54 protein-coding genes and 1 pseudogene (1 of these 55 running past the window's edge) are annotated in these 57,671 nt (G+C 38.2%); 9 read left to right on the forward strand and 46 right to left on the reverse strand.

The annotated features are described in order from the left end of the window. Nucleotides 1-170: 170 nt before the first annotated feature. Both N7931_RS11120 and N7931_RS11125 read left to right on the forward strand, forming a co-directional pair. Nucleotides 171-503, forward strand: a complete 333-nt coding sequence (locus N7931_RS11120) for a hypothetical protein (protein WP_262794088.1) — start codon at nt 171-173, stop codon at nt 501-503. A gap of 96 nt (nt 504-599) precedes the next feature. Further along, nucleotides 600-890, forward strand: a complete 291-nt coding sequence (locus N7931_RS11125) for a hypothetical protein (RefSeq protein WP_262794090.1) — start codon at nt 600-602, stop codon at nt 888-890. 305 nt (nt 891-1,195) lie between these two features. On the opposite strand, the gene N7931_RS11130 is transcribed toward N7931_RS11125, so the two are convergent. The 4 genes from N7931_RS11130 to N7931_RS11145 all read right to left on the reverse strand — a co-directional run bounded on the left by N7931_RS11130 (nt 1,196) and on the right by N7931_RS11145 (nt 4,870). Then, a complete protein-coding gene (locus N7931_RS11130; RefSeq protein ID WP_262794091.1) occupies nt 1,196-1,456 on the reverse strand; it encodes a hypothetical protein in 261 nt (86 codons plus the stop codon). 364 nt (nt 1,457-1,820) lie between these two features. Further along, nucleotides 1,821-2,876, reverse strand: coding sequence for a metallophosphoesterase (locus N7931_RS11135; RefSeq protein ID WP_262794092.1), 1,056 nt, complete (start codon nt 2,874-2,876; stop codon nt 1,821-1,823). A 39-nt stretch (nt 2,877-2,915) separates the two neighbouring features. Then, on the reverse strand, nt 2,916-4,316 hold the full coding sequence (locus N7931_RS11140; RefSeq protein ID WP_410369352.1) for a DEAD/DEAH box helicase: 1,401 nt from the start codon (nt 4,314-4,316) through the stop codon (nt 2,916-2,918). Between the two features lie 2 nt (nt 4,317-4,318). Further along, nucleotides 4,319-4,870, reverse strand: coding sequence for a hypothetical protein (locus N7931_RS11145; RefSeq protein WP_262794097.1), 552 nt, complete (start codon nt 4,868-4,870; stop codon nt 4,319-4,321). A 93-nt stretch (nt 4,871-4,963) separates the two neighbouring features. Here N7931_RS11145 and N7931_RS11150 point away from each other — a divergent pair, with 93 nt between their 5' ends. Continuing rightward, nucleotides 4,964-5,170 carry a helix-turn-helix domain-containing protein gene (locus tag N7931_RS11150; RefSeq protein WP_262794099.1) on the forward strand — a complete coding sequence of 69 codons (207 nt, stop codon included), beginning with the start codon at nt 4,964-4,966 and terminating at the stop codon, nt 5,168-5,170. A 127-nt stretch (nt 5,171-5,297) separates the two neighbouring features. On the opposite strand, the gene N7931_RS11155 is transcribed toward N7931_RS11150, so the two are convergent. From N7931_RS11155 to tnpA (N7931_RS11170), 4 genes are all read right to left on the reverse strand, one after another. Next, nucleotides 5,298-5,735, reverse strand: coding sequence for a hypothetical protein (locus N7931_RS11155; protein ID WP_262794101.1), 438 nt, complete (start codon nt 5,733-5,735; stop codon nt 5,298-5,300). Between the two features lie 292 nt (nt 5,736-6,027). Further along, entirely contained in the window at nt 6,028-7,575 is a 1,548-nt protein-coding gene (gene tnpC / locus N7931_RS11160; RefSeq protein WP_262794102.1) for an IS66 family transposase, read from the reverse strand. Nucleotides 7,576-7,596: 21 nt separating this feature from the next. Beyond that, nucleotides 7,597-7,935, reverse strand: a complete 339-nt coding sequence (tnpB, locus tag N7931_RS11165; protein ID WP_262794103.1) for an IS66 family insertion sequence element accessory protein TnpB — start codon at nt 7,933-7,935, stop codon at nt 7,597-7,599. Next, on the reverse strand, nt 7,932-8,231 hold the full coding sequence (gene tnpA, locus N7931_RS11170; RefSeq protein WP_262794104.1) for an IS66 family insertion sequence element accessory protein TnpA: 300 nt from the start codon (nt 8,229-8,231) through the stop codon (nt 7,932-7,934). The genes tnpB (N7931_RS11165) and tnpA (N7931_RS11170) overlap by 4 nt, the downstream gene beginning before the upstream one ends. A 269-nt stretch (nt 8,232-8,500) precedes the next feature. On the opposite strand from tnpA (N7931_RS11170), the gene tnpA (N7931_RS11175) reads away from it, so the two are divergent. The 3 genes and pseudogenes from tnpA (N7931_RS11175) (at nt 8,501) to tnpC (N7931_RS11185) (ending at nt 10,684) form a co-directional block, all read left to right on the forward strand. After that, the gene (gene tnpA / locus N7931_RS11175) at nt 8,501-8,806 is read left to right on the forward strand and encodes an IS66 family insertion sequence element accessory protein TnpA (protein WP_262794106.1); all 306 of its coding nucleotides are present in this window, start codon (nt 8,501-8,503) and stop codon (nt 8,804-8,806) included. Next, nucleotides 8,803-9,153, forward strand: a complete 351-nt coding sequence (gene tnpB, locus N7931_RS11180; RefSeq protein WP_262794108.1) for an IS66 family insertion sequence element accessory protein TnpB — start codon at nt 8,803-8,805, stop codon at nt 9,151-9,153. The genes tnpA (N7931_RS11175) and tnpB (N7931_RS11180) overlap by 4 nt, the downstream gene beginning before the upstream one ends. Before the next feature lie 77 nt (nt 9,154-9,230). Then, nucleotides 9,231-10,684, forward strand: a pseudogene (gene tnpC / locus N7931_RS11185) (IS66 family transposase). Between the two features lie 276 nt (nt 10,685-10,960). On the opposite strand, the gene N7931_RS19550 reads toward tnpC (N7931_RS11185), so the two are convergent. The 18 genes from N7931_RS19550 to N7931_RS11275 form a co-directional block, all read right to left on the reverse strand. Further along, a complete protein-coding gene (locus N7931_RS19550; protein ID WP_316250577.1) occupies nt 10,961-12,397 on the reverse strand; it encodes a Tn7-like element transposition protein TnsE in 1,437 nt (478 codons plus the stop codon). Nucleotides 12,398-12,482: 85 nt separating this feature from the next. After that, nucleotides 12,483-14,066, reverse strand: a complete 1,584-nt coding sequence (locus N7931_RS11195; protein WP_262794109.1) for a TnsD family Tn7-like transposition protein — start codon at nt 14,064-14,066, stop codon at nt 12,483-12,485. 42 nt (nt 14,067-14,108) lie between these two features. Next, nucleotides 14,109-15,197: an SAVED domain-containing protein gene (locus N7931_RS11200; protein WP_262794110.1), complete on the reverse strand. Its 1,089-nt coding sequence runs from the start codon at nt 15,195-15,197 to the stop codon at nt 14,109-14,111. Nucleotides 15,198-15,206: 9 nt separating this feature from the next. Next, nucleotides 15,207-15,842 (reverse strand): SEC-C domain-containing protein, encoded by a 636-nt coding sequence (locus N7931_RS11205; protein ID WP_262794111.1) that lies wholly within the window; start codon nt 15,840-15,842, stop codon nt 15,207-15,209. Next, nucleotides 15,835-17,028: a nucleotidyltransferase gene (locus N7931_RS11210; protein ID WP_262794112.1), complete on the reverse strand. Its 1,194-nt coding sequence runs from the start codon at nt 17,026-17,028 to the stop codon at nt 15,835-15,837. Before N7931_RS11210 ends, N7931_RS11205 begins: the two co-directional genes overlap by 8 nt. A 103-nt stretch (nt 17,029-17,131) precedes the next feature. Further along, nucleotides 17,132-17,674, reverse strand: a complete 543-nt coding sequence (locus N7931_RS11215; protein WP_262794114.1) for a winged helix-turn-helix domain-containing protein — start codon at nt 17,672-17,674, stop codon at nt 17,132-17,134. A gap of 46 nt (nt 17,675-17,720) precedes the next feature. After that, entirely contained in the window at nt 17,721-18,824 is a 1,104-nt protein-coding gene (locus tag N7931_RS11220) for an ATP-binding protein (RefSeq protein WP_262794116.1), read from the reverse strand. A 62-nt stretch (nt 18,825-18,886) separates the two neighbouring features. Next, on the reverse strand, nt 18,887-19,972 hold the full coding sequence (locus N7931_RS11225; protein ID WP_262794118.1) for a protein kinase domain-containing protein: 1,086 nt from the start codon (nt 19,970-19,972) through the stop codon (nt 18,887-18,889). Between the two features lies 1 nt (nt 19,973). Next, nucleotides 19,974-20,435 carry a hypothetical protein gene (locus tag N7931_RS11230; RefSeq protein ID WP_262794120.1) on the reverse strand — a complete coding sequence of 154 codons (462 nt, stop codon included), beginning with the start codon at nt 20,433-20,435 and terminating at the stop codon, nt 19,974-19,976. After that, complete coding sequence (gene hsdR / locus N7931_RS11235; protein WP_262794122.1) at nt 20,428-22,965, reverse strand: EcoAI/FtnUII family type I restriction enzme subunit R; 2,538 nt, start codon at nt 22,963-22,965, stop codon at nt 20,428-20,430. The genes N7931_RS11230 and hsdR overlap by 8 nt, the downstream gene beginning before the upstream one ends. After that, nucleotides 22,965-24,131, reverse strand: a complete 1,167-nt coding sequence (locus N7931_RS11240; protein WP_262794124.1) for a restriction endonuclease subunit S — start codon at nt 24,129-24,131, stop codon at nt 22,965-22,967. Before N7931_RS11240 ends, hsdR begins: the two co-directional genes overlap by 1 nt. Next, nucleotides 24,131-25,597, reverse strand: coding sequence for a type I restriction-modification system subunit M (locus N7931_RS11245; protein ID WP_262794126.1), 1,467 nt, complete (start codon nt 25,595-25,597; stop codon nt 24,131-24,133). Before N7931_RS11245 ends, N7931_RS11240 begins: the two co-directional genes overlap by 1 nt. Nucleotides 25,598-25,683: 86 nt before the next feature. Next, the gene (locus N7931_RS11250; protein WP_262794127.1) at nt 25,684-27,276 is read right to left on the reverse strand and encodes an ATP-binding protein; all 1,593 of its coding nucleotides are present in this window, start codon (nt 27,274-27,276) and stop codon (nt 25,684-25,686) included. Beyond that, nucleotides 27,273-29,342 (reverse strand): Mu transposase C-terminal domain-containing protein, encoded by a 2,070-nt coding sequence (locus N7931_RS11255; protein ID WP_262794128.1) that lies wholly within the window; start codon nt 29,340-29,342, stop codon nt 27,273-27,275. Before N7931_RS11255 ends, N7931_RS11250 begins: the two co-directional genes overlap by 4 nt. Continuing rightward, entirely contained in the window at nt 29,332-30,147 is an 816-nt protein-coding gene (locus N7931_RS11260; RefSeq protein WP_262794130.1) for a TnsA endonuclease N-terminal domain-containing protein, read from the reverse strand. Before N7931_RS11260 ends, N7931_RS11255 begins: the two co-directional genes overlap by 11 nt. Before the next feature lie 143 nt (nt 30,148-30,290). Beyond that, nucleotides 30,291-32,120, reverse strand: coding sequence for a glutamine--fructose-6-phosphate transaminase (isomerizing) (gene glmS, locus N7931_RS11265; protein WP_262794132.1), 1,830 nt, complete (start codon nt 32,118-32,120; stop codon nt 30,291-30,293). An 11-nt stretch (nt 32,121-32,131) separates the two neighbouring features. Next, on the reverse strand, nt 32,132-32,908 hold the full coding sequence (locus N7931_RS11270; RefSeq protein WP_262794134.1) for a DeoR/GlpR family DNA-binding transcription regulator: 777 nt from the start codon (nt 32,906-32,908) through the stop codon (nt 32,132-32,134). A 194-nt stretch (nt 32,909-33,102) separates the two neighbouring features. Beyond that, nucleotides 33,103-33,702: a redoxin domain-containing protein gene (locus N7931_RS11275; RefSeq protein ID WP_262794135.1), complete on the reverse strand. Its 600-nt coding sequence runs from the start codon at nt 33,700-33,702 to the stop codon at nt 33,103-33,105. 150 nt (nt 33,703-33,852) lie between these two features. On the opposite strand from N7931_RS11275, the gene N7931_RS11280 reads away from it, so the two are divergent. Beyond that, nucleotides 33,853-35,607: a diguanylate cyclase gene (locus tag N7931_RS11280; RefSeq protein WP_262794136.1), complete on the forward strand. Its 1,755-nt coding sequence runs from the start codon at nt 33,853-33,855 to the stop codon at nt 35,605-35,607. Between the two features lie 124 nt (nt 35,608-35,731). On the opposite strand, the gene glmU is transcribed toward N7931_RS11280, so the two are convergent. From glmU to urtA, 8 genes are all read right to left on the reverse strand, one after another. After that, the gene (gene glmU, locus N7931_RS11285) at nt 35,732-37,102 is read right to left on the reverse strand and encodes a bifunctional UDP-N-acetylglucosamine diphosphorylase/glucosamine-1-phosphate N-acetyltransferase GlmU (RefSeq protein WP_262794137.1); all 1,371 of its coding nucleotides are present in this window, start codon (nt 37,100-37,102) and stop codon (nt 35,732-35,734) included. A 177-nt stretch (nt 37,103-37,279) separates the two neighbouring features. Continuing rightward, complete coding sequence (locus N7931_RS11290) at nt 37,280-37,627, reverse strand: zinc ribbon domain-containing protein (protein WP_262794138.1); 348 nt, start codon at nt 37,625-37,627, stop codon at nt 37,280-37,282. A 112-nt stretch (nt 37,628-37,739) separates the two neighbouring features. After that, complete coding sequence (fmdA, locus tag N7931_RS11295; RefSeq protein WP_262794139.1) at nt 37,740-38,972, reverse strand: formamidase; 1,233 nt, start codon at nt 38,970-38,972, stop codon at nt 37,740-37,742. 95 nt (nt 38,973-39,067) lie between these two features. Then, entirely contained in the window at nt 39,068-39,763 is a 696-nt protein-coding gene (urtE, locus tag N7931_RS11300) for an urea ABC transporter ATP-binding subunit UrtE (protein ID WP_262794140.1), read from the reverse strand. Between the two features lie 25 nt (nt 39,764-39,788). Further along, nucleotides 39,789-40,532, reverse strand: a complete 744-nt coding sequence (gene urtD / locus N7931_RS11305) for an urea ABC transporter ATP-binding protein UrtD (protein WP_262794141.1) — start codon at nt 40,530-40,532, stop codon at nt 39,789-39,791. Continuing rightward, a complete protein-coding gene (gene urtC, locus N7931_RS11310) occupies nt 40,522-41,727 on the reverse strand; it encodes an urea ABC transporter permease subunit UrtC (protein ID WP_262794142.1) in 1,206 nt (401 codons plus the stop codon). Before urtC ends, urtD begins: the two co-directional genes overlap by 11 nt. A gap of 11 nt (nt 41,728-41,738) precedes the next feature. After that, nucleotides 41,739-42,665: an urea ABC transporter permease subunit UrtB gene (gene urtB / locus N7931_RS11315; protein WP_262794145.1), complete on the reverse strand. Its 927-nt coding sequence runs from the start codon at nt 42,663-42,665 to the stop codon at nt 41,739-41,741. Nucleotides 42,666-42,749: 84 nt separating this feature from the next. Next, a complete protein-coding gene (urtA, locus tag N7931_RS11320) occupies nt 42,750-43,988 on the reverse strand; it encodes an urea ABC transporter substrate-binding protein (RefSeq protein ID WP_262794146.1) in 1,239 nt (412 codons plus the stop codon). A gap of 268 nt (nt 43,989-44,256) precedes the next feature. On the opposite strand from urtA, the gene N7931_RS11325 reads away from it, so the two are divergent. Beyond that, complete coding sequence (locus tag N7931_RS11325) at nt 44,257-47,631, forward strand: response regulator (protein ID WP_262794148.1); 3,375 nt, start codon at nt 44,257-44,259, stop codon at nt 47,629-47,631. Nucleotides 47,632-47,633: 2 nt separating this feature from the next. Next, on the forward strand, nt 47,634-48,530 hold the full coding sequence (locus N7931_RS11330; protein ID WP_262794149.1) for a DNA-binding response regulator: 897 nt from the start codon (nt 47,634-47,636) through the stop codon (nt 48,528-48,530). 85 nt (nt 48,531-48,615) lie between these two features. Here N7931_RS11330 and N7931_RS11335 read toward each other — a convergent pair whose 3' ends face one another. The 12 genes from N7931_RS11335 to rsmG all read right to left on the reverse strand — a co-directional run. Beyond that, on the reverse strand, nt 48,616-49,032 hold the full coding sequence (locus N7931_RS11335) for a F0F1 ATP synthase subunit epsilon (protein ID WP_262794150.1): 417 nt from the start codon (nt 49,030-49,032) through the stop codon (nt 48,616-48,618). A gap of 27 nt (nt 49,033-49,059) precedes the next feature. Continuing rightward, nucleotides 49,060-50,445, reverse strand: a complete 1,386-nt coding sequence (atpD, locus tag N7931_RS11340; RefSeq protein WP_262794152.1) for a F0F1 ATP synthase subunit beta — start codon at nt 50,443-50,445, stop codon at nt 49,060-49,062. 31 nt (nt 50,446-50,476) lie between these two features. Further along, the gene (gene atpG, locus N7931_RS11345) at nt 50,477-51,337 is read right to left on the reverse strand and encodes a F0F1 ATP synthase subunit gamma (protein ID WP_262794153.1); all 861 of its coding nucleotides are present in this window, start codon (nt 51,335-51,337) and stop codon (nt 50,477-50,479) included. Between the two features lie 40 nt (nt 51,338-51,377). Continuing rightward, a complete protein-coding gene (gene atpA, locus N7931_RS11350) occupies nt 51,378-52,919 on the reverse strand; it encodes a F0F1 ATP synthase subunit alpha (protein ID WP_262794155.1) in 1,542 nt (513 codons plus the stop codon). An 11-nt stretch (nt 52,920-52,930) separates the two neighbouring features. After that, entirely contained in the window at nt 52,931-53,464 is a 534-nt protein-coding gene (gene atpH / locus N7931_RS11355; protein WP_262794157.1) for a F0F1 ATP synthase subunit delta, read from the reverse strand. 12 nt (nt 53,465-53,476) lie between these two features. After that, nucleotides 53,477-53,947, reverse strand: a complete 471-nt coding sequence (atpF, locus tag N7931_RS11360; protein ID WP_262794158.1) for a F0F1 ATP synthase subunit B — start codon at nt 53,945-53,947, stop codon at nt 53,477-53,479. 48 nt (nt 53,948-53,995) lie between these two features. Further along, nucleotides 53,996-54,217: a F0F1 ATP synthase subunit C gene (gene atpE, locus N7931_RS11365; protein ID WP_262794160.1), complete on the reverse strand. Its 222-nt coding sequence runs from the start codon at nt 54,215-54,217 to the stop codon at nt 53,996-53,998. Nucleotides 54,218-54,340: 123 nt separating this feature from the next. Beyond that, nucleotides 54,341-55,141, reverse strand: a complete 801-nt coding sequence (gene atpB, locus N7931_RS11370) for a F0F1 ATP synthase subunit A (protein ID WP_262794161.1) — start codon at nt 55,139-55,141, stop codon at nt 54,341-54,343. An 18-nt stretch (nt 55,142-55,159) separates the two neighbouring features. Then, on the reverse strand, nt 55,160-55,534 hold the full coding sequence (locus tag N7931_RS11375) for an ATP synthase subunit I (RefSeq protein WP_262794162.1): 375 nt from the start codon (nt 55,532-55,534) through the stop codon (nt 55,160-55,162). A gap of 192 nt (nt 55,535-55,726) precedes the next feature. After that, nucleotides 55,727-56,635: a ParB/RepB/Spo0J family partition protein gene (locus tag N7931_RS11380; RefSeq protein WP_262794164.1), complete on the reverse strand. Its 909-nt coding sequence runs from the start codon at nt 56,633-56,635 to the stop codon at nt 55,727-55,729. A gap of 27 nt (nt 56,636-56,662) precedes the next feature. Beyond that, nucleotides 56,663-57,451, reverse strand: coding sequence for a ParA family protein (locus N7931_RS11385; protein ID WP_262794165.1), 789 nt, complete (start codon nt 57,449-57,451; stop codon nt 56,663-56,665). 13 nt (nt 57,452-57,464) lie between these two features. Further along, a protein-coding gene (gene rsmG / locus N7931_RS11390; protein WP_262794166.1) for a 16S rRNA (guanine(527)-N(7))-methyltransferase RsmG crosses the window boundary here: on the reverse strand, nt 57,465-57,671 show its 3' end. The gene runs 426 nt beyond the window's last position; only the last 207 of its 633 coding nucleotides appear in the window; its start codon lies beyond the right edge, outside the window; its stop codon occupies nt 57,465-57,467.

The following is a 57,671-nucleotide window of genomic DNA, read 5'->3' on the forward strand; positions in this document are numbered from 1 at the left end:
AGTTATCGTTTAATAACAATCAGTTATTTAAACGGTGATCTTCCTACAGAGGACTTTCACCTCATTAGTTAATGCCCATGTCGGGCGTACACAAGCGCATGTTGCCGGACTGGTTTTCCGCTACGCTTCAAACCAGCCTCAAATGCGAGCGTTAGGTGCAAAAGGAAATTATGCTTAAATTAAACAAATCTGATGAAGAAATTTTATCTATTTTAAAGGAAGCATTTTTCACCAAAAAATTAAAACCTCTTGGTTCTGATGATCACCTAAGATTTTTTATATTACGTGCATTTTTTTGGTTGTCTGTTTTATCGGTTATCGTTCGTATAGGTATTGCTCTTTCAGGGCAAACTGTGTCAGCACAAGAATCATCTATGTTTATGATGCCTTTAACATTTTTCTTTTCTATTTTATTCTTGCATATTAATAATAAATCAGAAAATTTTAGTGTTATTGTCTTAGTTGTTACTTGGGTGTCGTTGCAACTAAGTTTGTACATGTAGGGAAATTGCACCTAACAAACAATTTATGTGGGACTGCTAAAGCTTGGCTGCGGGCGTTATGTACCAAGCGGTTTAGTCCGCTGAATAGGAAAGAGTATGCCCCAATTAAAAGATGGAAGTGACTTTAAAATTAATCGCCATATTGTAGGTGATGAGTCAGGGCTAAGAAATTTGATTAGCGCTTGTGAAAAAGCTATTGAGCAAGGTGAATACATCGGAAGTGATCTCGATGATTTCAATGGGGTTACTAAACTTGAAACCGAGTTTTTGAAAAACAACCAAGAATCTAAATTAACTCCCATCTTTTTAACAGCTTTTTCTATTGTGGTTGTTTTCCTAATATTTCTGGTTGTACTTGGCTTTAAAAGCTTTTTAAATTGGTTTTAGCCCGCGTAGGTTGGGTCGAACGAAGTGAATCCCAATAACTTATTTAATATACAAAATGTTGGGATTCGCCTAGGCTCGTGCCAACCTACCAAATATGCAAAATTTGAGTTGGGTAAATGTCAATTTTGCGCAAGCCTACTGATGTTTAAAATTGTTCAGAAGGCGTTCGCTATTGGCACCTGAGCTGACTAGCTCAGAAAAACAAAAATATAAACATCCAAAAAACTATCGGCCGAAAGCCTTTTTTGTGTCAAGCATTTTGCTTGACGTACATTTTCGATCCATTTAGCTTCAAAATTCAGCTATCACTTATGATTATCATCACCAAATATAAAATATAACCACTTTGATGGTAACATTGCTGGAATGAAAGCGAAGCAGCACATTCCAATATAGAAAGACATCATGAACCAATAGCCTACAGGATCAGTTGTTATTTTAGGATTTTCACCACGTGAAGGAGCTTCTCCAGTATCAAGCCCTACATATACAAATATAAAAAACCCCGCTGCAACAATTAATAAAACAAGCCTTGTACCAATATTTTTTAAAGTTTTACTATTCATTACGGCCTCAGAATCATGTGGACGGGTAATAAAGTTTTTAACTTTGTAGGTTTAATATAAAACCTTATTACCTACCAAAAATGTGGTTATTTATTAAAGTTTGATCTAAAAAACCAAAAAATCGTACATAAAACACTCTAAAATGTATTAAAGTTTGATCAGAAACCTTTGATTTAGGAAATACCCTTATGTATTAAAGTTTGATCATTTTAAAGCTGATAGAGTTAACTCCAAACTATACTCTTTTCTTCAAGGATTTTGAACTCTATTCACAAATACATCTTTTTGATATTTAGTTATATAAGTTTCATTTTTTGCTTAATCATCTAGCCCACTTTTATGTTTGATACTCAATTAAACCAATTTAATAAAACTCAACCCTAAGTCCCATTTTCTTGATAATCTCATATAAATCATAACGATATACATATCCTACCGGACAATTTCGTCCAGCCAGTAACCTGAAAAATTGGTCTTCGATGCCAGTGAGCTGATTATCTACTTCAATCTGTTTTAGAGCCTCTTGAAGGGCACTCATTAATATTCTGTCTGTAGCTAAATATTTTTGTGGAATTGATAAGACTTTTGGTTTTTTTTGCGTCAACTTAACCTTACTGCCGTCAAGCTCCAGTATAGCTTTACTGTCAAACCCGTGAACAACTTCAACATCATGATAACCGAATGGATTACTGTAATAATAGATCCCATCTGAATGGCAATAATTACTATAATGACTGTGTCCGTTTATGGCCAAGACAGGTTTTGTTTTACATTGATTAAAGAATTCAGTCATATCACTGGCATAAGCAGGAGAAAACTCTGAATTTTTATATGCCGGTTCCAACTGTAGCGGGTGAGTTGCATGGTGAGTCACTGAAATAGGAATCTCTTCTTGGCAATTATTCAATTCCGTTTGAATAAAATGTTTAGCCTCAATATGCCACTGCACTGTGTCCAAAGGTCTAAGTTTTCTATAGCCTGTAGCTGATTTAAACTTTATTTTTCGAAAGTCATTCATTCTAGCTCTGGCAAAATTAGTTGATTTAACAATATCACCTCTGAGCTGATAGTCGGTCCATAAATCAGTCACAATAAACTTATAACCTTTAATCGTCACAGTATCATTTATTAAAAACCTAACATTAGTATTTGCAAAAGCGTCAGTTAGATTCCGAATGGCTTTATCTCGTCTGGAGCCATAATATTCATGGTTTCCAGCTGTGTAAATGATAGGTATGTTCGGGTTTAAGTTTAGTACCCAATCAATACCGTGAGATTTCACTCCATCCATTATATCGCCAGCTAGAACCAGAACGTCTATACCCTGAGCCAATTCAAAATCAGGTAGCTTGTCTGGTGCAAAACATCCCAGATGGATATCTGACATTACCGATAATTTCAATTGAGCTAACTGATTCAATGTGTCTAACCTCTTGCAAAATTAAGTTAATTTGCCGCTTTAGAATGGTGACTGAAAAGCCTGAATAACTTGTTGTCTAAAATAACCCAATATATCGCAGCGAACCAAGTCAGATGGTATTTTTTCCTTGGTAGAATGAGCTTTGTAACCATCTGGTGTAAGAAGTACATCCGCTGTTATATTCTTAGTTTTTTCCGAAGCAGCAGCACCGTTATTCACACCAACAGCATCCGTTGGTTTATCTGGTTTTGATTTATCAACATCGCTATCTTCATCCATAATCACAGAGTAGTGTGGAATATCTTGATTTAACCGTTGAGCAAAACTAGTCAAACTTGGCTCAGCAAAAGTATATAACCATGCTCGCTCAGAATCATGACTTGTGACTCTCAATATCCGCCCAATAATCTGCCTGAAATACAACTCAGTTTTGATTCGACTTAAATGGCAGCATACTTGTAACCTGGGTATGTCTGTACCTTCTGAAATCATACCAATACTTATTATCCAAGGATCAATACTGTTTCTAAAACTGTCTATTTTTTGAGCCGAGTTTTCGGTTTTATAACTCACAATTTCAGCAGTTTCTCCAAATTCCTTTGTCATTAATCTTTGGATTAATAAAGCATGAGCTACTGAAGTCGCAACAATTAGCCCAGCAGCACGAGAGTTGTTCGTTCTAATTGAAGATAATTTATTAATTGAGGATCCAAGAATATATTTAAGGGCATTATGATTATGCAACAATTCGCTGTAACTAATCACTTTCTGATTAAATAGCTCATTAAAACTCTTGTAACTATTTTGAACTGATTGCCTAGTAACAACAATTTTGTCGTTATCGATTAAAGTAATTTGCGGAACTCGACAAACTTTATCTTCAATAGCGCGTGCAAGCCCATATTGATAGTGCGTACTAATTTTCCCATTTGATTTAGTATATTCGCTCAAAGCAATGGGCATTGAATCACTTCGCCAAGGTGTGCCACTCATTGCCAGAGTATACTTAGCGTGATTTTTAATATTATTGAGTATTAACCGACCCCAAGCATTTCCTTTAACAAAATCACCACCAGAGCAATGATGAATTTCATCAAATACGACAAAGACCCTATGAGAATTAAAAATTTTCCAGAAGGTATTATCTAGATTTAACATCGCCTGATACGTTAGCGAACAACCAATCGAGGCTAGCATACCATCAAATTTAGAGCCTAATATTCGTTCAAACACAACACGCGCATTTTCCGATGTGGTTACACTTGGTGAAAAACAAATAATTAAGTCGATCTTATCCTCGGCCAGTAATTTTTTTGCTAAGCTCGCAGACATAATTGTTTTGCCGGCAGCGGGTGTTGCCAAACAAAGAAAATGCCGGTTGTTTCGATAATATTTACTCGCCTTACTAATACACTCACTTTGCCATTGTCGTAACTGCACTATTAACCTACTACACTATTTTGAAGAATGGTTTTCACTGCTTTTATCTTTCCAAGTAATTCATTTGATTGATTACAAGCCAGTAAATAGTGTTGCTCCAGTACTTTTTTCATATCTGGAACAATCGAGAATAAGCGCTTATATTCCTCTGATTCTGCAATACAAGATTGAAAATCAATTTCATACTGTTTTAACTCTCGCTCTAGTTTAGATTTGGAGGCTTCAGAAGTAGTTTGACTCCCTAATAGTTGACCCTTTCTTTCATTTTCCTTTGCAAAAATTTTAAATTTAAAGGTCATATCAGTGAACCCTTCAAAACTTCTGTAAACAACTCTTTTACCATCTCCTAACTTCTTTTTTTCTATAACTTTTTGTTTTACGAGACGATCTAGTTGACGATATAGGAGTTTATTCAGTTCATCCGTTGTTATTTTGATCTTGGTTTGTTCTATAAAAAATTCCCTAAGCTGCTTCATTTCAAGGTGTGAGTTTAAATTACTTAAGAATATTTTGTGCAGTGTAGGATTTATTAATATTACCTTCGGGTTAAGCATTATTCATATCCGGCCATCAAAAAAAGAGGATTATAAGCCGTGGATTTATAATCCGCAAAAAAAGATAGTCTTTTATTTTAATAGCGACAAAAAATGAAAGACTTAGCAAAGAAATTGGGCGCCAACATTCGAGTAAAAAGAAAAGAAGTTGGTTTGGCTCAGGATAAACTTGCAGAACTAGCTGACATGGATCGGAGTTACATCGGGAGAATAGAAAGAGGCGAGATGAATATAACCGTCGAAAAACTATATTCTCTTGCAATTGTTTTAAAATGCAAGCCTAAAGATTTATTGCCATAGAAGTCAGACTTCGATTATGCAAAAGTTGCCTCATCAGAATACAGCTTCTTTCACTTACAAATCAAAGGGCACTTCGACCTTGCAAAGGTGCCCTATTTAAATAAAGAATCACTTGATAATGTCTGATTTAACCAGCTAGCTTAACACAGTTTAATTCATCAACGACAATAGGCTTACCTGCTCGTATAAAAAAGCCACCATAACATGGTTTACCCTCTTTCATTCGTTCTGAATCAATACCTCTATATATCAAAATATATGGGTGTTTTTCAGAAGCATCTAACAGTAAATCAGAAGTTTCAATATACGATAAACCTAAAAAGCCTAGCATGTCGGGTCGATCTTTAGGGGTTTCATTTCCCCATATATTGAAGTCGCTGTTAACTTCATCAAGGTTTGATACACTCATGACTGTATAGTTATGCTTTTTGATTTCTTCTGGCTCTTTAAATTTAATTCTGGCCTTAGCATGATCAGCTAGAAGTCCTGAAGTTTCATAGCTTATTTTGTCAACTAAGTATTCGTCACCTCGATTAATTGCTAAACGCTCAACATAGAGGTCCATAACATCTTTGTAATAACGAACGCATTTTCATTACACTCTAGTGTCTTACAGTTTGGGTCAGTATTAAAAAAATAAGAGTAAGTTAACGGGTGACGCTTCATTGAACTATCAGCCAAAATACCAAGAACACCTATACCGATTTGACCCCAATCTGTAAAATTACCCGGAGAAACCCATTGCCCACTTTTAGTCAAAACTGCAGCGGACGAAACTAATCCTGAGCCAAAAACCACATCTGATGCGCTGGATGTATTAACATTATGTAAGCGATCATTCAGGGGGTATATTACCCCTAATTAGCCAGATCTGATGTTAAAAAATGATCTTTAAATTTGTCTTTCCAAACACGCGGGGTTAAATCAATGACATCTTTGGCGGGATGCAGGCTCACGCGTTGCAATACATCCACCAAATAGTGATATGGGTTAATGCCCAGCAACCGGCACGTCACCATTAAACTTTGTAATACGCCCATATTTTCAGCGCCCAACTCACTCCAACAGAATAAATAATTCTTTCTGCCCATAGGGATTACTCGCAAGGCGCGCTCTAAATGGTTGGTATCAATTTGGATATTCGCATCCCCTAAATACACTTTCAGTTGATGGTATCGTTCATCTGCATACTTTAATGCTTTGCTGATTGGGTTTGATGGTAATAACTCAGGCCGTTGCCTTTGTTCATATATCCAGTTAAAGAATTCATCAATCACAGGCTCTGCATGTTTTTGTCTATAATCGAGTGCACTTTGTTCATCTAAGTTTTCATCGCGAATATGCTTTTCAACTTGATATAAATCTGCAATTTTTAGCAGTGCATATTTTGCAAGCTCAGGCTCCATCTTAAGTGACTTTTCAAAGTAACGTCGGCAGTGCGCCCAGCAAGATGCATGGGTTACGTTTTGGTTTTGCTCGTTCAATTGATTGACTGTTTTGGTATACGCCGTGTAACCATCGGTTAATAATGTACCATTAAAGCCAGTCAGTTGATTTTTGGCATGCAAAAAGCCTCGGTTTTGCGACCAAGTAAAAGCAATTTCGTCTTGTTCACCATAAATGGGCCAGTAATAGGTTTGTTTCATTTTACCTTTACTTTTTCGGCCCGCTTTTATCGGCACTTCATCCATGGCCAGTATTTTACTTTGCAAGATATGCTCAAGCTGCGCTTGATAGATGGGGTATAACAGCGCAATGGCTTTTTGTATCCAATGGGTGAGGGTGGCGCGGCTTAATTGAATGCCCGCATCCAACATTCTTTGGTGTTGGCGGTATAAAGGTAAGTGATAAACCGCTTTATCGAACATGATACCTGCAAGTACGGATACGTCAGCATAACAGCCTTCTAATACCGTATTGGGTGTGGGCTCAGTGCGAACGGTTTCTTTGGTTTTATGACGCACAACGGGTTTACGGTAAATTAAAACAACGTAACTACCCGGTTGCTGCGCTAAACGCGCCTGCTCTTTATAATCGATAATTTCGTATTGGTCTGCGTTATCGCCATTAAGCTCTGGTGCGTCGACTTCAATGATTTTTTGTGGCACTGAATCATCAAAACGTAAACCCGTATCATTGACTTCATCGCCGCTTAATTGTTTATTCGATTTGCGGCGGTGAGATTTAATTTCGATTGAATCGGGTTTGGATGTAGCTGAGTTATCTTTAACAAATAGCTCAGTTTGCTCATTTGAGTCGGATAGAAATTGTTCAGACTTACGCCCAAACACTTGGCGTTTTAACCAGTCGAGTTGATGCTCAAGCGATGCAATTTGTGCAGCTTGTTTGGCATATTGAGCATCAATTCCAGATGCAGGTAAGTGACTGATTTTATGTTTTTTCATAGGGTATAATTATACCCTATTTCACCTTGTAAGGCGCGTGTTTATTGGCTTTTCTTGCCATTTAATTCCACCAATTAAACACTGAAGTTGTGTCCAATCTAAGGTGATTTTGTTGTCACCTGAAACAGTGTGTAAAGTGCCTTTTTCTAATCGTTTTGACCAAATACAATAACCCCCTTGATGGTAATAGAGTAACTTAATGTGTGTGCGTTTTCGGTTAATAAAAACAAACAGCTCGCCATTATTGGCACGACAGTTCAGTTTGGATTGAGTGAGAGCAGCTAGACCGTCAAACTGTTTGCGCATATCAACAGGTTGGTTGTATAGCCAAATGGCGACAGAAGGTGAAATACCTATCATGCTTGTGTGCTCATGTTTAATACCACACCGCCTGGTAATTTGAGCTCAATGCTCCAGTTTTGAGCTGTTGTGTCCGGCATGGCAATTGTAACTGGCTGCCATTCGCTGTCTGTTTCAGCTTTAGCTGGTTGCGCTTTAACTTCACTGGTATTTAATTTTTGACGCCAGTGATAAAAATTGGAAACGGTTAGCTGATGTTGCTCGCAAAATTTGGTTATTGCCATGCCTGATGTTTGTTGAAGTTCAAATAGTTGCTGCCAATCAGCAGCTGTGCGTTGAGTTCGGACTTTTTTCATATTCATCATCTCGTGGTTATTTACGTTGATGAACAGAATATGGGATTTAAATTTAGTTTGAAGACGGTCTAAAATGATCGCTTACAACATTATTAACACCAGTGAATTTTTCCTGCCCTGAATTCGCAGCGCTGCTCTCACGTAACTTATTTAATTCGTGGGCTATTTGAATTTTTGTGTCAAATAGAAGGTAACCGTCGGCTAAAACACACCTAAACATTTATTTTATATTCGCTAAGCTCATTTCTTTTTAATAACAGGAGTGAGTTATGCAAACCAAACGAACTCATCAGCATTGGCAGGATTTAATTCGCCAACAACCAGACTCTGGTTTAAATATACAAGATTTTTGTCAGGTAAATAATTTAGCTAAGTCCACTTTTTATAAATATCGCAAACAGTTAACCACCCAAACTAGCTTTAGTAAAGTGAGCATTCAAGCTGAGCACACGGGTTTGCAAGAAGCGATTGAGCCTGCCCATATCACACTGACTTTGCAGGTTGGAGAATTAAAATTGCCAGGTTCAACCTCTGCACAGTATTTGTCTGATTTGATTAGAGGTTTAGTTAAATGAAAATGTTTGTTGAGCCAAGTGACATTTACCTGCACCGCCCAGTGGTGGACTTTCGAAAATCGATTAATGGTTTAGCTAATATTGTTGTCGCTGAAATGAATTTAAATGTGATGTCCGGTGCTTTATTTATCTTCTGCAACAAAAGCAAAGATAAACTCAAAATCCTTTACTGGGATAAAACGGGGTTTGCTTTGTGGCATAAACGATTAGAAAACAATAAGTTTAAATGGCCGAATGCCGAGCATGAAAACCAGCTTGTTTTATCTGAGCAACAGCTTAACTGGCTGCTCAATGGCTTTGATATTGTTGGTCATAAACCGCTGATTTTATCAAACTTGAGCTTATAACTTTAGATCATACCTGATCAGCTTTTAATCTGAATAACATGCAGATAATCAGCGAGTTACAGGGTAAAATACCCCCTATGACTGAACTAGAGCAGCAACTTCTCAAACGCATTGCCGAACTTGAAAAACAAGTAACGGATAAAGATTCCAGAATCGCGTATTTAGAAGAACAATTCAAATTAGCTCAGCAAAAACAATTCGGTAAATCAACCGAAGGCCACCCTGCACAAGGTGATTTATTTAACGAAGCGGAAGACATCGCTGATACACCCGTAAAAAAGCTAAACGCACTGCGTTACCGGCTGATTTACCACGCGAAGTGATTGTGCACGACATTGAAAATAAAAGCTGTGACTGTTGTGGTGGCGAGCTGCATAAAATGGGTGAAGATAAATCTGAAAAACTTGAATTTATTCCAGCTCAAATCAAAGTGATTGAACATGTTAGACCAAAATACAGCTGCCGAGCCTGTGAGCAAAACGAAACACAAGTTCAAATCAAACAAGCCCCGATGCCAGCGAGTCCAATTCCTAAAGGCATTGCAACACCAAGCTTACTCAGCCAAATCATCACCAGTAAATATCAATACGCACTGCCGCTTTATCGGCAAGAAACCATGTTTAAACAACACGGCATTGAAATCAGTCGACAAACCATGAGTGACTGGATAATCAAATGTGCCAGTTTATTTAAACCACTGTATGACAAATTGCATCAAATCTTATTAGAGCAACATGTCATTCAAGCGGACGAGACCACACTCAATGTGGTGAGTGATGACAAAACAAAATCCTATATGTGGTTATATTGCACAGGTACTGACACGCCTGTTGCAAATAACCCATTTAAAAATATCGTACTGTATGAATATCAGCCGGGTCGTTCGGGTTGTTATCCTGCGAATTTTTTACTTAATTATACAGGTTACCTTCAAGTGGATGGTTACCAAGGGTATGACCAAACTAAAGCTAAGCTAGCAGGCTGCTGGGCACATGCACGGCGTAAGTTTGATGAAGCTGAAAAAGCGCAACCCAAAGGAAAAACGGGCAAAGCAAATTGGGCGTTGAATCATATTCAAAAACTTTATCGAGTTGAACAGAAAATCAAAGATAAAACAGCGGCTGAAAAACAAGTCATCCGGAAAAAAGAGTCAGAGCCATTACTTAACCAATATAAAGCTTGGTTGGAAAAATCTTTGCTCAATACCTTACCTAAATCCAAATTAGGGGAAGCGCTCAACTACAGCCTGAATCAATGGGATAAGTTGGTTCAATATGTTGAAGATGGTCATTTGTCTATCGACAATAATCGCGCTGAGCGGGCGATTAAACCCTTTGTCATTGGCCGCAAAAATTGGCTGTTTAGCCAAACAGCTAATGGGGTCAACGCCAGTGCAATGCTCTACAGCATAGTGGAAACGGCAAAGGCCAACGGACTAATACCTTACGATTATATTAGCTATTGTTTAACCCAAATCTGCAAACCGGGTTGCCAAATCGATGATTTACTGCCTTGGAATATCAAAAGCTAGGTGTGGATTGCCGGACGCTTACAATAGAAGAGAAGCCCCTTCTGAGAATTGTGATTTATCTATATTTGTACTTACGCAGGCTGTAAGTGAAATTAATGAAATTCCGATGCCGAATAACTGTATATACTTCATACATTTTCCTTTTAATTCAATTATGTCCCAGAATAATTTGTTTTCATAACACCATATCTTCGGTGCAAAATATAATATCAGAATTTAAAAAAAATACATTTATTGTCAGGGGTTTAATTTATTATTAATGACTATAAAGCTCATCTATATATACCCCAACTTTCTTAACTGAGTTATAAAATAGCTCATCCAGCGTTTGATATGGGCTTTATCACCAGTTTCGAACTTTTTAGCCGGGTGAGTAACATATCTAACAGTTTGGGCGCATTCCTTAATTGTTTCCGTATTCCATTTAAAACCTGAATCCACGCAAGACTGTATTATTTTTACCACTCCATTTACAGGTTCTAAAGACTGCTTGAACTCAATAATCGGAGTACTGATTTTCATTTTCTGGTGACCGGCGTTATCAATCTCCAATATATGTAAGGATGTAGGCCCAATACTTAATTTTGCCCATAAAAAAACCCGTGCTTCCTGAGTATTTTCATAGTAGTAATTTGATATATTCTTAGCTGGTTTGGGGCATCTGTAAGTATTTATACTTACAACTACCAAGTTACTATACTCCGCGGACAAAGCATTAATAAGATGTTCAATAACTTTTAGTCTGTCCGTAGATTCAACTTTAGTTAACTCGTCAGGTTGCATTTCCATTTCGCTATCTTCTGTTCCAGTATTTATCTGGTAGTCAAATTCTTTAGCCTCTCCCTCTCCATTTTTATGATTTATACCTGATTGTTCACTTGGTTTATCGTCGTCAACCTCAACCATTGGCTTTCGTCTTGGATCTTTTTCACCTGGAAGAACTTCAATATGATTTACCATATTAAAGATTTGTTTTAATTCAGGACTTTTGTATATTGAATGTCTGCGTTTGGGATTAACGCCACTTTTAAAATCCAATTCATCGGGCTTACCTGATACTTTTACATGGGGTTTTCGTTGCCCAGTATCATTTCCCCCGTCATCCAGAACAATAGGTTCTTTTTTATTTGGGTGGTAGATTTCAATATCAGGTAAATGACCTATTGGACTTGTCCTAAATTCGGTAATTTCATTTGCATAAAAAATGTCATTATAGAAATAGCCCTTAGCCTTAAACTTCCATCCGGTTAAATCTGGTGGAGTAAAACAAAAATCGCAGTAGTTATCCTCATTATTAACCAGGTGTTCAAATATTGAGTTAAAGCTTGAGCGATTTTCATCAGACATTAACAGCCAAACTAAATGTTTTAAAGCTGTGGTAGATGAGAGGTTCGAAAGTGGATAGTCGGAGAAACGATTAAAGCGAATAATACTCTTGTCTGGATACTCTTCAATATTAGCCATTGCATCTAAACCGTTAACTCGAAATGCAGTCCTAGTGAGATGAAAATTGTTTAAAAAAAGAGCTCTAGCCAATTCGATTGCAGACACTAAAACCTGAGAAGATTCTGACACAAACCGAAAATAAAAACTCCCATCATCTTTTTCTATCCTATACACCTCTGGTTTTTCATTAACTTTCCAACTGTGATCCCTTAAATCTTGATGCTGATACCTAATTTTGTTCCGATAGATGCTGTTTACAACAATCATTGGAATCAACTCTGCAGGGACACGGGAAAGATCATGATCTGAAAATTGTAAATCAACAAACCATTTAAATTTCCCGTCTACCTTATCAACTGATATTTTCCCTATGGACTGCAAGATTGCATCCTGAGGAAATTTTCTGATTTCTCTTCCAGGTTGGTAGTTCCATTTTAATAATTTCTCGGGTATGTTCCTTAACCCTCTTTTTATTGATTCCAACAGCTCGTTCAACATCACTTATACCACCAATTAAAATATTATTATTTATTTGTTTAGACAGATAAAAAGCCAAGCGTCTCTGCTGGTATTCATCGACAGTCTCTGTATATTTAATAAAAAATTGTTGGCAAAGAGGTAACTTGTCTAACTTACGACCAAGCAATGCTTTTTCACCAAACTGTGTTGCAAACCAAGCAGCACTTCTTCTTGGGCCATCTAATTTGCCTTCAACTGAAAATAAAATTTTGAGTAAAGATTTGGCAAAATAAATATCTCTTTTCAACCAGTTCACTCGCTCGTTGACATAGTTAACGATACTTTTAGGCTTATTATTCTTGAGCCAAAAATTATCATATCGATATAACCACGAATAAACTCTGCAGCCTTCAGTTGTTGCTCTGACCTGTTTTAAAGATTTTCTCTTGATTAGCGAAAGCCAAATTCTACGATATTCATTTAATTTAGCTTCATCCTGACACTGATTATATACATGCGAGTTTTTGGTTTCATCCTGCAGTTGGCTTACAGCAATTAACGTTTGTTTTAAATTTTTGGGTATATAGCCTAGTGCAAACCAAACTATAAAATGTTGTAGATAAGAAAAACTTTTCCGGTGTTTTCGAAATATATCAACTAACCAGCTACTGGTTTCAGATACAACTAAACTTTGCCGGGTTAACCATGGAATACTCCAAAACGCTTCAACTAAATTCTTAATTTGGCAATGATCAACCCTATTGCCAATCATTAATCCATTGTCGATGGCTAGCTTCTGGTAGAAACGAGTCCATTGACAATAAGAAATATGAATTTTAATAGGATAGAGTAATTGCTGAACCAATAAAGCTAGGTCCAGTAGTTTCGTTGACAATACGTTAGTATGGATAAGCGTTACTCGAACAAACTTTAAGTTTGAATCAACTCCCGTAAATCTATGCTTGTGAGTACTAATAATGGATATCTCAGTGTCTGTAAGTGGCAAACCATGGATCGGACAAAACTCTACACCTGGGCATTGAAGTACCCTTTGAGCGTAAGCATAGCCCAATTTAGCTTTCTGCTGCTGAAAACATTGTGGGCAAACTTTGTAAAATTTGGGGTATTGGACAACAGAAGCATTAAAACCTGAGCGATAAGTAAACGTGCTTTTTCTAGAATAAGCTAAATCATCCACTAGTTGTTTGTAACGTTGTTCTGGTATAAAAGGTTTAAATAAAGGTAACAATGTATGTTTTTCGGCTAATTCAGTTGTTGAACAAGCTAAATTTTTGCCTCCAACGTTTAAAAACTCACTCAGATGCCCCTGAAATAAACCTGATGGAACTATTTTTCTATTTTCGAATAGGTGTTCCAGCAAGACTTTATCATCAGTTATACCCATTCTAGTAGCATAACGATAGATCAAACTCCCAACGAGCTCATCTTGATTTATTATTGATAATTGGGCATACATGTGGAAACTAACCTCCCAATATATAGATTAGAGCTCTAATAATCATATGCCTGTGTGAGCTAGTTTATAACCCTTAACGCCACCATTAAAAGATACCCCCCACGGATGGTTTAGATCTTTGTGATCAGGGTTGTAATGGTAAAAAGTTATTTTTGGAAGATGACCTTGATTGAGGGCTGAACCTAGACGAAAAATGAAGGAAGCCTGAGCCGCAACAAATAATTTGATTTCCTTCAATCCCGTTTTGTGAGGAAGTATTTCGCTATTAATAAAATGTATAATTTCACCAATAATCCGGTTCTGTTTATCAACACTACATAATTTGTCATAGCGAGGATTATCATCTTGCCAAAACACCTTAAAGCAATCCGATTTTGGAAAGTCAGAACGGATTTTATCCACGCAAATAGGCAAGCTTAACTCTATAATTAGGCAAACTGATTCTTCAAAGCCATTCGACGTAGTAGATTCACACTTAACATTTTCGCCATCATCTAAATCGGTCAAAAAGTGCCATTTTTTATCTTGCCTGTTCCAATCAGCGACGTAAACATTCTGCATATTACTAACTGCGTGCCCTGCGGCAGCAACCATTGGAACAGGAGCTACACCTGAATATACTACGTGTTTATTTGCATTGTTTAATGATGAGCTACTTTCATTTAACGCTTCAGGTATTCTAGCGATCTTAGATAACTGACTATTAAGTGCCTCTAAATCTGTCGTTTTATGACTATTACCGAATACCATATTAAATGCCTGAGGCTTAAACTTCTTCAGCGATTTCGGGAAATAATTTTCAACATCATCGATACCGTGATCTATTAGTCCCATATGTCTAATTTTGAACAGCAGTGAGTCGCTCGCTAGTTGCCTATCTCGATACTCTGAATATGCCAACATGAATAGAGAGCAAACAGCCAAAAACATGAAAAATAGACTACTGCTATTTCCAGATGAAAGCGAAACGTTAAGCCAATCGGTTTCGAAATTAACTGACGCTGAAATTGCAGCTAGAGCGGTTAAAGAGCAGATTAGTATTAATCGTGCAATTGAATTTAAAGAAGGTTGTCGCCATCCTTCGATGTACCACTTAAAGAGGCTAATCAATAAATTTGTTAATTTCATCATTCCAAGTGTCTACCTTGTGATAAATTTCGCTAAGTCTGCCATTAGCAATTCTTTGTTTTTAAGGAGGGATTTTAGTTCTGTCTGATGGCACTTGAGTACTTTCTTACCACTTCCGCAGGGGCATTTTTCATGGGCGCGATATCCATGAACAGCAAAGTTGTGAAGGGATGTTAAGACTGTCCTAGCGTCACGACTTTTAAACGTATCTAAATAAAAATCTAGGATGCCTTTGTTACCGTGTTCTCGTTCACCAAATGGATGTTCTCCGTATTTAAGAAAATAGCTATACCCATACAAAAATGGGACAATTAGATTATTGATAAAGCCTAACAGTGACGGTTCTAACTCAAACAGCTCACGTTCTTCTATAGGAACAGCAAGACAGAAACTACCGTCAGGATTTGTATGCTCAAACCTTTTATCTAGGCTATATCCCGAAGGAAATACTTTTGGTAAATCCCTAGGGTAAGAATATGGCACAGATATTTTTACATCGTAATTTGCTGTAATCGTCTCTTTGCCCTCAACTGAAGCGCTGAAATGTAAAGAGCCTGATAACAAAATATCAGAGCCATTCTGAACTAGCCATAAGTTTGGGTGACTGTCTAAAACGGCTTGAATTTGTTCGTGAATTAATTTATTCACCAGACCTCCAAGGTTTTGCAGGTCGTGATATATTCACTTTTGTAGGTTCATGTACGGCAGGTGATGGGACACATTTTGACCATACTTTACCAATTACACTTTTTCCTAAGCATGCTTCAAGTGTAAAGCGAATAGAATCTCGGTCTCTTTGCGTAACGGCTAAGAAGTCTTGTTTCAACCACTCGACCCATTGAAAAAACGCTTTTGCACGGGCATCTCCTTCTTCATGCCACCTGTCTGCAAAATTTTCTTTTGGATTTGTAGGGTTACCTATATACCAAGTACCATCAGGTAGCCTTTTAATTAGCCCTCTTGCCGATAATCGTTCATCGACAATCACCTTGTTTTCAAGTAATCCCATATGTGCTGATAGTTTATTAACTATATTAGTTAACGCGTCATAGACATTAGTTTCATTGTCATACAGATGAGCAGCCAAAGTTGTCATTATCATGCTAATTGGCGCGTATTTCTGATTACCATTGAAACGCATATCTCTGTGCCGTTTCATTAATTGAATAGCTCGTTGGAGAGGGGTTCGTATTAATTGATCTGGCACATCGTCAACTTTGGCATAAATATCTGAGAATGAGTTTGAAATCATCCTTTTCTGATCCAATGCGACTAATCTATATGCATCGGCATTGCGTTCTTCAAACCATGCAGCATAGCCTTTAGGATTGCTCGATGCCCAAGAATAATTTTCATTTTCTTTATGCGTAATTGAGATAGGAGAATAATTAACTGCTGAAAAACCACTGGAAGGGAGTACATCTAAGTGAAATCCAGCACCATCTTGCTCGCTGTATAATAATGTCCAGCACCGACGACCTTCTTCATCTAGCATTTCCTTGTATGTAATATGTTCTTTCAAACGATTTCCAACACGATGTTTTACTATTCCCGCTTGTGTAGCCGATGCTTGCTCTTCAAACTCACAGACTAAATCAATATCGTAGTCCTTTTCAGATTGCTCTCTAATAGGACGAACGACCGTTCCAAGACGAAATGAGCCTTGAGGATAAATGTTAATTTGTCCATCGAAGTTTTCATATTCGCCATCATTTAACCATGCACCTACTGACTCGTAGCGCGATACAGCCAGCTTGTATTTAGTTGGAGAGATATCGAGTTCTTTCGCTACTTCTTCCAACAACTGACTAAAATTATTAATTGTAATTGCCACCTTGATAATCTCCTTAAATAAAGCTGTTTAATCAGGTTTCATAAAAAATGAGCAAACGCTCACCTTTTATACTAAACCATCAGATCTGGTTAAACAAGTTAATTTAAGCAGATTTAAACAATCTTTTGTAAATAAACTCTTTCCCGCCAGACAGAGCGGCTTCTTCTTCACGTAGCACAACTCCTTCGCTAACCAGCTTTTTTAATCTAGTGCTCGCATTTTGAACCGATAATCCGAGAGTTTTAGCCACATTCGCAGTTGTCACATGAGCATTAGAATAAACATATTCTATCAGCTCCCTCGTAGATGTATTAATATCTGGGCCGATAATTTCTAGCTTATTATTAAAGTTTGTGGCGACTAATTGTTTTTTAGCTTTTGCGGCATAGTCCCAATTATCCAACAAATCCTTTGAATCAAATTTTGTTATATAAAAAGACTTCTCTCCATTTAAGTGTTTAATAATTGAGATAACACTTTCCCTTGGAAAAGAAGCATCGGTTGCTTTTATCCCCTCAAGATTAATTTCAATCACCTTTTCGCTAACATTACAGTCTAGGAATTCCTTCAATCTCTTATAAGTTTCCTGTCCCTGTTTATTTCCAAAAGGGTGGTCATTTCCATTTGTGTAATCTATAAGTCTCATGATAACTTCTGGTTAAATTAAGTTGTTTACCGAGATGATTATTGACCTATTTTAAGATAAAGTCAAAACAAACGTGAGTTCCAGCTAGGTAACCTAAATCAGAGCGATGAGTTGAATCTGTTAATTTTCCATCACAATACTCAAGTTTAACAATTAGGTTTTCTTGCCTAACCGTAACCTCTGCATTGTACTTAAGAGCATAATCTTGGCTTCGTTTTAGTCCCAAACCACGAGCTACACCATCAGGATTGTGCCCAAATCGACTAAGCTTCCCATCTGTAAGCGCCTTGATGATTAACTTAATGTCTGACTCTACACAAGTTAGATCCAAAGTTGATGCAAGCTTTGGGTAATGCTTGTGCAAATTTTCTTTCAGAGTATTTGATAAACCAAGACCATGATCAGATATAACAGTTTGTACGTGGCTGTGATGGTTGTTTTTACCCTCATAAAACTGAAGAGCTGCGAATCCCGGTATAGGTGTTTCACTATGTTCCTGAACATTGCCAATTAACTCTGAAAAAACAGTAAAGGCAGCCATATAGTAATCTTTACCAGCATGGCTAGTAAATGCTGCAGTTAGTTCTTCCGGTAATTCCTCGTTGAATGAATTGAGATCAATCTCTCCGATTTCAACCAAATTATTGCTATTACCTTTATACTGCTTAGCTCTTGAAGTAGCAGGGCGATTTGGTAGGATTTTGATATCACAATGAATGTGATCAAAGAAGCCCAGTCTATCTAGATAGCTCATAGAGCCTTTACACAACTCAAAATCTAAAGTTACATTTTTGTCAATATGATTTAAATAGTTAGCAAGTGATATTAATCTTGCTCCAGCAATCAAAAGAATTTTAAAACCTTTTGGCAATTGAATAACTATATTCGACTCTTGAGCATTAACGAGGTTGCCTATTTCAGAATAGCTTTGCTCAAACCCTTCACAAGTAAGCCATGCTCCACACTCAATTTTCCATTCAACAGTGTCGGTGGATTCTAGATACCATTTATAGTCTTCCTGATATAATCCTTCGTTATGCCTTAGTAAATAAGAATTTACTTCCTTTTTGTCTTTCTTTAATTTATTGGCAATTTCCCGGCCTTTTAAGCCCGGTGTTTCTTTTAAGACCTTTTTTATTTCAGCTAACATTACATTCCTTTGTTTTAAATAATTTTATCTATATTAAGGATAAAACAATGCATAATTTTAGATTAATAAATATCATCTAACGGGTTATAGTAAGGGTCAAAACCACTTGAATCAATTACGGTATTAATAAACTGAACGTCTTGAAAATCTTCTATCCTGTGAACAAGCCAACTAAATAGCCGAACAATAGAATGGATCTCAGGTCTTCTTTCTCCGTCAGGGGATAATAGTCTTAGCATAATTTGTTCGAAACCCACGCCAACGGATTGTAATTTACTTCTAAAATCACTATTAAAGTTATTGAAATCTCTCAAAAGAGTTATATCCGCAATTTCATTAGCTTCAAATGGAAGAGTGCCGAAGAGTAACTTGTACGCGTAGACACCAAATGACCATGAGTCATAATTCTTTGTATTTTTACCATGAAGTAAAAAATCAGGAGGCATTGAAACAAAAGATGCAAGCAATCTTTTATTATTATCTTGAAATACCAAATCTTCGTCTAGCTCTCTGTCTATCTTGTAAATATAATCAGTTTCTGTTTCGTTCCACTGACAATTCCCTAAGTCTAGAAATTTAACTTTTGAATTGACATCAGTACGATCTCGATCATATCTAGGCATGACAGGGTTACTTAATAGAAGGATATTACTCGGATGTAAATCTCTATGTGAGTATCCTGTTTGATTAAAATAATTCAATCCTGATGCTATGCGATACAATAGTAACAATTTTTCTCCTATCGAAAAGGCGCTTGTTTCTAGATCTGACAACAACTCACCTTCCTCATACTCATATCCAAAATATACTATTTCACCTGAATTTGATTCGACCAGAGGAACTACTACTTTGGGTAAAGGATAACTTTCATCAGGGCCGATAAAAAAAACTTTTCTTTGTTCTTCTGTAAACATTTCGGCATCATCTCGCCAATTTGCTCTATTTTTTTCCAATACAGAGCATTCCAGCTTGAATCTTTCAAGCTCAACTTTATTTCGAGGAGCAATTAAAAATTTAAATACGACTTTTTTATGATCTGACTCATACAAAGCGCTAAGGGCACTTCCACCACCAAGGTACTTTATAAATCTATATTCATTTATAGTTGTTAGTCCTAGCTGTTGAAGAAGTGTTTCGTTGTTGTTCATTCTAAATATTTCGTACATCGTATTCATTACAGTACAACATAACTTCACCACGAAATCCTTGAGGTAAATCTTCAATGTTAAATACCTTTTGATAATTTTTACTGTCTAACCAAGAAATAATTTCCGCTTCATCAGATAAATCTTTGACTTCTTCAGTAATTTCCAAAAAATCATATACGATGGAGCTATACAAAAGACAATATTCTTGAGTTTTTGTAAGATCAATTTGAAGCAAAGAGCCTTCCGGTTCTTTATATTCTTTTGCGTGACCAGCACATGGTGAGCAGAAAATAGTTTGACTCCTTGCTCGGATTCCATATCGTCCTTCAAACCAATGATTTGCCACATCGTGAACGAATTGGCTTGATGATTTTGGTCGTCGCTCGTCCTTGATGTATCGATTTATCAGTCTTCCATCAGGAGTAAAAATAACTGTTCCGCGGTATAATGTTATGTCATTCATACAAATACTTCTGAAACCCAATAAAGGTTTCTCTAATTGCCGCTGGTGAGCCAAACACATCTACGGCATCACCAATCGTGTTGTATTTCAGCTCAATCAAACTGCGCATCTTACTTGGCGATAGCTCCATAACACCATCTTCAACATATTTTTCTAATATGAAATCGATGAATTGTTGCTGCTTATCGTCTGTAAATGCGGCTTCAATATTGGGGTGTGCCGATGTCGCTCTTTGCTGTCTACTAACAGCTTCACTCGCGTAGGCTACATAGCGCAATACGTCATACACATCGCTATCTTTGGCATCTATTAGTTCTTTCATGCCTTCGAGTTTTTCTTCGTCATAACCAGCTTCAGATAGGCTTGAGAGCAGTTTTTCACGAGTTGTTGGATCACTCCAAATTTCACGAAGTTGATCTTCATTTTCGAAGAACTTAGGTAAGTCAGAGAACAGTCGTTCAATAAACTCTTTTGCTGTAATTGGCTTATCACCAAACCAATACATTACTGATGATATATGTTGTATTTGACGCGTCTTTCCATCACTTAGCTGTATAACTACTTTTTCTTTTTTCTTACAGATACAGGGAATGCTGTCACACACTGGGCAGGTTTCGGGTTCACAAATACAAGGCGAACTGCCACAGCGCTCACATGGTGGTTTTCCACATACACAGGGTTCACTACCGCATTCTACACAAGGTTCTTTTGGGCATTTACATGGATTAAAACCGCATAACTCACAAGGTTCTTTTTCACAACTGCATGGGTTATCACCACAAACGTCACAAGGATCATCTGGTGGTAAAGGCTCACCATCCCATTCTGGATCAGCAAAGTTATGGTGAGCTTTAACAAAGTCATAGATAGTGAAATAGTCTTTGCCATCGTACATGCGCGTACCACGACCAACAATCTGCTTAAATTCAATCATGTTATTGCAGGGGCGCATCAAGACAATATTACGTACATTTCGGGCATCAACCCCTGTAGATAACTTGCGTGAAGTGGTCAGTACCGTTGGTATTGTTTTTTCGTTATCACAAAATACGGCTAGGTCATTTTCACCCGCTTTACCATCATGTGCAGTTATTCGAACACAGTAACTATGGTTTGTTGTCCAACCTTTCTGCTTGGCATATTGATTTATATAATCTCGAACCAGCCCAGCGTGCTCTTGTGTGGCACAAAAAACAATGGTTTTCTCTTTAGGGTTAAACAAGTCCATCCAGTAGTGAACGCGTTTTTGTTCACGCGCTGGAATTGTGATAATTCGGTTGAAATCACCTTCTTTGTATACTTTACCCGGTTCAGGATTTCCATGAACAATTACACCTTCACCCGGTGTATAAACGTATTCGTCCATAGTGCCGACAATTGGATAAACCTTAAATGGTGTTAAGAAACCATCATTAACGCCTTCTTTTAACGTGTAACTGTAAACAGGTTCGCCAAAGTACTTGTATGTATCAGCATTGTCTTTTCGTTTTGGTGTAGCTGTTAAACCCAATTGAACAGCGGGAGAGAAGTATTCTAAGATCCTGCGCCAATTACTTTCATCGCTGGCCCCGCCACGGTGACACTCGTCAATGATGATGTAATCAAAAAAGTCAGCAGGGTATTCACCAAAATATGGTGTTTTATTGCCATGTTCATCTTCAGGCCCACTCATAAAGGTTTGGAAGATAGTAAAGAACACGCTGGCATTTTTAGGCACTGAGCCTTTCTTGCGGATTTCACTTGGTTCTATACGAACGATGGCATCTTCACCAAATGAGCCAAAATCATTAAATGCTTGGTTTGCTAGAATGTTACGGTCTGCTAGGAATAGGATTCGAGGTCTTTTTTTAGCGGCATCAGGATTTTTTTGCGCAGTTAAACTCCATCTGCTCTGGAATAATTTCCACGAGGTTTGGAATGCAATGCAGGTTTTCCCTGTTCCTGTCGCTAATGTTAGTAGTACTCTTTGTTTGCCTTCTGCTATGGCATTTAACGCATTGTTGATGGCGTTTTCTTGATAATAGCGAGGTTGCCAGTCGCCTTTTGTTTCAAACGGGATTTCTGCAAATCGTTCACGCCATACTTTTTTGAAATCAGGCGTACCTTCAGGCTCACTATCGAAGATTTTCGTCCACATTTCTTCAGGCGATAAATAGCGGTCAACTAATCCCTCTGTACCGTCTACCATATCTATTTGATAGATTTCATGCCCATTAGTAGCATAGGCAAATCGGCACTGTAGACGCTCTGCATAATCTTTAGCTTGGCGAACACCTTCGGTATAACTCAACCCTTCTTTTTTAGCCTCAACTACAGCCACTTTTTGACCTTTGTAGATAAGCACATAATCGGCAATTAAACGTTGGCTACGTTTACCGCCAACTAATATACGGCCTTTGGTAATTTCAAATTCCCTTCGAATACGGCTATCGCTATCACGTTCCCAGCCATCATAATCAAGGCGAGGATCAATATGGTCTGCACGTGTTTCTGCTTCGTTGCGATTAGCTTTCTTCTTCGGGATAAGCATTAGGCAGCAACTCCTTTGCTTTTAGTTAATTCACCATTAAAGGCTTTATGTAAAACGGACTTCTTCAACTCTTTTAACTTTAATATCTTTGCTTTGTATATGTCGCTCAAAATATTGACTTGACCTTCTAGCTCCCGCAATTGTTCTACTATTATATTTTGTTGGGTTATTTCTGGATATTGGATTGGCAAACCCATTACTACTTTTTGATTTATTTTTTTCATTGTCGGGTTTGCTCCTGTCGCACTTGATTTGATTATTTCTCTCAATTCTTTCGATCTAAGGAAGTAATATAAATATTCTGTAGAAATTAAATCATTGTTAACAACCAACTTCATTATTAAGTCAGGATAAATTGTTGGTGACTCTAAATTGGAGCAAATTGCAACATGCCCTACCAAATTAGGTGTGTTGCTTCGGGTTATCAATAAGTCACCTTCTTTAACCCAATAATGTGCATCAGCCTTAGTTTCAGCAGAGGTGTACTTGAACTTCGATGGATCAAATTTAAAGCCAGTTACAGCAGACAAAGTAAGAACAGGGACACCTTCATTTGAGTGATTTTTTGCTGGCGGTGACCACCCGTTTCTTGGCTTGTCATTTAGCAGCTCTCCAAGAGTATTGTGGTTCCAACTTTTTATCGGCTTACTTAACGCGTTACTTATGCTTTGTTGAAGTAGAACATCACAATTGCTTAAGTTTTGTTTAGATTTTTTTTCAATGTCCTCAATATAATTAAAAGTGCTTTCAACAATCGAAATAAATAACTCCTGTTCTTTAATTGTTGGAACAGGAACCTCAAACGATTGAAGCATACCCAACTTAATATATGGAATAGTATTGCCGAGTTTTTTATCGTACAGCTTGTCTTTTAGGCAATTGCTCAAGACTAAATACAAGTATTTAGGAATTACTTTATCGAAATGACTTAGCACATAAGTTCGTTGATACGCTTCAAATTTACCGTTGAAATAACTTGTATTCCCAACATCACCGTTGCCTGCAATTAATATCGCCTCGCAATCAAAAGAGTACGAATCACTATATGTATGGTTTTTAGCGCATGTAAAAAAGGGATAAATACCTTTTTGATTACCTTCATTTACATCTTTTTTTCCGGTCTTTATTTGACATAGTTCACTCAAATTCATTAAGGGCCAAGTCATTAGAAAGCCCCTTTAATCGCTTTTAGAGTTGCAATCGCTTTTATATCCAACTCTTCGATTTCACTTATTACTTCCAATGGGGCCCTTTGAGATTCTGCAACCTTTGAAATAGGATGAGTTGTGGGGATGGCCCAAGTTTCTTGATCTATTTCAGTTATGGGCATTGACCAAGATAGGTCTGAATTAATTTTGTCTTTCTGAAACAACAAAAATTCATTTAGATCAGTGTCATTCAAAGGAGAGTTTTTTCCTAAACTACGACCCGGATCTAGTTGATAAATCCAAGTAGTTTGAGTAGGTTCGCCTTTTACAAAAAACAAAACAACCGTTTTGACTCCAGCCCCCAAGAATGTTTTGGCTGGACAATCTAACACAGTATGCAAGTTACAGCTTTCTAGTAACTCCTTTCTCAAAGCGATTGCTGCATTATCGGTATTTGACAAAAATGTATTTTTTATAACGATTGCAGCGCGGCCTCCCGGTTTAAGGGATTTTATAAAATGCTGCATAAATAAGAATGCAGTTTCTCCAGTTTTAATAGGAAAGTTTTGCTGTACTTCTTTGCGCTCTTTTCCTCCGAAGGGCGGATTCGCCAGAATTATGTCGTGTTGATTATTAGGTGTAATATCTTGCAAGTTTTCAGCTAGAGTATTGGTATGAATAACATTAGGCGCTTCGATACCATGCAGGATCATATTCATGATCGCGATAACGTAAGCTAATGACTTTTTCTCTTTGGCATAAAAAGTACGCTCTTGCAGTATCTTCAATTCGTCAGTTTTCAGCTTTCTTTTTTCTGCACCACCTTGACGAAGATAATCATAAGCTTCACATAAAAAACCTGCTGAACCAGCAGCACCATCGTAAATCGTTTCACCAATTTGCGGCTGAACAACATCAATCATGGCGCGGATAAGTGGGCGAGGGGTATAGTATTCACCACCATTACGACCTGCATTACCCATGTTCTTAATTTTCACTTCGTATAGATGTGAAAGTTCGTGTTTTTCTTCTTGTGAGCGGAAGCGCAGTTCATCTACTTTTTCTAACGCGTCACGCAGTGAATAGCCGCTTTGAATTTTGTTTTTGATTTCACCAAATATCTCACCGATTTTATACTCAATGGTGTTTGGGTTATCAGCACGCTGTTTAAATGACTTCAGGTAAGGGAATAACTCTTGATCAACATAATCAATTAAGTCATCGCCAGTAAGTGCATTATCATGATCAAATTCGCCAGATGCTGTTTTAGGCGCAGCCCAACTGCTCCAGCGATGCTCTTCATCAATGATGTACTTGTACTCTTCCATCATCAATTCTGCTTCTTGCGATTTGGCAAACTCTAGATCATCAAGGTACTTGAGGAATAACATCCATGACGTTTGTTCGGTGTAGTCTAATTCGCTGGAACAACCAGCATCTTTATGGAGAATGTCATCGATATTTTTAAACGTTTGTTCAAACATTATTCTTTTTTATCTCTTTTTAATATTTCGGTAATATCGTTTAACCATAAGCCATTAGTCAATGATTAATCCGATAATAATTAATCTTATAAATAAGGGGTTATATCTAAAATTGTCCCTGCTTTTTTAAATTCTGCATACATATCAGTATCGGCTTGAAATAGTAGCCTGAGATCATTTTCTGTATAAGCCGGGATTAATTTTTTAGTAGACTTTTTGATGTTATGTTTAGGTTTGGATAATTCTGAATTTTGCGATTTTGACGGGTTAGTTATAACTCCAATGAGCTCAAATAAAGTCTTATCAGGATGATTTACAATGGCATAATTAGCCAATTCAGGCGCTATATCTGGCCCTATTTCCATTTGGGTTAATAGCTCTATTAACTGAGTTTTGACGTCTTTTTTCACTGGCTGTTCAGTCTTTTCTGGAACAATATCCAATTCAGATTGCTTTAGATTAACCCTAATGTCGCTTTTATCTATATCTAAATCATCGAACTTTAGTATTTCGTCTTCCCGACCGAGCCTAAGCGCTCTAATCATAGGATGGATCATTTTCAGTTCTTCATCATAAACTTCGTTAATTAAGTCTTCATCGATAACTTCCTCATCAACAGTAATAGCCCTGACCTGACACAAATAAAACAGTGTAACGCATACGTGAGGAATACCCTGGGTTAACTGCCAAAATTGCTGTTTTATCGAAGGTGTTAATGGTGTTGGAGTTTCAAACCATTGTAGCCTCCACAACCGATTAATAAAATTATCCCATTCTGATAATTCATCAGGTTCATCTTTCTCAATTGAAAAACGACCCCAATCTATACTACCGTACTGACTAGCCCGTCGTGCTGACCTCATTGTTTTTGAGAAAAGAGTTAAACATGAGGGCGTTCCCACATATAAAACAGGTACGTGAATTACGTTTGAAAGCGTAACAAAAAAGTTGAGTAACTTTTTTGCCCCATTTGATTTTGCTAATTTCAAATGTTGTATTTCATCCAGCACTAATAAACCTAAAGAATGATTTGCAGCTATTCGTGCAATATCACTAAGCATGCTTTCCGCTGTTGATCTTGCTTTTACGTATAGGTCTTCATAATCGCTACCTATGGCCTTGTCTATGGCTTTAAAAAATTGAATACATAACCCTTTTTCTGAACCATCGTGGGGGCATTCTAATTTTAACCATACTAACTGAGTATGTTGATAATCCTTATGATAAATGGCCTGTTCATAAGTACTCAATATTGCTTCAACTGTTGTTGATTTACCTGTTCCTGAGCAACCAATTACGGATGTAGAAACAGCTAAACTTCCTGCATTTCGAAATATTTGACGAAAATCTATATGGTCAATTTTATTTATATTTTCCTGATGCGATTTATCTTTTATATTTCGAGATAAATAACCTCGCCTGAGCATTGTGGCGATCATCTGTTCTAACTGAATATGCTTAGAAGTAGGATAAAGAAATTTATCAATTATCCTCATCATTGCGTGCCTACGAATGTAATTGGGTAATGTTAGTTCCGCAGCTGGAATTTTTGGAAATCTATTAAGGTATTTAGCGACTTCAGCAGGACTTTTCAAACGAGGTAAAGCTTCAATCAACGGATTGCCTTGGTATTCTGATATCTCGGCTTCGTTATAAACTGCGGATGTAATATTAATCAATCGTCATCTCCAAGCAAGTCTTCAATTGATGGTAGCTTGTATTTTTTCTTTTTCTTGCCTGTTTTAAATTCTATTACTTCAGCTTGTGGTTTGGCTTCTCCAGAGACTTTTTCAGATAAAGTTTCAACAGTTCTTGCTCTCTCTAGCTTTTTTTCTTCTTTCTTATTGGATTTTATACCTTTTAGCCTTTGGGAGTTCGATTGCTTAGACTTATTCTGTTTAACTTTTTTCTGCTGAGCTTCTAATTCATTTTGCAGCTCTAACTCTGTATCCAATGCGTCTTGCTCTACTTGCTTTGATACCTTGCTCTTAATCGAATTTAAAAATGATACTTCAGGAAAAGACAGTGAACGAAATCGACGACTGCGATCTGCCAACTTGCATACCCAATAGTTCTCATAGTCACCTTTAAAACGCATATAAATTTCATCAACACATCTTGGATCAAATGAAACGATGACTGATGCTGGTCTTCCCGTTTCACCTGTTCTATCGAACCACCCAGCTTTTACAGCGTCTGCTGATGTATAAAATATTCCTCTAAATTTTATCCCTTTATCTGATACAGTTGCCTTGGATTGAGGGAGTAAATTTAGCTTAATATAATTTTCTTCTTTAAATCGAAGCCGACCAGTACGATTTTTAATCCCCCAATTCCAGAGCTGTATAGGTACAGAGGGTAAGTCCATTGGCATATCACGAGCAAAGTCATAGCCTTCGACTTCAAGCGCGTTATTACGATGCAAAATAATACGAATAATCATTCTGGTAAATTGTTTCAAATTTAAATTGGCATCTAATTCGTAGCGATGTCCCAACCGCTTTTTCCCATTAACGGGTTCAACAATACCGTCAGCGTATGGCTTAAAGCTAGTTTGGATTGTATTGAAACTTCTTTCAACACCGCCTTTATCGCTGCCCATATACGATCTTGAATTGGATAGCTGAATATTAAGTGCATTAACTAGCGCGTCTGCTTGGTTACCTAACAATTCTCCTTTGTCAGCCATCATACCAGCGGGTATACCTACGCTTGGCCAATCAGCGCTGTTAATATCAACGCCGAATTCTTTGCAAAATTCGACTTTATCGCAGAATGCATTCCTCATTGCCATTGTTGCAGTAACCCAAGAAGCCGATTCAAACCCAACATATATGCCTACGACCATTCGACTAAATACATCTTTGACTAAATAGAGAGTCGGGCGCCCAACAATTAGATCAGGATCTAATTCTGAAACTAAATAAATGTCGACAATAGTTGCGTCAATTTCGTAGCGGCCACCAGGGCCAATATTCAGGTTAGTAGAGGTACTATTTATAGGTCTGATATCGTTGTCATATATTTTTTGTGGTGTTCTAACCTTAATTACCTGACTTTTAGAATAATTTTTATAATAAAAATAGTAAAACTGATCTTTTGTTGGTACTTGTTTTTTAGGTATTTTGGGATAGTTTGATAAAAACATCCCATAAAATTTCACGTATGTTTTTGCTAACGTCATTTCTTTTTTTGTAAAGTAGTGACCTTCAATGGCTAGCTCAAAAAGGCGACAAATTTCATCTGTTATGGGAATTCCCTGACTTCCATCCTTAATCTTTCTACCTACTTTTTTACCACCTGACCGTCGTAATTTTCCTCTCGCACCAGAATTATGGTAGTTAGCTAACAGAGCATTTGGTGTCATGCCTTGCTGAAAATACTTCCTTAACTGTCGAACGTAATAAATCCTTGGGTGTTCACCATTATTTGCTGTTTCTGAAAGTAACTTATTCCTAGCAGATTTATCGAATATGCTTGGAACCTGTTCAATTAAAGGCGATATAGCTTGGTAAGCCTCATCTCTTTTTTGAATCGTGCTTTCACTCAATACAGAAGGGGTATTGTAAGGCTCAGAAATAAATTCAATTTCCTCGTTTTCGTAGTAGTCATCAAAATCCACTTGCGATATAAATTCAGGCCAAGCATTATTGTCTTTTAACTGTATAAGCCAATAATGATCAATTCCTTCATAAATAATACGAAATAACTTGCTCTCAAATTTAAAAACCCGATTAAGATACATATGCTTGTTCCTGATACCAGTTTGGGTTTAATTTCAGATCTTCAGATATCAAGGCATAGTAAGGAGTTGATAGTGAAACAAGAAATATTCGGTGAGCAATTCCATATCTCATTAAACTAATATGAAAACCTGGTTCAAGTTCATATAGATCGTCAAGACGACCACAGAGTTTGGTTAAAGCGACTGTTTTGTAATTGCTTATCCTATCCAGAAAATTAACTAAATCTGCATATTCGAATGTTTCAGACGCATGATCATCTAGACTCATCGCAGATCTTAACCACGCAATATTTTCTTTTATCGTATCCGAGATATCCTTTTCAGTGAAAATACGCCAGTCATAACCCTTTTGTTCCCAGTAGGCTTTTTCAATTTGAAGTTTTTCAACAATTCTCTTTTTATTTAGCTCGCTAGATGATTTAACCGCAATAGCGAGACTTTGACCGCAAAAAAAATCGACAAAAAGATCTGTAGTTACTATTGATAACTCACCTCGAATTTGGGGATGTCGTATACCCAGCTCTTTTGCTATAGATAATGAGTCATTTAAGGGAATAGGGAATTGTTCTCGAATATCCGAAGTTTTGGAATGCCAATCAAATACTATAAATGCTGAAAGCTCTATACCCGAGTGAAAATGATGAATTCTTTTTGCAACCCGGCTTTTAACGCGAATGCTTTCACCTGAACCACTAAATTCACCGACTTTGATAAATGGAATATAATTTTCACCAGTACCTTTACCTCGTCCTTCTTCCAATCTTTTCTTGTCTTTATCATTCAACGGTTTATTTTCATCTGACATAAAAAAGCCTCCAAGCAACCTGAGAATACTTGAAGGCTATATTTAGATCAAACTTTAATACAAAAATTGAGTTTTGATCAAACTTTAATACAAAGATCAAACTTTAATACAAGGCCACAAAAAAATACCTAAGCTACAACAACTTATTCAACCGTCACTGATTTTGCAAGGTTACGAGGCTGATCCACATCTGTACCTTTAATAACGGCAACATGGTAAGACAATAACTGTAGAGGGATTGTGTAAACTATCGGGGCGATAATATCTTCTGAATGAACTACGCTGATCACTTTTTGGGTATCATCGCTTTCAAACTTGGCGTCTTTATCTGCAAATACATAAAGTACACTACCGCGCGCGCGTACTTCTTCAACATTCGAGTGTAGTTTTTCCAATAATTCGTTGTTTGGTGCAACTACAATAACTGGCATTTCTGCGTCAATTAATGCGATTGGGCCATGTTTTAATTCGCCTGCGGCATAAGCTTCGGCATGAATATAAGAAATTTCTTTAAGCTTTAATGCGCCTTCCATTGCTATTGGGTATTGGTCGCCACGGCCAAGGAAAAGTGCATGGTTTTTGTCGGCAAATTCTTCGGCCAAAGCTTCAATTTCTTTGTTCGCTAATAAAGCGCTTTCAATTTTAGCCGGTAATTGCATTAATGCGGCAGCAATATTTAATTCGGTTTCTGCGCTTAACCCTTTGTGTTTACCAATTGCTAAGCCTAATAATAATAATGAAACCAATTGGGTGGTGAATGCTTTGGTTGAAGCTACGCCGATTTCTGTGCCGGCGCGGGTCATAAAGTTAAAATCTGATTCACGAACCAGCGACGACCCCATTACATTACAAATAGTTAATGATGATAAGTAACCTTGCTCTTTAGCTAAACGCAATGCAGCTAAGGTGTCGGCGGTTTCGCCAGATTGTGAAATTGAAACAAATAAGCTGCCTTCGTGCACATAAAATTTGCGGTAGCGGAATTCTGAGGCTATCTCAACACTACAACTTACATTTGAGTATTTTTCAAACCAGTATTTGGCCACCATACCGGCATGATAACTTGTACCACAGGCAACAATGGTGATGTGTTTAATTTGAGGGATAACGTCTTCAAAACCATTGCCAAAAATACCGCTTTCAATACCTGAGTTTGAAATACGCCCTTCTAATGTTTGGCGTACACAAGTAGGTTGCTCAAAAATCTCTTTCATCATGTAGTGGCGATATTCGCCTTTATCGGCTGAGTCTGCTTTGGCATCTACCAAATTCACTTTACGCTCAACTAATTCGCCATTTTTATCAAAGATTTCAACTTGTTTACGGGTGATTTTGGCAACATCGCCTTCTTCTAAATAAATAAAACGGCTGGTTACAGGTAATAATGCCAGTTGGTCAGACGCAACAAAGTTTTCACCAATGCCTAAACCAATAACTAACGGGCTACCTGAGCGGGCGACAACCATTTCTTCAGGGTTTTGTTTGTCGATAATGGCGGTACCATAAGCGCCGGTTACAGTTTGGGCTGCTTTTTGAACTGCGCTTAATAAATCTAAACCTGAGTCTAATAACTGGTGGATTAAGTGAGTTAATACTTCGGTATCTGTGTCGGATGCAAAATGGTAGCCTTGGCCAATTAGCTCAGCTTTTAATTCACGATAGTTTTCAATAATCCCGTTATGTACAACAGCAATTCGTTCTTGCGACATGTGTGGATGCGCGTTGCGCTCGGTTGGTTCGCCGTGAGTTGCCCAGCGGGTGTGCGCTATACCTGAACCGCCTTCTAAAAAGTTGTCAGCTAAACAGTCGCTTAAATTTTTAACTTTACCAACTCGGCGAATACGCTGAATTTCACCGTTTTTAATTACAGCTAAACCGGCTGAGTCGTAGCCGCGGTATTCTAAACGGCGTAAACCTTCTAATAAAATTTCTGCCACGTCTCTTTGTGCAATTGCACCAACGATTCCACACATATTTAATTTCCTTAATTTTGTTTAGGCATGTCTGCAATATCTACAGCTACGCCCATTTTTTCAATTTTTTTAACCGCATCGGCCGATATACCGCTGTCGGTGACTAATCTGGTAATTTGTTGCCAGTTCAATTCTAAATTGGGGATACGTCTGCCAATTTTGTCTGATTCAACTAGCACTATCACTTCTCTGGCTTGCTCTGCCATAACCCGGCTTAACCCAATTAATTCGTTAAAAGTAGTTGTGCCTCGGGCTAAATCTATACCGTCCGCGCCAATAAATAATTGGTCAAAATCGTAAGAGCGCAATACCTGTTCGGCCACTTGCCCTTGAAAAGACTCTGAATGCGGGTCCCAAGTGCCGCCTGTCATTAAAATAGTTGGCTCGTTTTCTAACTCTCTAAGCTGGTTAGCAACATCCAATGCGTTAGTCATCACAATTAAGCCACGTTTGTTATTTAAATGCGGTATTAAACTTGCGGTGGTGCGGCCACTATCAATTAAGATTCGGTTATGCTCACGAATACATTCAGCCGCTTTTGCTGCAATGGCTTGTTTGGCAGGGGAAATGGTTTTTTCTGCATCACTAAAAACTTCTTGCGGTAAAGGCACTGCACCGCCATATCGGCGCAATAATAATCCGCTTTTTTCTAGTGCGGCAAGATCCTTTCGGATCGTAACAACCGATGTTTCAAAACGCTCAGATAATGCCTCAACACTGACTTCGCCTTGTTCGTTAACTAGGCTATGTATTATGTGGCGTCTTTGTTGTGTATTGCGTTTTGACATCTTTCGTTTTTATATTTTAAGTTTCGGTTTGAAATTTAGGGCGAAATTTAAACAGAATATATCAAAAGCTGCAAGTAATTTTAGAGATCACTTAATATTATTTATTGGGTTATTCAAAAGCCAAACTACCCACAAATAACCCAGAATATAAAAACAAGTTTTAAACAGCTTTATCCACAGAGGTATAAAGCCATTTAACCTGCTTGTTTTAGGTAGGTATTTAGAATTTGTTTTATCTGCTCAGCAGATGGTCTGGTTTTAAAATCCGGATCGGCATAATACCAAAGCACTTCTCCACCTTTACCTAATAAAATGGTAGCCGGATGCGTTTGATTATCTTCTTTTTTAAGCCCAAGCATATCAACTAACGTTTGTTCTGAATCACTTAAAAATACATATTCGTCACCAAATTCATGCTGTAAATTTTTAATGCTAGCTTGATCATCCGGACTAATTGCAACCAGCTTAATGTTATAGTCTTTTAGCTCTGGGAATATTGCTTTATACGCTTTAAGCTGAGCAATACAAAACGGAAAAACTTCACCCCGATATACCACCAGCAAAATATTTTGTTTATTGGCTAACAAACGAATATTGCGCTTTTCTCCTTGACTATTGGTTAAGGCAACCGACGGAAAAGTATCTTGTTCACTTAAAGCAAAGCTTTCTATATCCGAAAAGCTTTCCGTTAAATAATCACTATCCATTTCAGCTGCATTACTTTTAACCGTTAGCAATAAACAACTCAAATACAATAAAGATTTCAAATTCATTTTGTGAAATATATTCATCATTTTTTGCTCCATTGATTTTTGACATTTAAATGAAAAACAAAACTGACCATTGGTCTCCTTAACTTGACACTTTAATAAGTATATACCTAGTATTAACTATTCTGTGTTAATTGCCGATATGTAATAAACAAATTTTGGGCATGATAAAAATTGAACATTTCTGGTTTTCTTTATACAGAGTTGGGTTATTTAAAACAGCTCATTTGGGTTTTAATTTATCTGGTTGCCAGCTCAGCTTTAGCCACTCCTGCTAATTCGATTGATCTAACCCAATTAACATCTCAACCCATTTATCCAGCCCAGCTATTAATTACAAATAAAAATACTCAGCTATCCCAACTTCCTTTAACTGACTGGCAAAATTTTTCAGCCGAAGATATAAATCAAGGTATTTCTAATTCCGCATTTTGGTTAAAATTCACGGTCACCAATCCTTCAAGTGAACCATTTGAATGGTTAATTGTAGGAGAAACATCTTATCTTGATAACATGTATGTATATTACCAAGATATTAATAACCAATATCAACAGTTGCTTTTGTCTGACCGCCAGCCTTTCAGTTCTAGACCCATAAACCATAGAACATTAGCAGCCCCAATAGTAACAGACAGTCAGCAGACTCAAACTATATTAATTAAAGCGTTTCATACTAAACCTGATTCAATAAGCTTAAATTTCCGAATAATGAATAAAGATAAATTTCAGGCTTACCTCGCCAAAGAAAATTTATTATTTGGTTTATTTTACGGTGCAATTGGCTTTGTTATTTTAATTAGTCTATTCGCGGCTATGCTTTTGAAACAGGCTAATGCTGTATATTACGCTTTATTTTTAATATTTAACTGCTTATTTTGGTTATGCCTTAATGGATTAGGTTTCCAATATATTTGGCCAAATAATATTTATTTCCATAACGAAGGCTTTCACCTTGTATATTTAGGTTTTACCATTTCAGCTTTAGAGTTTGGAAAACACTTCTTAAAACTTAAACTTAACTCACCAATATTCTTTTATATTTTTAATGCCATTCAGCTTATTGCTGTAGTAGGGGTATTACTGCGTTTAGCAGGTTTATATATTGAAATTTTATATATTTCTTTTATTTGTTTATTAACTTTAGCAATTGTAATGCCGCTAGCGAGCTTGATCACATGGAGAAAAGGGTTTAGCTATGCCTCTTGGTGTTTTATTGCCTGGGTATTTTATTCGGCAGGATTAATTTTTAGCTTGGTTAGCGCTGTCAGTAGTCAATTTAGCTGGGGCATGTTTCCCTTACTATGGCTGCAGCTTGCCAGTATCCTGGAAGTGTTTTTTTTAATGGGCGCTATGACTAAATGGGTAGTAACACTTGAAAGCGATAGAAAACATGCACTAGATCTTGCTAATCAAGATCCACTGACCGGTTTAGGTAACAGACGAATGCTTGAGGCCGCTTACACAGAATACCAAACTCAATTTATAGAACATCCAAATAAGTTTTCTCTATTTATGATCATGCTTGATTTAGATTATTTTAAAAAAATAAATGACACTTACGGCCATCAAGCTGGTGATATGGTATTAAAGGCTCTAAGCCAGCAAATTAAAAATAATTGCCGAAAGCAAGATGTAGCAATTCGTTTTGGCGGCGAAGAGTTTGCTATCTTGTTACCGCTTAATAATATTGACGAAGCTTGGCAAATAGCAGAACGTATTAGAAAACAGTTTTCAGAAACGCCGACCATTTATAAAAAACGTAAAATTCACCACACCTTATGTTGTGGAGTAGCTGAAGTCTTATCTTCCAAAATACAATTAGATATAGATGAAATGATCCGCTGTGCAGATCAAGCTTTGTATAAAGCTAAGCAAGATGGCAGAAATTTAAATTACATTTATAGCAAAAATAAAGAGTTAACAGCTTAGCTCTCATTTTCCTGAATTACTCGCAATATTTGCATCTATCCAGAAAAAAGGGGCTACATAAATATATCCCCACCAAACTTTAAGCATAAACAAGATACTCTTGTTTATGCTTACCAACTGATATTTATTTCTTCTTAACCGGACGCTGCCAGCCAGCAATATGGCGCTGTTTTGCTCTGGCGATAACCAACTCATTTTCTGTTGAGCTTTTAACAATCGTTGAGCCTGCGCCAACCGTTGTGCCTTTAGCCAATGTTACAGGCGCAACAATGGATGAATTTGAACCAACAAATACATTATCTTCTATTGTGGTTCTAAATTTATTGGCACCGTCGTAGTTACAGGTAATTGTGCCTGCGCCAACATTAACCCCAGCACCTACATCACTATCGCCTAAATAAGCTAAATGATTCGCTTTAGAGCCTTTGGCAATTTTAGTATTTTTAGTTTCCACAAAATTACCAATATGCACACCTTCGGCAAATTCTGACCCCGGACGAATTCGGGCAAATGGCCCAACAAAACAAGCTTCGCCAATTACCGCATCTTCAATAATGGTATTGGCTTTAATTAATGTGCCATCGGCAATTTTACAGTTACGTAAAATACAATTTGGTTCAATACTGACATTATTACCAAGCTCGATGTTGCCTTCAAACACCACATTAATATCAACTGCAACGTCCTGACCTACTTTTACGCTTCCACGCACATCAACCCGTGCCGGATCTCTAAAAGTAACCCCTTCAACCATTAACGCTTCAACTTGTTTTTGTTGGTAAATACGCTCTAACGTCGCTTGTTGCAAACGGTTATTAACCCCTTCAACTTCACACGTTTCTGCCGGGTTAGCGGTTTCTATCGGGTAACCTTGCTCTGCGCACATCGCAATAATATCGGTTAAATAATATTCTTGTTGGGCGTTATCGTTAGATAAATCAGCTAACCAACTTTTTAATAAATTAGCTGGTGCAGTTAAAATTCCAGTGTTAACTTCATTCACCTGTTTTTGGCTATCATCGGCATCTTTTTCTTCAACAATTGCAACGACATTACCGTCCGTATCACGAATAATACGACCATAGCCTGTCGGGTTAGCTAATTTTACCGTTAATAAACCTATACCTTTATCTGGCGCTGCTAATAATAGTTTTTGTAACGTTTCAGGGCTAATTAAGGGGACATCGCCGTATAAAATTAATACTTGTTCATCATCTGATATTTCAGGAATAATTTGCTGAACCGCATGGCCTGTGCCTAATTGCTCTTTTTGTTCAACCCAAATAAGTGACTCATCGGCCAGTGACGCTTGCAACTGCTCACCACCGTGACCATAAATCAGAATCAGTTTTTGAGCATCTAAATTATGAGAGGCATCAATAACATGCTTAACCATAGATTTAGCACCTATTTTGTGTAAAACCTTAGGTAAAGAAGATTTCATTCGGGTGCCTTTTCCGGCCGCTAGAATAACTGTTGTTAATGGCTGAGACATAAGCTCTTCCCTGTATTGTTTTGAAGAATAATAAATTGCGACAAAGCATACCTAAGCAGGGAGAAAGTGTGAAGTGAAGAGTTTAAAAATTATCGGAATCGGGAACAAAGACCTATTACAGTTTTTGAATACCCGACTTCATCTTAGTACCATTTCTAATTTTAAGAGCCGACAAGTTTAATGACTTATCATCCAAGGTCTTGCTGACGGGAATATTTTACTGCCGTCAGGCAAAAATACTGCGCGTGAACTTTTCGCCGCTTTGTGTTCACATCCGCAATTGCGACCATGCTTTTTATCGCGACTTTCGACTGTTGAGAAAACGGGCTGATGACTCGCCCTTTCATTGGTTTCATGCGCTTTTCGTTTTTCTGGCGCCATATCCAAAATATGCGGCGCAATTAAAATAACCTTGTTACTTGCTTCTCCGCATTGTGGACAAGCACAAGGTTCATTGCCCTGAGCCACCGGCACCATTTCTTGAAAAACACCATGCTTAGCACATTTATAATCGTATAACGGCATAATAAAACTCCTAGTTGAGCTGAAAATATAAAATTAAATTTGAAATCAACGGATCTCAATTTTTAGTTGAAACCCGTTGATTCTGATTTAGGATTTAACGAATCAATTAGCGTTAATCTAAATCAGGCGCTTTTGGCACATCAATTGAGCCGTCATAATATTTGGTTGGGCCATCAGCATTAATCTTAATATCTTCTTTGAAGATATCTGTCGGCAACCATAAAGTGGCACATGAGTTAGGCACATCTACCACACCACTAATGTGGCCCTGCACTGGCGCTGTACCTAAAATGGCATACGCCTGCGCTCGGGTATAACCAAATTTTTCTAAGTAGTTAATCGCATTTAAACAGGCTTGACGATAAGCCACATTCACATCTAAATAATGCTGTTTGCCTTGCTCATCTACTGAGATACCTTCAAAGATTAAATAATCATCGTATTTAGGCGTAATCGGGCTTGGCTTAAATATTGGGTTTTTCACACCATATTTACGCATACCGTCTTTAACCAATTTAACCCGTAAATGGATCCAACCCGCCATTTCAATTGCGCCACAGAAAGTAATTTCACCGTCGCCCTGACTAAAGTGCAAATCACCTACGCTTAAACCCGCATCTTTTACATAAACCGGAAAATACACTTTTGAACCACGCGACAAGTCTTTAATATCACAGTTACCACCGTGTTCGCGTGGTGGCACTGTTCGCGCACCTTCAGCGGCAGCTGCTTTTTTCGCATCACCCGTCATTTTACCCATGTGGGCAGTTTCAGCATACGGCAGGTTAGCTAAGCCCGGCACTCTGTCAGGTTCTGTGTCGTATAATTCTTTTTCGCGGGTATTCCACTCGGTTAACATTTCTTTTGACGGCAAACAGCCAATTAAACCCGGATGAATTAAACCAGCAAATTCAACGCCCGGAATATGGCGTGATGAGGTGAACATGCCTTTAAAGTCCCAAATTGATTTTTGCGCTTCAGGGAAATGTTCAGTTAAGAAACCACCACCATTTTTCTTAGAAAAGAAACCGTTAAAACCCCATTGGCTATCGTCGAATGTGCCAATATCTAAGATATCAACTTCTAGTAAATCTCCCGGCTCTGCACCTTCGACCCCAACAGGGCCTGATAAAAAGTGAACCTGGGTTAAATCAACGTCACGCACGTCACTCGCATCGTCGTTATTTTTAATTTGGCCGCCTGTCCAATCAATACACTCAATTATAAAATCATCACCTGGCTTAACCATTTCCGCCATTGGAATATCTGGATGCCAGCGGTTGTGAAGCTTTTCGTTTTCATAGGCAGATTGTTTTAAATCAACTTTGATAATGGTTTTAGTCATTTTATTTTCTCCTTGCGGACCAGCCGCAGTTTTTGGGTTGCGGTAAAAAATTCAGATGTGGGTAAGTTCAACCAACCCACTAAATAAATGGTTAATTAAACAGATAAATAACTGGCGACTTTGTCTTCGTCTATGTTGGCGATATCGTCTTCATGCACAATATTGCCGCCTTCTATCACCAAGACCCTGTCAGCAATTTCTAAAGCAAAACTTAATACCTGCTCAGAAACCAAAATCGACAAGCCTCTCTCATCCCGAATACGTTTAAGCGTGCGCGCCATTTCTTTAATAATGGATGGCTGAATGCCCTCGGTTGGCTCATCTAAAATCAAAACTTTTGGGTTGCTTGCCAATGCGCGGGCAATCGCAAGCTGTTGTTGCTGACCACCCGATAAATTGCCACCGCGACGGGTTTTCATTTCTTTTAAAACAGGGAAAAGTTCGTATAAATCACTGTCGTCGGGCAATTTTGATTGGCCGGTTGAGGTCAGTCCGGTTTCAATATTTTCAAGCACTGTCATGGTTGAAAAAATCATGCGTCCTTGCGGAACAAAACCTAACCCGTTCGAAACCCGTTCAAAACTTTTCATTCCGGTTAACTCGGTATCACCAACGGTTACCGTGCCGCCGCTTTCAGGCACCATGCCAATTAGCGACTTCATCAAGGATGTTTTGCCCATACCATTACGTCCCATAATGGCGACAATTTCGTTTTCTTTAACTTCAAAGTTAACGCCATGTACAACTTCACTTTGGCCGTATGACACCCGATAATCTTTAACTTGCAGCATAATGTTCTCCGCCTTAAAGCCCTTGTTAGTGACCCAGATAAACTTCAACTACTTTAGGATCTTTCTGTACCCGCTCCATGCTGCCTTCAGACAATACTTTGCCCTGATGCAGCACTGTGACTCTGTCAGCAATTTCTTCGGCAAATTGCATATCGTGTTCGATTACAATCACAGAGCGACCTTTGGTAATACGCTTGAGTAATTCTGCTGTTTTGCGTCTTTCCGCAACCGACATACCGGCAACCGGTTCATCCAGCATCAACAAATCCGGTTTTTGAATCAGCAACATGCCAATTTCCAACCATTGTTTTTGACCATGGCTGAGCAGTCCGGCGGGTTGTTCGAGTAAATCCTTTAAAAAGATGGATTCAGCAATTTCATTAACTTGATCAATAACTTGCTGGTCACGTTTAAAAAACAGCGCGCCAAATACGCTGCGTCCTTTCGGATACGACAACTCCAAGTTTTCAAACACGGTTAAATCTTCATAAATCGATGGATTCTGGAATTTTCGGCCAACACCCGCGTGCACAATTTCGTGTTCACTCATTTTGGTGAGCTCTTTATCTCTGAACTTAATTGAACCTTCAGTTGATTTTGTCCGCCCACAAATTAAATCCAAGACTGTGGTTTTGCCGGCTCCATTCGGGCCAATAATGACCCGAATCTCGCCTTCATCGACATAAAGAGATAAATCGTTAACCGCTTTAAATCCGTCAAAAGAAACGGTTAATCCCTCAACCGCTAAAACAAAATCATTAGTTTTCATAACGCGCTCCTGCAATTAAGCTCGCTGAATCATCATCGTCATCCGTTTTTTGTGATGCGCTTTTAACCTCGGTTTTTGCCTTTTGTTCAGTGGCAATTGCTTTTGGCTGACGCTTGAATTTAGCTTGCACCCAAGGCAATACGTATTGCTGATACAAGCTGGCTAAACCATTCGGGAAGAACAACACCACACTGATAAACAGCGCACCCATTGCAAATAACCAAAGCTCAGGGAAAGTTTCAGAGAAACTGGTTTTGGCAAAATTAACCAGTAGCGCCCCATAAATTGCACCAAAGATAGATAAACGGCCACCAACAGCACACAAGATAACCATTTCAATTGAAGGCACTATGCCGACAAAAGTAGGTGACATAAATCCCACCTGCAAAGTGAACATAGCGCCACCAATTGCAGAGAACATTGCACCTATGCAGAAAACAAAAATCTTAAAGTTTGAAACGTCGTAACCAGAGAAACGCACACGTTCTTCACGTACTCGCATCGCAACCAAAATACGACCTAATTTGTTTTTTCGAACAAACTGAGCAATCGCTAAGCAGACAAATAACAAAACCAAATTAACAAAATAAAGCAGATATTTAGCGCTGTCGGTTCGAATATCCCAGCCTAAAAAGGTACGTAAATCGGTAATCCCATTAACGCCACCGGTATAACCCTGCTGACCGATAATTAATATCGTTAATATCGCAGCAATCGCTTGTGTGATAATCGCAAAATACACTCCACCCACGCGGCGTTTAAACATGGCTACGCCAATAAAAAATGCAAACACAGTAGGTACAGCAATCACCGCAAATAAGGTAAAAGGTAAACTATGGAAGGGTTCCCAAAACCAAGGTAATTCAGTTAGCTGGTTCCAGTCCATAAAGTCAGGAATACCAGGCGTAGATTGAATCGCGGTATTTTCAGGGCTGGACGCTTCCAGCTTTAAAAACATCGCCATACAATAACCGCCTAAGCCAAAAAAGATGCCTTGGCCCAAACTTAAAATACCGCCATAACCCCAACACAAAACCAGACCCAGTGCGACAAACGCGTAGGTCAGATATTTACCGACTAAATTGAGTCGGAAAATATCCATGGTTAGCGGAAAGACCACCGCCAAAATCACAGCTAAAATAGCAAAGGCGATAACATCATTTCGTGGAAAAATCTGTTTTAGTGAATGCATCATAATTTATATCCTTAGTGACGAATTTTCATTGCAAACAGGCCTTGTGGTCTAAGCATTAAAATGCCGACGACAAACAATAAGGTAAGCACCTTGGCCATAGAGCCACTTAAGAAAAATTCCATTGTTGATTGCGCTTGTGAAATACTGAAAGCGGATGCGATTGTACCCAATAAGCTCTGTGCCCCACCAAATACCACCACAAGGAAAGTATCAACAATATAAAGCTGACCTGAAGTTGGTCCGGTTGAACCTATCATGGTAAATGCGCTGCCCGCGATGCCGGCGATACCACAGCCTAAACCAAAGGTAATACGGTCGACTTTTTCGGTATTAATACCTACTGCACTTGCCATAGGTCGGTTTTGCACAACTGCGCGAACCTGACGACCCCAGCCAGATTTATACATTAACCAATAAACTGAAAGCGCAATAACCAGAGTTAATACCATGACAAAAATGCCGTTAATTGGCACTTCAATTATGTCGGTTAGAGCGTAAGAGCCCATCATCCAGTCCGGTAACGAAACCCCAACTTCGCGTGCACCAAAAATTGTGCGGTAAAGCTGCTGTAAGATTAAACTTAAACCCCAAGTTGCTAACAATGTATCTAAAGGGCGTTTATATAAAAATCGTATCAATCCCCATTCCACCGCCATTCCGAGCAAAAAGGTCACCCCAAACGCCAGTATCATGGCAACAAAGAAATACCCGACAAATAAACTGGGCATGTATTCGGCAAATATATTGGAGGTCAGATAGGTGATATAGGCCCCCAGTATCATGAATTCGCCATGCGCCATATTGATAACACCCATTTGGCCAAAAATAATCGCCAAACCTAGCGCCATTAATACGAGCACAGAAAAGAGTATTAAACCTGCAAACCCTTGCATTGCAAAAATTGCGGTTAACTCGGATGCGCTGTAATCGGCAAACATATCTCCATCCTCCGGTTAAAATAATAGATAATAAAACTGCTTTGAAATGGCGTGGATTCGAGGAATCCACGCTTAAATCAGGTTTTATTGATAACCTTCTGGGAATGGATTAGGTTCCATTAGTTCTTTGGTTTCATAAACAATATCGTACTGACCATTCGCTTTTGCGTGGCCAATTCGAGTTTTAGACCAAAGGTGGTGATTTTCATGGATACGGACATAACCTTCGGGTGCAGTAGTTAACTCAATACCCGGAGAGGCGGCGCGTACTTTGTCGATATCAAATGAACCCGCTTTTTCTACCGCAGCTTTCCATAACCAAGGACCTAAATAAGCAGCTTGAGTGACGTCGCCAATTACAATGTCATCACCCCAACGCTTTTTAAATGCCGAAACAAAAGATTCGTTGTTCTGATTTTCGATACTCTGGAAATATTTCATCGCAGCATAAGCGCCTTGGATATTTTCACCACCGATACCTAAAATCTCATCTTCAGTTACAGATATAGTCAGCACTAATGGTTTTTCTTTGGTCATATCAATACCTGCTGCTTTAAGCTGTTTGTAGAAAGCAACGTTTGAACCGCCTACTACAATTGCATAAATCACGTCTGGTTTTTTCAGCTTAATCTTGTTGATAACCGAGTTAAATTGAGTGTGACCGAGTGGATAATATTCTTCACCAACCACATTTAATCCCAATTTTTCAATATGTTTGCGTGCAATTTTGTTAGATGTTCTTGGCCAGATATAGTCAGAACCTAATAAGAAGAATTTTTTAGCGTCTTTGTTTTTCACAACCCAGTCAATACCCGCTAAAATTTGCTGAGTTGCTTCCTGACCTGTGTAAATAACGTTTGGAGACTGTTCTAATCCTTCATAGAAAGTTGGGTAGTACAACATACCATTGTATTGCTCAAATACAGGTAAAACCGCTTTACGTGAGGCTGAAGTCCAGCAACCAAATACAGCTGCAACCTTGTCGTTTACTAATAGCTTTTTCGATTTTTCAGCAAATGTTGGCCAGTCGCTCGCACCATCTTCTTGAATATATTCAATCTTACGACCCAATACACCGCCCATCGCATTAATTTGCTCAATCGCAAGTTTTTCTGCTTGCACCGAGCCGGTTTCACTAATCGCCATAGTGCCGGTTACTGAGTGTAAAATACCAACCTTAACTGTATCATCAGTTACAGCCAGACCAGTAGAATTAACCTCAGCGTGTGCTAATGGATTCGCTGCTAAAGAGATAGCAAGCGGTAAAGCCAGCTTTTTCAGCAGGCTGGTTACTTTGGTTTTTAAGCCTTGTTTAGTTTTCATATCGCCACCTTATTTAGTTATCCTCAAGTCATAAGAAACCGTTTGAAGTGAGTTCTTACGCTTGTAAATCAGTCTAAACTTTCGTGATATTCCAACAATTAGCTCAATACCCCAGTTAACTGCGTTATTTGGCCCTGGCACATTCAACTTATAGCTATAAGTTAATTGACGTATATGAATGCTCTACAAAAGCCATAAGAATTAAAATGAATATTTGGCTTATACATTGCTTCAGCTACCGCCTTACATTGAATCATCAGGTAATAAGATGTCTGCAGAACAAGATATTTTTCGAGTTAGACGAAATTACAACAAATGGGTCGCTGACCATACGTTGGAGGATTATTCGCTCCGATTTACTGCAAAATCTGCACGGAATTGGTCAACTGGACAAATCGCGATTACGGCAATTGGTGCCATTTCATTTTTAGCGTTGGAAGCCATTGGTGGTGTTATGACTCTATCTTATGGTTTTACTAATTCTTTTTTAGCTATTTTAACTGTCTCATTAATTATATTTTTAACGGCACTGCCCATTTGTTATCACGCAGCTAAACACGGCATTGATATAGATTTATTAACTCGAGGCGCGGGTTTTGGTTATATAGGCTCAACAATTACCTCCCTTATATATGCCAGCTTTACTTTTATATTTTTTGCCATAGAAGCAGCCATAATGGCAATGGCATTACAACTCACATTAAATATACCTTTATACATAGGGTATTTTGTCTGCGCGGTTATTGTCATCCCTTTGGTAACCCACGGAATAACTCAAATTAGTCGGTTTCAGCGTATAACTCAGCCTGTCTGGCTGGTTTTACAAATTTTACCTCTGATTTTTATTGCCATTCATGAATGGCAAGCATTTGAAAACTGGACTCACTTTGAATTAATCCCAGTTGCAGATAGCCAAACAGGCTATTTTCACTTGCTACTTTTTGGTGCGGCCGCGTCTATAATGTTTTCCCTCATTGCCCAAGTTGGGGAACAAGTCGATTTTTTGCGTTTTTTACCTCAGGCTGAAAACCAGAAAAAACAATGGTTCTGTGCGCTCATTTTTGCAGGTCCTGGTTGGATCTTGGTTGGCGCTATAAAAATTTTAATTGGCTCGTTTTTAGCCTATTTAGCATTGTCGCATGGGTTAAATGTTCAACAGTCAGTTGATCCCAATCACATGTATTTAGTTGCTTTTAGCTATATAAGTAATAATCCAAATTTAGTTTTATGCTTGGTTGGCCTATTTGTGGTGATATCTCAGCTCAAAATTAATGTCACTAATGCTTATGCTGGCTCAATTGCTTGGTCTAACTTTTTTTCACGAGTCACTCAGAATCATCCAGGACGGGTTGTCTGGCTAGTCTTTAATGTCGCTATTGCATTGTTATTAATGGAGCTAGAAATTTTTGCAATTATGGAAAAAACGCTGTCAATTTATGGCTTAATCGCTGTCGCTTGGGTCGGCTCTTTGGTTGCAGATTTAACAATTAATAAACCACTAAAATTACGCCCACAAGAAATTGAATTTAAACGAGCTCACTTATACGACATTAATCCGGTAGGTTTTGGCTCGATGATTTTGGCTTCTGCTTTAGGCATTTACCTACATTTAGGTTTTTATGGGCCGGTATGGGCTGCATTAGCCTCTTTTGTTACGCTGGCAGCCACTTTAGTTTTAGCCCCTTTAATCGCTTGGCTCAGTAAAGGTAAGTTTTATATTGCAAGACCAAATCTTATTTCTTCAACCGCACCAGCTATTTTAAAATGTTGTATTTGTGAACATTCTTTCGAACGTGAAGATATGTCATTTTGTCCTGCTTATGCAGGTTCTATTTGCTCTTTATGCTGTGCGCTAGATACAAGATGTCATGATCAATGCAAATCTAACTCAAGGTTTTATGACCAATTTTTAAATTTAATAAAATTATTATTACCCCGTAACTGGGCAAATAGAATTAATACCCGAATTTGCAGTTTTATTGGCTTAATTACTTTAGCCTGCTTTCTAATTTATGGATTATTAATTTTTATTTATTTTCAAATAGTTATTGAAACCCAGATAGATCAAGAGCTATTAACTAGCGCTTTAGTTAAGTCATCATTTATTTTAATAATTATTGCCGCTGTAATTTGTTGGGTATTTGTTTTAATGAGTGAAAGCCGACGTATTTCAATGAATGAAACCCGTCAGCAAACCCGTTTATTAAAACAAGAAATATCAGCCCATAAGAAGACAGATCAAGAGTTGCAGCAAGCTAAAGAAATTGCAGAGTCAGCAAACCAAGCTAAAAGCCGATATTTAGCAGGTATTAGCCATGAGCTTAGATCTCCGCTAAATGCAATATCAGGCTATGCCCAACTACTCGAAAAAAATAAAATAGCACCGGAGCGAACAGAGCAAGCGGTAAGTGTGATACGCCGAAGTAGTGAATACCTTGCAGACTTAATAGAAGGTTTATTAGATATTTCAAAAATTGAGGCTGGTAAATTAGATTTAATTAAAAATGAAGTACATTTACCATCCTTACTTAATCAAATTGTCAGTATGTTTAAACTACAGGCAGAAAATAAGTCTATTGAATTTATATACTTAGTTAAAGGACACTTACCTGAATTTGTCAGAACAGATGAAAAACGTCTACGTCAAATATTAATCAACTTGTTATCTAACGCGATTAAGTTTACCCATAAAGGGCAAGTTAAATTTGAAGTAATCTATAAAAACGAAATAGCTAAATTTATTATTACTGATACTGGGGTAGGCATAGATGAATCTGAACACAGTAAAATTTTTAAACCTTTTGAACGAATTAGAAAACCGGGAGAGCCTTATGTTTCTGGTACGGGGTTAGGATTAACAATTACGAACCTTTTAACCGAAATTATGGGCGGCCATATATCCCTCAACAGTAAAAAAGACAAAGGCAGCCAATTTACTGTTTCTTTAATGCTAAGTGGTATAAGTAAAAATTATATTTCAACCAGCCGTATTAATCAGGTTATCACCAGTATCACAGGAGATAATAAATTAATTATGTTAGTTGATGATGATCCAACTCATCGAGGATTAATAAAAGAAACTTTATCGACACTTGGATTTTCAATTGTTGAAGCGGCTGATGGTTTTGAATGCTTAAATTTATTAGAAGGCTGCCAACCTGATCTATTTCTATTAGACGTATCTATGCCAGGCATGACAGGTTTTGAATTGACTCGTCTATTACGAGAAAAATCACTATTTACCCCAATTATAATGGTTTCAGCTGATGCCAGAGAAAATCAATTACAAGATACAACTCAACATGCTCATAATGATTATGTCGTAAAACCAGTCCAATTAGATACTCTAATTGAAAAAATAGGGGAACATTTAAACTTACAATGGAACTACAAAACCAGTGAAACACTAGAACAATTTGATGAAAAGAATAAACCTCAACAGCAAATACCAGTGCTATCCGAAAATATAATAAATGAGCTATTGGCACTTAGTGAAATGGGCTATTACAAAGCTCTGTTAAGTAAATTAAAAAAACTCCAAACAGATAACTCTGCGACACCAGAATTTATCAGTCAACTTTTAATATTATGTAATAAATTTCAATTTAAACAGATAAGTCAAATTTTGCGAGAAACCCTATGACAATGCACAGAAAACAAAAAAATGTTGTGCTGATAGTAGATGATTCACCCGAAACATTAAGTATGTTAAATGATGCATTAGACGGGCAGAACCTTACATTATTAATAGCAATGGAAGGCCAACAAGCTGTAACAATTGCTGAAAATATTCATCCTGATATTATTTTAATGGATGCAATGATGCCAAATATGGATGGTTTTGAAGCTTGTAAAATTATTAAACAAAATCCCTTATTAAAACATACCCCTGTCATTTTTATGACAGGTATGAGTGATACTCAAAGTGTAAAAAAAGGGTTTGCGGCTGGCGGCACTGATTATATAACAAAGCCCATAAACCCTGATGAATTGATCATCAGAATGCAGTCCCATTTATCCAATGCAAAAATAACCATACATGCACAGCAAGCGTTAGATAATTCAGGGCAATTTTTATTTGCGGTTAACAAAGTAGGGCAAATCAAATGGGCAACTCCGCAAACTTATCAATTATTTGAATTAGCTGGTGCTGATGAGCAATGGCTCACCACAAGTCTTGCTAAAAAGTTGGCTAATTTTGTTGTAAACCCTGATAAAAGGCAATTTCCATTGCGAATTAATGCCGCACAAAAACCACTGGAATTAAAATATATATCCGAAACTGATGATAACGAATTTTTACTACGCCTTTCAGATTTAGAGCAACCGGATGAAACAGTAATCCTGCGTAACAAGTATCCACTTACAGAACGTGAATCAGAGGTATTATTGTGGATAAGTAAAGGGAAAACCAATAGAGAAATAGCCACTGTACTTAGTATGAGCCCAAGAACCGTCAACAAACACTTAGAGCAGATATTTAAAAAGCTCGGAGTAGAAAATAGAACATCAGCTGCGGCTATGGCTTTACAGTGCTTTTAAGTTTTAGTTGCTCAAACATACCATAACAAAAAGGACAGCAATTGCTGTCCTTTTTTAGTATTTAACTAACTTTATAATTAATTAGTTATTTTGTGCGGCGGCGCATTTCTTCAATAATTCTGATTTGGGCAACTGCTTTAGCAAGCTCCATAGCTGCTTCTGCATAGTTCAAATCAGAAGATGAATTGTGAATATGCTCTTCTGCACGACGTTTAGCATCTAAAGCTGCCTGTTCATCTAAATCTTCACCGCGTACTGCAACGTCAGCCAAAACAACAATGCCGTTTGGTTGAACTTCAAGTACACCGCCAGATAAATAGATCAGCTCTTCTTCGCCAAACTGTTTAACTAATTTAATCATACCAGGCTTAATTGGTGTGATTAAAGGAGCATGGCCGTATTGTACGCCAAGCTCACCTTCCACACCGCTTACCTGAATTGACTCAACTAAACCGGAGAAGATTTTTTCTTCGGCGCTGACTACGTCTAAATGAGTTGTCATAGCTGCCACCTTTTACCTCCGGTTTAATTATAAGCTTTTAGCTTTTTCAACAGCTTCTTCTATTGGACCAACCATATAGAAAGCTTGCTCAGGTAAGTGATCATACTCACCAGCTAAAATGCCTTTAAAGCCAGAAATTGTATCTTTTAATGATACATAACGACCCGGTACACTGTTAAATACTTCTGCTACGAAGAACGGTTGAGATAAGAAGCGCTGGATCTTACGAGCACGAGCTACAACTTGCTTATCTTCTTCAGATAATTCATCCATACCTAAGATAGCGATGATATCTTTAAGTTCTTTGTAACGTTGTAATACGATCTGTACACCACGAGCTGTGTCATAGTGCTCTTGACCTACTACTAACGGATCTAACTGACGTGAAGTTGAATCTAGTGGATCGATTGCAGGGTAAATACCTAATGCAGCGATGTTACGAGATAATACAACTGTCGCATCTAAGTGAGAGAAGGTCGTTGCTGGTGATGGGTCAGTCAAGTCATCCGCAGGTACATATACCGCTTGGATTGAAGTGATTGAACCAGTTTTAGTAGAAGTAATACGCTCCTGTAAAACACCCATTTCTTCAGCAAGAGTAGGCTGATAACCTACCGCAGATGGCATACGACCTAACAATGCAGATACCTCAGTACCAGCAAGTGTATAACGGTAGATGTTATCTACGAAGAATAATACGTCACGACCTTCGTCACGGAATTTTTCAGCCATAGTCAAACCAGTTAACGCAACACGTAAACGGTTTCCTGGTGGCTCGTTCATCTGACCGTAAACTAACGCTACTTTATCAAGTACGTTAGAATCGTTCATTTCATGATAGAAGTCATTACCTTCACGAGTACGCTCACCAACACCAGCGAATACAGAGTAACCACTGTGCTCGATAGCGATGTTACGGATAAGTTCCATCATGTTTACGGTTTTACCTACACCGGCACCACCGAATAAACCAACTTTACCACCCTTAGCGAATGGACATACTAAGTCGATTACTTTAATACCTGTTTCTAACAAATCGTTAGAGTTGGCTTGATCTTCATAGCTTGGTGCTTCGCGGTGGATTGACCAACGCTCTTCTTCACCAATAGGACCCGCTTCATCAATTGGGTTACCTAAAACGTCCATGATACGACCTAAAGTTTTAACACCTACAGGTACAGAAACAGGTGCACCAGTGTTAACAACTTTAAGACCACGACGTAAACCGTCTGAAGAACCCATAGCGATGCCACGAACAACACCACCACCTAATTGTTGCTGTACTTCTACAGTCAAACCAGCGATATCGCCTTCTTCTACTTTCAACGCATCGTATACTTGCGGTACTGCATTTTGTGGAAACTCAATGTCCACAACCGCGCCGATGACTTGAACGACTAGACCTGAACTCATTATCTTTCCTCTAAATCGTTGCTGCCTTTGCCTAAACTGCCGCTGCACCAGCAACGATCTCACTCAATTCTTGAGTAATCGCCGCCTGACGCGCTTTGTTGTAGACTAATTGCAATTCTTTAATCAGGTTGCCTGCGTTATCGGTTGCAGCTTTCATCGCAACCATACGAGCAGCCATTTCTGACGCTACGTTTTCAACTACAGCCTGATATACCTGAGATTCAATATAACGACCTAATAAAGCTTCTAAAATTGCTTTTGGATCAGGTTCGTAAATGTAATCCCACTTGTGTTTCAGTTCGTTATCCTCTGCCTTAGGCAAAGGTAAAAGCTGATCGATCTTAGGTGCCTGTGTCATGGTGTTTACAAACTTATTGTAAACTACGTATAAGCGATCAATTTGACCTTCTTCATACGCTTTTAGCATAACTTGTACAGAACCTACTAAATCGGTTACCGATGGCTTGTCGCCCAGACCTGAAATCTGAGAAACAATTTTGCCACCAAAGTTGTTGAAGAATGCAGTTGCCTTAGCGCCAACCACACCAAAATCGACTTCAACACCTTTTTTGCGCCAATCAGCGTACTCTTTTAGCACTTGCTTAAATGCATTTGTATTTAAGCCGCCACAAAGACCACGGTCTGTAGACACAACAATGTAACCAACGCGCTTGACTTCACGCTCTTCCATATAAACATGTTTATATTCCAAGCTGCCAAGCGCCATATGACCGATCACCTTACGCATATTTTCTGCGTATGGACGAGAAGCTGTCATGCGATCTTGCGCTTTGCGCATTTTACTCGCTGCAACCATCTCCATTGCGCTGGTAATCTTCTGAGTGTTTTGAACACTACCAATTTTACCTTTTATCTCTTTAGCGCCGGCCATTTCTCTTCACTCCGATTAAATTAATCGTAGACTCAGACTATTACCAAGTTTGAGTCGATTTGAAAGTTTCTAAAGCAGCTTTTAATGCAGCTTCGATGTCAGCGTTATAGTCGCCTTTCTCATCGATTTTACCCATTAATTCTGCATGCTCAGACTTCATATAAGAGTGAAGCGCCGCTTCGAAATCAAGGATCTTATCTAATGAAATATCATTTAAGAAACCTTTATCCGCTGCGAACAGAGAAACAGCCATCAAACTGACACTCAATGGAGCAAATTGCTTCTGCTTCATTAATTCAGTAACGCGTTGACCGTGCTCTAACTGAGCGCGAGTTGCGTCATCTAAATCAGAAGCGAATTGAGCAAAGGCTGCTAATTCACGATACTGAGCTAAAGCTAGACGAATACCACCGCCTAATTTTTTGATGATTTTAGTTTGTGCAGCACCACCTACACGAGATACCGAAATACCAGCGTTAATTGCCGGACGGATACCCGAGTTGAACATGCCAGTTTCTAAGAAGATCTGACCGTCAGTAATTGAAATTACGTTAGTAGGTACGAATGCAGAAACGTCACCAGCTTGAGTTTCGATGATAGGTAAAGCAGTTAATGAACCAGTCTTACCTTTAACTTCACCGTTGGTATACTTTTCAACGTAATCTGCATTAACGCGAGATGCACGCTCAAGTAAACGTGAGTGAAGATAGAAAACGTCACCTGGGTAAGCTTCACGTCCTGGTGGACGACGTAATAATAGTGAAACTTGACGATAAGCAACCGCTTGCTTAGATAAGTCATCGTAAACGATTAACGCATCTTGACCACGGTCACGGAAGTATTCACCCATAGTACAACCAGCATAAGGAGCTAGGTATTGAAGCGCCGCAGATTCAGAAGCGTTTGCAGCAACAATAATGGTATGCTCTAACGCACCGTGCTCTTCTAATTTACGTACTACGTTTGCAAGCGTTGATGCTTTTTGACCAATCGCAACATAGATACATTTAACACCAGTACCTTTTTGGTTGATGATAGCATCGATAGCAACAGCAGATTTACCAATTTGACGGTCACCGATGATAAGCTCACGCTGACCACGCCCGATTGGAACCATTGAGTCGATTGCTTTATAACCAGTTTGCAGAGGCTCATCAACAGATTGACGATCGATTACACCCGGTGCAATTTTTTCAACAGGTTCAAAACCGTCATTCTCAATTGGACCTTTACCGTCAATTGCTTGACCTAAAGTGTTTACCACACGGCCTAAAAGACCTGGACCAACTGGAACTTCTAAGATACGGCCTGTACCTTTAACTTTAGTGCCTTCTTGTAGGTCAGCATAAGGACCCATAACAACAGCACCAACAGAGTCTCTTTCTAAGTTTAATGCGATAGCATAACGGCTACCTGGAAGCTCAATCATCTCACCTTGCATTACATCGGCTAAACCGTGAATGCGGATGATACCGTCAGTAACAGATACGATAGTACCTTCGTTACGAGCTTCACTGACGATTTCGAACTTTTCAATACGTTTTTTGATCAGTTCGGCAATTTCAGTGGAATTCAGTTGCATGCTCTAATCCCCTACGACTGTAACGCTGTGTTCAGTCGATCCAATTTTCCGCGAATCGTGCTGTCAATAACCATGTCACCGGCTTTAATTAATAAACCGCCAACCACTGATTCATCAACACGACAATTAAGCTTAACTTTTCTGGCTAAACGTTTTTCTAACGATTGAACTAAACTGCTTTGTTGCGCAGTAGACAATTCAACAGCTGAGGTAACAAAAACTTCAACTGTTTTTTCATATTCGTCTTTTAGTTCAGAAAATAAAGTTACAACTTCAGGTAACGAAGCCAAACGTTTATTTTCAGCCATAAGTTTGATTAAGTTCTGACCATTTAGGTCAAGCTGATCTTCACAAACACCAACGAAGATTTGCGCAACTTGCTCAGCATTAGCTGAACTCGTTAATAACTGCTGCATAGTTTCGTTTTTAGAAACTTCAGCCGCAAACACTAACATTGATTGCCATTTTTCAACAGCACTTTGCTCAACAGCATAATCAAACGCGGCTCTTGCGTATGGTCGGGCAATAGTTGTCAATTCAGACATAATAATTACCCCTTATAATTCCTCAACCAACTGGTCAAGAATATCCGCATGAGCCTTAGCATCGATAGAACGTGCTAGAATTTTTTCTGCGCCAGCAACCGCTAAAACAGCAACTTGTTGACGTAATTCAGCACGAGCACGGTTACGCTCAGCTTCTAAGTCAGCTTGACCTTGAGCTAGAATCTTATCATTTTCGGCACGCGCTTTATCAGCCGCTTCGTCAATGATTTGTGCTTCGCGTTTTTTAGCTTGTTCAATGATGGCAGCAGCTTGCTCTTTAGCTTCTTTCAATTTAACAGCAGCTTCTTTTTTAGCTAACTCTAAATCTTTTTCAGCTTGTTCAGAAGCTTCTAAACCATCTGCAATTTTTTTCTGACGATCTTCAATTGCGCCATTCAATGGTGGCCACACGTATTTCATTGTGAACCAAACAAAGAAGATAAATGCAATTAATTCGCCTAGTAGAGTGGCGTTGATATTCACAACCGCGCCTCCTTAATTAATTGTTCGAGAAATACTTAAATTTTAAAATTAAGCGCCAACCACGAACAATAAGTACAATGCGATCGCAACACCGATCATAGCGATAGCATCGATAAGACCCGCAACGATGAACATTTTAACTTGTAATTGAGGTGCTAACTCAGGTTGACGAGCAGCAGACTCTAAGAATTTACCACCTAAAAGACCGAAACCGATAGCAGTACCTAATGCACCTAAACCGATTAACAATGCAACAGCGATGTATAACATGTTTTTCTCCAAATTATAGAAAGTTAAAGTTTAAAAAATTAAAGTAAATAAAAAACTTGTTTGGGCATCCTGCCCTAAACCCTTCGGGGCCAGCGTTAGCTGTCTAACTTTAGTCCCGAAAAGTTAGTGATCTTCGTGCGCCAAGCTTAAATACACGATACTTAACATCATGAAAATGAAAGCTTGAAGCGGAATAACTAATAAGTGGAACGCAGCCCAAATAAAGTGAGCAGGTAACTGCCAAATACCGATTAAGCCAGCTATCAAAATAAAGATAAGCTCACCAGCATACAAGTTACCAAACAAACGCAGAGCTAACGACATAGGTTTAGCAATTAATGCGATTGTTTCAAGAATAAAGTTAAACCAGTATAACCAAGGTGTATTAAACGGATGAGCATAAAGCTCTTTTAAGAAACCACCTAAGCCTTTGATTTTAATTGAATAATAAATCATTAAGGCAAATACACCTAAAGCAAGTGCTAAAGTGGTGTTTAAGTCAGTAGTTGGTACAACCTTCATGTAAACATGATGCGGATCGTAACCTAACTGGCCACCAATGAATTGTGCAAAAGACGGTAAGAAGTCAACCGGGATAAGATCCATAAAGTTCATTAATAACACCCACATGAAAATAGTCAGTGATAAAGGTGCAATTAATGGATTTTTGCCGTGAAAGGTATCGCGTACGCTACCTGCGACAAATTCGACAATCATTTCAACGACACATTGAAACTTGCCAGGAACACCCACAGTTGCTTTTTTTGCAACACTGCGGAACGAAAGGATAAATACCAGACCAAGCAGAACAGACCATGCCAAAGTATCGACATGCCATGTCCAAAAACCTTCACCTACAGAGGCGTTGGTTAAGTGGTGCTGGATATAACCCTGAGTAGTAAGGGCTTCACCATTTGCTGCCATTGTTGTTTCCCAATAAAGTTAATGAAAAGAATTCGGTGCTAATACATGCGCAACCAGCGCAACTGCAAAGCCAAAAAATACAAAACCCACTAAAAATAGCTGTGATTTTAAAATAATTGCAAGTACCAAACTTGTAATCACCAATTTTAACGTGCTGCCTCGATAAAATCGGCGCATGGTTGTTTTGAGTTGTGTAGCCCCTGCGGTAGAAAATAAAAATCCCGCTAAGATAAAATTAGGCAAAACACCACAACAACCACCCACAAGTGTAGACACAGCTGCATCTTTGTTTTGTATAAATAAAATAACCAAGCTGATTAAAGCAACAACTAAAAACTGAAAACCTATTATTTTACATGCGGTTAAAAAACCCGCTAAGGCCAGTTTATTCAAAATATAAAACTCTTTAATTTGCTGGTTAGCACCTATTTTGTGTCTAAACGCACAAATCTGATGCAAAATTTTGCGCAGAGTATACAGAATTATCCCGTATTTTCAATATAAACCGTATTGATTCGCACTTAAAAAAATGAATAAAAATGCAGTCTGCGTTAATATAAATTTATAGTTTTAGTTATTTCTTAATTATTTTTGCTTTAAGCGGGCAATAATCCCATCTAACGCATCTAAATTAGCAAAGTCGATAACCATCTTACCTTTACCTGCGCGATTATGACTGATTTTGACACCCGAGCCAATCATTTCTGATATTTCATTTTGTAAATGCTCAATATTTGGATCAGGTTTTTGAGGAGTTTTTTCAGCCGGCGGCTGAAGTAATTTATTCACTAGCTTTTCGGTATCGCGTACCGTTAATCCTTTAGCAGCAACTAAACGTCCTGTTTCAATTTGAGTATCACCGGTTAAAGCTAATAAACATCGGGCATGGCCCATTTCAATATCGCCATGTTCAAGTAAAGTTTTAACTTCATCTTCAAGCGAATTTAAACGCAATAGGTTAGTGACAGTCGTTCTGGATTTACCAACCGCGTCAGCAACTTGCTGATGAGTTAACTCAAATTCCGTTAATAAACGATCAAGTGCGATCGCCTCTTCCATCGCATTTAAATCTTCACGCTGAATATTTTCAATAAGTGCAATTGCAACCGCGGCTTCATCTGGGATTTTCTTAACTAAACAAGGAACCGTATCTAACTTAGCAAGTTGAGCAGCACGCCAACGTCGTTCACCGGCGATAATTTCATACTCATTACTAGATTCAAGTTGGCGCACCACAATTGGTTGAATAATACCTTGAGCGCGGATGGAGCTGGCTAATTCTTCTAACGCTTCCGGTGACATATCTTTTCTTGGTTGATATTTACCCGGTTTTAAAAACTCTATCGGTAATTTGTGTAACTCATTTTTTTCAGCAGCAAGATTAACTTGTTGGTTGTTTTCATCTGCCTGCGGGCTATTTTCTGATTTAACTGAGTGACTCGTGGCTAATAGGGCGTCTAAACCTCTACCTAAACCTCGTTTTTTTACCGACATTGAATTTACCTAAAATTTTATAAAAAGCTATGCTACTTGTTTTGATTTTTCTTTTTCGCTTTTGCGGATCATTTCACCAGCCAATGCCAGATAAGCTTTAGCTCCGGTTGATGTTTTATCATAATACATTACAGGTTCGCCAAAACTAGGCGCTTCGGCTAAACGAACATTTCGTGGAATAACGGTTCGATATACTTTTTCTCCAAAGTGTTTTTTAAGTTGTTCAGAAACATCATTTGCAAGACGATTACGCGGATCGTACATAGTACGAAGCACCCCCTCAATCCGTAAATTAGGATTAACCACCGCAGCCAATTTTTCAATGGTATCTTTTAACGCGGTAATCCCTTCAAGCGCATAATATTCACATTGCATCGGTACAAGTACCGAATCAGCCGCAGCCATTGCGTTAACCGTGAGCATATTCAGTGAAGGCGGGCAGTCAATAATAATAAAATCATAATTATTTTTGTATTCAGCTAACGCATTGCGCAATCTAAGCTCACGCGCAAAACATTCCATCAGTTTAATTTCAACAGCGGTAACATCTGAGTTTGCAGCGATTAAATCATATTTGCCTGAAGTTTTACTGATAATCACCTCAGGTAGAGGTTTTTCGTCAATTAATAATTCGTAAGAAGTCGCAGGAGCATCGTATTTATCAACACCGCTGCCCACAGTTGCATTGCCTTGCGGATCTAAGTCGATCAATAAAATTTTGCGTTTGGTAGCAGCCATAGATGCAGCTAAATTTACTGCCGTTGTGGTTTTACCCACACCACCTTTTTGATTCGCAATCGCAATAGTTTTACCCATGACAGCAACTCCGTTATTTTAGTTTAATTTCCACAAGATGACGTTCTTCGTTCAATTGTGGGACATTGAGCTTACTTACTTTTTCTAATTCAAATTCTGGTGCAAGTGTATCAATTTCTGTCGACGGGTAAATGCCTTTCATCGCAAAAAAACGACCGGTTTCAGGTTTTACTAAATGCTGACACCAAGTCAGCATGTCTTCAAGCGAAGCAAATGCTCG

The organism is Catenovulum sp. 2E275, from assembly GCF_025515275.1.
Classification (GTDB): Bacteria; Pseudomonadota; Gammaproteobacteria; order Enterobacterales; family Alteromonadaceae; genus Catenovulum.

What these genes read in the sequence shown, in the direction of transcription:
- N7931_RS11330 (WP_262794149.1), top strand. Translation starts at nt 47,634, where the DNA reads ATGCACAGAAAACAAAAAAATGTTGTGCTGATAGTAGATGATTCACCC.
- N7931_RS19550 (WP_316250577.1), bottom strand. Translation starts at nt 12,397, where the DNA reads ATGATTGTTGTAAACAGCATCTATCGGAACAAAATTAGGTATCAGCAT.
- N7931_RS11220 (WP_262794116.1), bottom strand. Translation starts at nt 18,824, where the DNA reads ATGTTAGCTGAAATAAAAAAGGTCTTAAAAGAAACACCGGGCTTAAAA.
- N7931_RS11195 (WP_262794109.1), bottom strand. Translation starts at nt 14,066, where the DNA reads ATGTATGCCCAATTATCAATAATAAATCAAGATGAGCTCGTTGGGAGT.
- glmU (WP_262794137.1), bottom strand. Translation starts at nt 37,102, where the DNA reads ATGTCTCAGCCATTAACAACAGTTATTCTAGCGGCCGGAAAAGGCACC.
- N7931_RS11130 (WP_262794091.1), bottom strand. Translation starts at nt 1,456, where the DNA reads ATGAATAGTAAAACTTTAAAAAATATTGGTACAAGGCTTGTTTTATTA.
- N7931_RS11230 (WP_262794120.1), bottom strand. Translation starts at nt 20,435, where the DNA reads ATGAATGACATAACATTATACCGCGGAACAGTTATTTTTACTCCTGAT.
- atpB (WP_262794161.1), bottom strand. Translation starts at nt 55,141, where the DNA reads ATGGCAGCAAATGGTGAAGCCCTTACTACTCAGGGTTATATCCAGCAC.
- tnpA (WP_262794104.1), bottom strand. Translation starts at nt 8,231, where the DNA reads ATGAAAAAAGTCCGAACTCAACGCACAGCTGCTGATTGGCAGCAACTA.
- N7931_RS11145 (WP_262794097.1), bottom strand. Translation starts at nt 4,870, where the DNA reads ATGCTTAACCCGAAGGTAATATTAATAAATCCTACACTGCACAAAATA.
- urtC (WP_262794142.1), bottom strand. Translation starts at nt 41,727, where the DNA reads ATGATGCATTCACTAAAACAGATTTTTCCACGAAATGATGTTATCGCC.
- urtE (WP_262794140.1), bottom strand. Translation starts at nt 39,763, where the DNA reads ATGCTGCAAGTTAAAGATTATCGGGTGTCATACGGCCAAAGTGAAGTT.
- N7931_RS11200 (WP_262794110.1), bottom strand. Translation starts at nt 15,197, where the DNA reads ATGATGAAATTAACAAATTTATTGATTAGCCTCTTTAAGTGGTACATC.
- urtD (WP_262794141.1), bottom strand. Translation starts at nt 40,532, where the DNA reads ATGAAAACTAATGATTTTGTTTTAGCGGTTGAGGGATTAACCGTTTCT.
- N7931_RS11255 (WP_262794128.1), bottom strand. Translation starts at nt 29,342, where the DNA reads ATGTATCTTAATCGGGTTTTTAAATTTGAGAGCAAGTTATTTCGTATT.
- atpE (WP_262794160.1), bottom strand. Translation starts at nt 54,217, where the DNA reads ATGTTATACATCGCTGTTGCATTGTTAATCGGTTTAGGTGCATTAGGT.
- urtB (WP_262794145.1), bottom strand. Translation starts at nt 42,665, where the DNA reads ATGTTTGCCGATTACAGCGCATCCGAGTTAACCGCAATTTTTGCAATG.
- N7931_RS11380 (WP_262794164.1), bottom strand. Translation starts at nt 56,635, where the DNA reads ATGTCGGTAAAAAAACGAGGTTTAGGTAGAGGTTTAGACGCCCTATTA.
- tnpC (WP_262794102.1), bottom strand. Translation starts at nt 7,575, where the DNA reads ATGAAAAAACATAAAATCAGTCACTTACCTGCATCTGGAATTGATGCT.
- atpH (WP_262794157.1), bottom strand. Translation starts at nt 53,464, where the DNA reads ATGTCTGAATTGACAACTATTGCCCGACCATACGCAAGAGCCGCGTTT.
- N7931_RS11260 (WP_262794130.1), bottom strand. Translation starts at nt 30,147, where the DNA reads ATGTCAGATGAAAATAAACCGTTGAATGATAAAGACAAGAAAAGATTG.
- atpD (WP_262794152.1), bottom strand. Translation starts at nt 50,445, where the DNA reads ATGAGTTCAGGTCTAGTCGTTCAAGTCATCGGCGCGGTTGTGGACATT.
- N7931_RS11290 (WP_262794138.1), bottom strand. Translation starts at nt 37,627, where the DNA reads ATGCCGTTATACGATTATAAATGTGCTAAGCATGGTGTTTTTCAAGAA.
- N7931_RS11385 (WP_262794165.1), bottom strand. Translation starts at nt 57,451, where the DNA reads ATGGGTAAAACTATTGCGATTGCGAATCAAAAAGGTGGTGTGGGTAAA.
- N7931_RS11125 (WP_262794090.1), top strand. Translation starts at nt 600, where the DNA reads ATGCCCCAATTAAAAGATGGAAGTGACTTTAAAATTAATCGCCATATT.
- atpG (WP_262794153.1), bottom strand. Translation starts at nt 51,337, where the DNA reads ATGGCCGGCGCTAAAGAGATAAAAGGTAAAATTGGTAGTGTTCAAAAC.
- N7931_RS11120 (WP_262794088.1), top strand. Translation starts at nt 171, where the DNA reads ATGCTTAAATTAAACAAATCTGATGAAGAAATTTTATCTATTTTAAAG.
- N7931_RS11155 (WP_262794101.1), bottom strand. Translation starts at nt 5,735, where the DNA reads ATGGACCTCTATGTTGAGCGTTTAGCAATTAATCGAGGTGACGAATAC.
- N7931_RS11245 (WP_262794126.1), bottom strand. Translation starts at nt 25,597, where the DNA reads ATGTTTGAACAAACGTTTAAAAATATCGATGACATTCTCCATAAAGAT.
- tnpA (WP_262794106.1), top strand. Translation starts at nt 8,501, where the DNA reads ATGCAAACCAAACGAACTCATCAGCATTGGCAGGATTTAATTCGCCAA.
- hsdR (WP_262794122.1), bottom strand. Translation starts at nt 22,965, where the DNA reads ATGCTTATCCCGAAGAAGAAAGCTAATCGCAACGAAGCAGAAACACGT.
- N7931_RS11150 (WP_262794099.1), top strand. Translation starts at nt 4,964, where the DNA reads ATGAAAGACTTAGCAAAGAAATTGGGCGCCAACATTCGAGTAAAAAGA.
- N7931_RS11215 (WP_262794114.1), bottom strand. Translation starts at nt 17,674, where the DNA reads ATGAGACTTATAGATTACACAAATGGAAATGACCACCCTTTTGGAAAT.
- N7931_RS11225 (WP_262794118.1), bottom strand. Translation starts at nt 19,972, where the DNA reads ATGAACAACAACGAAACACTTCTTCAACAGCTAGGACTAACAACTATA.
- N7931_RS11270 (WP_262794134.1), bottom strand. Translation starts at nt 32,908, where the DNA reads ATGTCAAAACGCAATACACAACAAAGACGCCACATAATACATAGCCTA.
- N7931_RS11240 (WP_262794124.1), bottom strand. Translation starts at nt 24,131, where the DNA reads ATGACTTGGCCCTTAATGAATTTGAGTGAACTATGTCAAATAAAGACC.
- atpA (WP_262794155.1), bottom strand. Translation starts at nt 52,919, where the DNA reads ATGCAACTGAATTCCACTGAAATTGCCGAACTGATCAAAAAACGTATT.
- fmdA (WP_262794139.1), bottom strand. Translation starts at nt 38,972, where the DNA reads ATGACTAAAACCATTATCAAAGTTGATTTAAAACAATCTGCCTATGAA.
- glmS (WP_262794132.1), bottom strand. Translation starts at nt 32,120, where the DNA reads ATGTGTGGAATCGTTGGTGCAATTGCACAAAGAGACGTGGCAGAAATT.
- N7931_RS11325 (WP_262794148.1), top strand. Translation starts at nt 44,257, where the DNA reads ATGTCTGCAGAACAAGATATTTTTCGAGTTAGACGAAATTACAACAAA.
- tnpB (WP_262794103.1), bottom strand. Translation starts at nt 7,935, where the DNA reads ATGATAGGTATTTCACCTTCTGTCGCCATTTGGCTATACAACCAACCT.
- N7931_RS11335 (WP_262794150.1), bottom strand. Translation starts at nt 49,032, where the DNA reads ATGACAACTCATTTAGACGTAGTCAGCGCCGAAGAAAAAATCTTCTCC.
- tnpB (WP_262794108.1), top strand. Translation starts at nt 8,803, where the DNA reads ATGAAAATGTTTGTTGAGCCAAGTGACATTTACCTGCACCGCCCAGTG.
- urtA (WP_262794146.1), bottom strand. Translation starts at nt 43,988, where the DNA reads ATGAAAACTAAACAAGGCTTAAAAACCAAAGTAACCAGCCTGCTGAAA.
- N7931_RS11275 (WP_262794135.1), bottom strand. Translation starts at nt 33,702, where the DNA reads ATGATGAATATATTTCACAAAATGAATTTGAAATCTTTATTGTATTTG.